The sequence below is a fragment of the Sphingomonas sp. SphC10 genome, assembly GCF_057004845.1.
The window spans coordinates 3,581,246-3,635,878 of record NZ_CM168044.1; the positions used below are offsets into that span (position 1 = coordinate 3,581,246).

Consider the following 54,633-nt stretch of genomic DNA (forward strand, 5'->3'; position numbering starts at 1 on the left):
GGGCTACCCTGATGGTACCAAGTGCCGTCGCGCGCGATCCGCATCTCGCTGTCGCCGCAATGGCTGGGATGCCATTGCGAGACGGGGGGCAGCTTCTGCGCCTCCATCGCCTGGACGATTTCGGCCAGGCTCAGCGCGGACAGATCGGGGGGCGGTGCCATCGGCATGATGGACCCGAGTTAGGGATGCGGGGCGGGCAGGTAAAGGCCTGCGCGATTCAGACCTGCCCCTGATCGGGGCCGAGCATGCCCGCAAGCGCCGGCACATCCGGCCCACGCGCCAGCAGCCGGTGCCGCTCGACCGGGCCGGGCAGTCGCCAATCGGCGGTGTGCTCTGCGGAGAAACCGAAGAAGCGGCCATAATATTCCGGGTCGCCGATCAGCATCATCGCGCGGTCCAGCCCCTGTACCGCCGCCGCGTCCAGCATGTGATGCAGCAATTCGCGCCCGATCCCGCCCTGCTGGCGATCCGGATCGACCGCGACCGGACCGACCATGACCATCGGATGCACGCGGCCATCGTCTTGGGTCAGCGCGACCGGCCAGCACTGGATCGACCCGATCAGCCGATCCTCCTCGACCGCGGCGAAGCACAGCGAGGCGATCGGCCGCACGCTGCCCCGCACCTTATAGGCTGTGCGTGCCTGCCGTCCGGGCGGAAAGGCGCGGTCCAGCAGTGCCTCGACCGCCTCGGGTGCGACCGCGTCGAGCGGGACAAGGGCGGTCATTACGGTCAAGAGGCGAAGTCCGGTGGTACGGGGAGGGGGACGCGCGCCCTTAGCGCGACGGCGGGGGGATGCAAGCTTTCCTTCGGCGTGCGCTCTGCTACAGGCGCAGGAATGGAAGACCGTCTCCAGCTCGAAGTCCACGACCTCGAAGTCCAGGTGCTGACCGGCATCTACTCCGAGGAAACGCACCTGCCGCAGCCGCTGCGCATCTCGCTGACCGTCGATCTCGACTGTCCGGCGCGCTACACGCCCGACAGCCCGCTGACCGAGTCCAAAAACTATCTCGACCTGAAACATGCCGCGACCCAGCTGCCCGAGGGCGTACATTTCACGCTGATCGAAGGGGTTGCCGACCATATCTGCGACACGCTGTTCCTTCAGGACAAGCGGGTCCGCCGCGTGCAGGTGAAGATCGTGAAGCTGGCCATTGCCGAGGATGGCGAGGCGATCGGCATCACCCTGGTCCGCCACCGGCGCTGAGCCACATGACGGCGCGGCGAGTCGATCTGGCGCCCGACGCCGATATCGCGGGCGTCGTCGCCGGGTATCCTGGCGAGGATCTGGTGCTGGTGATCCGTCCCGGTCGCGACGCGCTATCCCAGGCGATGGTCGAGGCGGCGATCGCCCCGCTCGCCATCGCGGCGGCGCCGGGCGCGCGGATCAACGCGGTGATCCCGGCCGAGGGGGCGGCGGACGAAGCGGTCGCGGCGGCGGTCGATTATCTTGCCGCCGCGCACGCGGTCACGGGTCAGTCGCTGGTCGTCGGCATCTGACGCTCGCGCCCGCACGGGCCGAGCTTCTGCAAGATGAACCGATAATCCTCGCGCGCGGCCTGGGCATTTTCCGGCCCCAGCGAGGCGGTGCTGCGATCGGGCAGCGATTCCGGCAGCGCGCAGGCCAGCCGATACCAGAGCAATGTGTCGCGCGCCGGGGGGGCGGCGGATTCGTCGACGATCTCGCTCAGCGCCACGGCATAGCGCCGCTCCTCGCCTGGGCGACGCAGTACGGATAGCGAGACGGGCCGGTTGTTGGCGGTCGTCAGGAAAATCTGCGTCTCGCCTTCGCCGGGCAGGCTGCCGGGCACGTAAAAGGCATTGCCGACGCCGGTGATGACCGGCGGCGCGTCAGTGGACAAAGCGTCGCGGACGATGGTCCGGCTGCGTTGCTCGGTATCGGGCGTCCAGGGCAACTGCGCATCTGGCGCGACGAGTTGAAGCTGGTCGGCGGCATTGGGCACCCGGCGGGCATAGATCAGCACCCGCATCTTCTTGAGCTTCGGCGCACGGCCCCGCGCATCGGTGGCGGCGTCGAACAGATAGCCGACCCGCGCGGGCAGGCCGCCCGCGCCGCGGATCAGCGTGCCGATATCGGCCTCTATATAGAAACGCTGATGGCCCGGGGCGACCCCGGCGGCCTCGGCGCCCTTGATCGCGGTCGCCGATCGGATGGTGGCATCGGCGATGACCGGGGCCGACAGCACCAGGTCGGCGAGGTCGGCATAGCCCGGTCCTGTTTGCGCTACCATCGAATCACCCGGCCGGGCCGATGGCGCGGTCGCCATCTGGGCGGGCAGGGCGGCGGCGAACAGGGGAATCGACAGCGTCAAAGCGCCAGCGCGAATGGCGTGGGACAGGGGATTCATAGCTTCGCGCTACTCCTTTGCTCATTAACGGTACAGAAATAATTTCGTCATGCGCAGGTTGTACGTTTATTACGTCCGACAAACTGATTGCACCGCGCCAGCCGTCACGATAGGGTCCAAGGCTCTGCCGCATGCCGAAAGAGCATGGCAGGAGTTTCCCACGTCCCCACGCTACGGCGAGGCGAAACTGGCAGACTGAGGAGTTTCGTTGCTGAATGGCCTATACTGACCAGAAGATGTCCGGGGGCAAGGTGGTCGCGATCGTTATCGTCGTGCTCATCCATGCTGCTCTGGGCTATGCCTTCGTCACGGGGCTGGCTTACCAGTACGTGAAGAAGGCGACCGAAAAGCTCAACACGTTCGACGTGCAAGAGCCGCCACCCCCACCCCCGCCGGAGGAACCGCCGCCCCCGCCGCCGCCGGAACAGCCCAATGTTCCGCCGCCGCCGACGACGGTTGTGACGCCGCCGCCGATCGTCCCCGTGCCGACCCAGGCGCCGACGATCGCGACGACGACCGTGATTCCGCTGAGCCAGCCCACTGCGCCGCCGGCACCGCCTGCGCCGCCGTCGCCGCCTGCTCCGCCGGCCCCGCCTGCGGTGTCGAAGGCTGCTGGCCTGAAGGGCAATCCGGGCCAGTTCTTCGGTCCCGACGCTTATCCGCCCTCGGCCCAGCGCGAAGGCGCGGAAGGTCGCGTGGTTGCCAAGCTGACGGTCGGCACCGACGGACGCGTCACCGATTGCGTCGTGACGACGAGCAGCAACAATCGTGCGCTCGACGATACGACGTGCCGGATCGCAAAGGCGCGCGTGCGCTTCTCGCCCGCGCTCGATCAGAACGGCAACGCGATCACGTCGTCCTACACGCTTCCGGTACGCTGGCAGCTGCCGCAGGAATAACGGCTCAGGCCACCTTTAAAAATTTAACGCTTTAGTCAGAGGACCTAACCAACCATGCTCACCACCATCCTCGCCGCGGGCGGCGCCGCGGCCGGTGCCGAAAACCCCTACGGTCTCGGCCAGGCTCTCAAGGAAGGCGGCCTCATCTCGCAGTCGGTGTTCACCATCCTCTGCTTGATGTCGATCGTGTCGTTCTACATCCTGTTCTCGAAGCTGTTCGAGCAGCAGAAGATCATCAACCAGGCGAAGCGCGTCCGTCAGGGCTTCTGGTCGGCGAACTCGCTGCGCGAAGGTTCGGCCAAGCTCGAGAAGAACTCGGCCTACAAGCAGATCGTCGACGACGGTCTGGCCGCGCAGGACCAGCATTCGAAGCTGACCGATCCGGTCGAAGCGCATGACTGGCTGCACGGCTCGCTGGCGCGTTCGGAAGCCGCGATCAACTCGAAGCTGGGCGGCGGTCTCGCCTTCCTCGCGACCGTCGGTGCGACCGCGCCGTTCATCGGTCTGTTCGGTACCGTTATCGGCATCTACCGCGCGCTCATCAAGATCGGCTCGTCGGGCCAGGCCTCGATCGACGCCGTCGCCGGTCCGGTCGGTGAAGCGCTCATCATGACCGCTCTGGGTCTCGTCGTCGCCGTTCCGGCGGTGCTCGCCTTCAACTGGCTGCAGCGTCGTAACAAGGGCATTGCGGAAGACCTGTCGTCGTTCTCGAACGACGTGCTGGGCTTCCTGGCCTCGAACGGTGCGGTTCGTCCGGCGGTTGCCGGTGCGGCCAAGCCGGCCGCCGTCAAGGCTCCGGCTGGCACCACCACCGCCGGTCAGGCCGGTGGCGTTCAGACCCGCGCCTGAGCTTAAGGGGGCGGGGCGGCAGTCTTCGGACCGTCGCTCCGCCACCCCCCGCCGTCCATTTCGGGGCGGCGCAAGAATGCATGGATAGGATAGCTCTCTCATGGCGATGAGCGTTGGCGGTGACTCCGCCGAGAAACCGATGTCGGAGATCAACACGACGCCCCTCGTGGACGTCATGCTGGTGCTCCTCATCATCTTCCTGATCGCGGTTCCGGTCGTGATTCAGACCGTTCCGCTGAAGCTGCCGAACGTCCGCTTCGATCCGACCACGACGAAGCCGGAAAACGTGTCGCTCTCGGTCACCAGCGAGAATGGCCAGTGCAAGGTGTACTGGAACCTGACCCCGGTCAGCTCGGACGAACTGCGCACCCGCGCGGTCGAAAAGCTGAAGGCCGAGGTCGAACGGCTGGGCGGTGTGGGTAACATCACGCCCGACCAGCTGCCCGAAGCGCATATCCGTGGCGACGTGAACACGCCGTACCGGTGCATCGGCGGCACCATCTTCACGATGCAGCAGGCCGGTTTCGCCCGGGTCGGCTTCATCTCCGAGCCGCCCCCCGGCGGCAACCCCCGCGCCTGATCGGCCGGGCGGACAGAATAGGAGTTAGCACGCCATGGCAATGAGCGCCGGATCTGATGATGGCGAGCCCATGATGGACATGAACACGACGCCGTTGATCGACGTCATGCTCGTGCTCCTCATCATGTTCATCATCACCATCCCGATCCAGACTCACGCGGTGAAGGTCGACCTGCCGGTCAACTCGAACACGCCGCAGACCGTCGTGAACACCGATAAGAACAAGATCGGTATCGACGCTGCCGGCACGGTCACCTGGAACGGTGCCCCGGTCGACGAGGTGACGCTGCGCCAGTTCCTGGACCAGAGCGCCGCGATGAACCCGGAACCGGAACTGCACTTCCAGCCGGCCCCCGACGCCAAGTACGCCAAGGTCGACGAGACCCTGGCCGTGATCAAGCGTTCGGCGGTGACGAAGCTCGGCTTCATCGGCAACGAGCAGTATCGCAACGACTTCTGATCCTTTCGATCAGGTCGGTGATGAAATGGGGCGGTCTCTCCGGAGGCCGCCCTTTTTCGTTTGCGGTGGAGTAGGGGGGCGGCATGGTGATGGTGTCCCGTGGCCTTCGACTGCGCTCAGGCTGGACGGAGGGTGGGCCTGTGGCTGATTTTAGGCCCAAGCCCAAGCCCGAGCCTGGGCCTGAGCCTGAGCCTGAGCCTGAGCCTGAGCCTGAGCCTGAGCCTGAGCCTGAGCCTGAGCCTGAGCCCTAAGCGGGATGACGTGAGTTAGACCCACCCCTCCCCTTCAGGGGAGGGGCCGGGGTGGGGCGCTTCCGCAAGCGCGGCGTTCGTGGAAAGGCCCCACCCCAACCCCTCCCCTAAAGGGGAGGGGCTCGTATTGATTCAAAGGCTTTGCCATCGAAGCCTAAGCCTGTGCCCCACCCCATTGCATAGTTGATAGGATCGTACCCCACTTGCGCTCAGCCTGAGTGAAGTCGACGGCCAAGCCCCCAGTACCCCCTCATCCGCGATGCATGATGATCGCCAGACAGGCGGGTTGCTGAGGCGTCCTAAAAACCAGCCCGTCTCATCCTGAACCTACAAATGGCCAGGCCCATCGAACGCAACGGGCGACCATCGCCCCCACTCGAGGCAGGCGCTCCGCCTCCCAAGATGCGACCTCTCACCCGCTTCCATCGCCCCAAAATTGCGCATCTTTCCCCGCTTGCGCATGTTTCACAAAAGTGACACTCTCAAGTCACAAAAGTGAAACATAGGAGATGAGATATGCGTGGAATGTTTTCGGTGTTGCTTGTGGCGGCGGCGGGCATGGCAGCCCCGGCCATGGCCCAGGACTCATGGCCGCAGCGCACGGGGTTTCAAGAAATTGCGGCGGGCAATTTCACCGCCGCAGAGCGGACGCTTCTCGAGGAACGTCGCACCGATCCGAACAGTCCGGAGCTGATGCTCAACCTGGCCGCGGTCTATGCCAAGACCGGCCGCGCCGCCGATGCGCGCGCGCTGTATGACGCGGTGCTGCAGGAAAAGGCTATTGCGATGGATATGCCGTCGGGCGCGATCCTGTCGTCGCACACCGTGGCCCGCACGGGTCTGCGCCATCTGCCGCAGACGATCGCCTCGCGGTAAATCGATAAGGGCACGTCCGGATGCCGAGGCGTCTGGACATGCCCGACCGGCGTGGCGCGGACCGATAGGATACCGCGCCAGCCCGCCTCTTACTAAATTCCCGCCTAAGAGCTGACCGGAACCGCCTCCGGGCAATTCGCGCAATTACAGCCGAGGCAACGTCACCCCGCGCTGGCCCATATATTTGCCCGCCCGGTCGGCATAGCTGGTCTCACAGGGCTCGTTACCCTTCAGGAACAGGAACTGGCAGGCGCCCTCATTGGCGTAGATCTTGGCGGGCAGCGGCGTGGTGTTGGAAAATTCCAGCGTCACATGGCCTTCCCAACCCGGCTCCAGCGGCGTGACGTTCACGATGATCCCGCACCGCGCATAGGTCGACTTGCCGAGGCAGATGACCAGCACGTCGCGGGGCACCCGGAAATATTCTACCGTCCGCGCCAGTGCGAAGCTGTTGGGCGGGATGATGCAGCAGTCGGTCTTGCGGTCGACAAAGCTGTTCGACGCAAAGTCCTTCGGGTCGACGACCGCGCTGTCGACATTGGTGAAGATCTTGAACTCGTCCGCCACCCGCGCATCATAGCCATAGGACGACAGGCCATAGCTGATGCAGCCGTCGCGACGCTGGCTCTCGACGAAGGGTTCGATCATGCCTTGGGTCTGCGCGGCTTCGCGAATCCAGCGGTCGGACAGGATCGACATCTTCATTTCCTTCAGGTTTGGTCGCTCATCGCCGGATCGCGGGGGGAGGGCAAGCGGCAACCGCCAAAAAGGGTGTTGCGGTTGACGCAACGTCAAGCGGTACGGTGCGGCGCATGACCGCCATGCTCGACATTACCGAAATTGCCCGCGCGACCGGCCTGAGCAGCCGGGCGCTGCGCTTTTACGAGGCGCGCGGATTGATCCGGCCACTGCGCAGCGAGGGCGGGCGGCGGATATTCGGCGCAGGCGAGTTGGAGCGGCTGCACGCCATCGTCGCGCTGAAACGCGCAGGTTTCACGCTGGCGGCGATCGGACAGATGCTCGACCGGCCAGGCGCGGCGCTGGGGCCGATGATCGCGGCCCAGGCAAAGGCAGTCGAGGCCGAACGTCGGGGACTGGCCGAGACCGCCGCGCTCCTGACATCCATCCAGTCCCGCATCGATGCCGGCGAGCGCATCGACGTCGCGACGCTGTGCTCGCTGATACGAAAAGGGAATGCCATGACGACGACACAATGGAAATCGGTGGTCGACCGCCATTTCACCGCGGAAGAACAGGCACATTGGGCGACGCGGGTGGAGGCACTCAGCCCCGAATTCGACCAGAACGTCTATCAGGCGCGCTGGGCGGATCTGGGTCAGCGGATCGCGGCGGCGCTGCCGATGGATCCGGACTCGGAGGCGGCACGAGGCTTTGTGCGCGAATGGTTCGCGCTGCTGGCGCCGTTCCGCGCCGTGGCGTCACCGGAGATGTGGGCGGGTGCGACTCGGCTGCACGAGAATCGCGCGGATTGGGATGGACAGGCCGATCCCGGCTTTTCGGCCGATGTGTGGCAGTTCATTCAGGCCGCCGGTGCGGCGATGCGGGCGCGGGGCGAAGAGCCGGGGGGCTGAGGCGGTTTCTTCACGCGAAGCCGCGAGCCCGTGAAGAAGGATGATGTTCGCGCGGAGGCGCGGAGACGCGGAGGGGGCGTATCCGATCGTGAGCGATGCCGGTCATCGCCGGGGCTCGGGAGACTGGAACTCTTCTTCTCCGCGCCTCCGCGTCTCCGCGTGAAAAAATCTTAGCGTCTTCGCGCCTTCGCGTGAAGAATCAGCCGTGGCACCAAGCTATGTGCTCGCGCGAAGCCGCGAAGTTTTAGGATTGGTTCGCGCAGAGGCGCGGAGGCCGCAGAGAGGGAGCGTGAAGTTACTGGCGATCCCCAGCTATCGCTGAATATAGAGGAGCTCCAAACTTCTTCTCTGCGCTCTCTGCGCCTCTGCGCGAACAAGATATCCGCGCTTTCGCGCGAATTCAGCCGATCCCCAAATCCGCCGGGCCGAACGCGTCGGGAAGCAGTTCCGACAAACGATAGGTCCGCACCGCATCGCCCTCCGCCGCGCCGCAATGGACGGGCAGGTCGCGGCCGCCCATCTGCGCGGCTTCGTTGATGACCTGGCGACAGCGGCCACAGGGACTGACCGGGGTGGTGCCGGTCGGCACGCCGTCCGCGTCCATCGCGCCGCCGATCACGCCGACCGCGACGATCTCGCGCAGTCGCCCCGCCGCCGAGGCGGTGGCGATCGCGACGGTCTCGGCGCAGAGCGACAGGCCGTAGCTGGCATTTTCGAAATTGGCGCCCGTGATGACCGAGCCGTCCTCCATCAGCAACGCCGCTCCGACCGCAAAGCGGCTATAGGGCGCATGGGCGTTGCGCGCGGCGTCGCGGGCGGCCGTGATGAGGGCGTGAGGATCGGTGGCATTCATGGTGTAACGACGTCCCAGTTGACGGGGCCTTCCACCCCCTCGACCCGGCGGAAATCGCTGGCACGCCACATGCGCCAGGGGCGCGCGGCATAATCGGGCTTGAACAGATTGCCGATCGCCCAGACCGGACGGTCGAGCGCGGTGGTGATGTCATATTCGCGCTCGAACGGTTTGGACACGCGCAGCATCACCGGCTTTCGCGTATGCGTCTCGACCATCGCCACGAAGCGGGTCAGGTCGGCGACCAGCTGCGCACGCTCGGGCCGGGCGGCGCAATCGTCGTGAAAGGACAGGTCGATCGCGGTGGGCAGCGCATCGCCCGCGCGCGGCACGAAGATGTTGAAGGCATCCGCCTGTGCCGCGGCAGGCTGGCACAGCGAATAGATATGGACCGCGCCGCGCCGCATCCCCGCCTCGGGCAGGGCGTCCCAATTGCCCTCGAACGAAGGGTCGCGCCGGTCGGTGCCCGAAGTGGCGACCAGATAGGCGAAGTCCGCGCCGTTCGCGCGCAGCGTGCGCCATTCGACGGCGGGCGGGTTCTCGGGCAGGTCGATGCCCTGCAGCGCATAACGCTCGGTCGGCGGCTGCCAATGGGTGGCCCAGTGCCGCCCGCCCGCGCTGATCGCGCCAAGGGCCAGCAGGCCCGCGCCGATTTTCCAGAGAATCGCCATCAGTTGCGGATATGCAGGACGCAGAGCAGCGTGAACAGACGGCGCGCGGTGTCGAAATCCACCTCGATCTTGCCGGTCAGCCGCTCCTTCAGCATCTGCGCGGCGTCGTTATGGATGCCGCGCCGGGCCATATCGATCGTCTCGATCTGTTGCGGCGTGGCGGCGCGGATCGCTTGGTAATAGCTGTCGCAGATCGCGAAATAGTCCTTGATCGGCCGCCGGAAACGCCCGAGCGCCAGCACCAGCGTCTCGATATGCGTGCCGTCCTCGCGGTGCATATGGATGCCGAGTCGTCCTTCTTCCGACTCCAGCTTGATGCGATAGGGCCCGGCATAGCCGTCCGCCTGCGGTCGCTGCGGCGCGAAGTAATTTTCCTCGATCAGGTCGAAGATCGCGATCCGCCGTTCCTGCTCGACATCGGCCGAGCGCCAGCCCAGGCTGCGCTCGTCGAGATCGATGGATATGATCCGGGGATCGGCCATGGGACGGGGATAGTCGCGAAGCGCGTGCGCCGCAAATCCCCCGCTGATCGACGCAATGCGTTTTCATCCCGGGCCTCTTCGCGCTAACGCCGGAGAAATGGCCACCCTCGCATTTCAGAACCCCGCTGCCGCCACCGAGTCGCAGCAGCTTCCCCATAATACCGAGGCGGAGGCCGCGCTGCTGGGCGCGATGATGATCGACAACCGGCTGGCCGACGATCTGGTCGACCGGCTGGACCCGGACCATTTCTTCGACCCGGTCCATGGCCGTGTCTTCTCCGCGATCAAGAACCTGCGCGCCACCGACATGCTGGCGACGCCGGTCACCCTGCGCCCCATGTTCGAGGCGGATGAGGGGATGAAGGCAATGGGTGGCCCGTCCTATCTGGCGCAGTTGACCGGGTCGGGCGCGGGCCTGATCGGAGCGCGGCAGTTCGCGACGCAGATCTATGACCTGGCGATGCTCCGCGCGCTGGTGACGGTGGGCCGCACGTTGGTCGACCGGGCGATGGACACCTCCGAAGAGGTGAACCCGCGCGCCCAGATCGAGCTGGCCGAGAACGAGCTGTTCAAGGTCGCTGCGGACGGCGGCTCCGAGAATGCGGTCAAGAGCTTCTCCCAGGCCACCACCATGGCGGTCAAGAATGCCGAGCGCGCGCTCAATTCGGGCGGCCATGTCTCGGGCATCACCACGGGTCTCGACTCGGTCAATGCCAAGATCGGCGGTATGCACCGTTCCGACTTGATGATCCTGGCGGGCCGTCCGGGCATGGGCAAGACCTCGCTGGCGACCAACATCGCATTCAATGCGGCGCGCCGCTGGATGCGCGACATGCAGGACGGCATTCCGCCCTCCGAGTCGGTCGGCGCCAAGGTCGCGTTCTTCAGCCTCGAAATGTCGGCCGACCAGCTGGCGACGCGTATCCTGGCCGAGCAGTCGGGGATCAGCTCCGAAGCACTCCGCATGGGCAAGATCAGCCGCAATGAGTTCGCCCAGCTCGCCGCCGCCGCCGCCGAACTGGAGCAGTTGCCGCTGTTCATCGATGATACCGGCGGCCTGACCATCTCCGCGCTGCACACCCGCGTCCGGCGGTTGCAGCGGCGGTTGAACAACGAGCTGGGTCTGGTGGTGGTCGACTATCTCCAGCTGCTGACCGGCTCGGGCAAGTCGTCCGAGGGCAATCGCGTGCAGGAAATCTCCGAGATTTCGCGCGGGCTGAAAACGCTGGCCAAGGACATGAACGTGCCGGTGCTGGCGCTGTCGCAGCTGAGCCGTGCGGTCGAGCAGCGCGAGGACAAGCGGCCGATGCTGTCCGACCTCCGCGAATCGGGCTCGATCGAGCAGGACGCCGACATGGTCTGGTTCGTGTTCCGCGAAGACTATTACATGATGCAACGCGAGCCCAAGCGTCCGATGGAAGGCGATGACGGCAAGGTCTTCGAGGACCACGCGAAGTGGGCGACCGAGGTGGAGCGGGTGTACGGCCTGGCCGAGCTGATCGTCGCCAAGCAGCGTCACGGTGCGACCGGCAAGGTCGTGATGAAGTTCGATCCGACGATCACGCGGTTCACGGATTTCGCGGGATATTGATCCGCTGCGGTTGAGGGCTGGGGTGTCTAACCCCGCCCTCCGTTCAGCCTGAGCGAAGTCGAAGGCCAAGGGAGTCCCTCGCCGCATGGTCCGGAGCGTGCACTTCGACTTCGCTCAGTGCGAACGGAGGGTGGGGGCAGGCGAGGGGTAGGCGAGGCTTCTCGCAACCTCACTCCTGCGGTGCGAACAGCCAGGTGCGGGCTGCCTCCTTGCAGTTGAAGAACCGAAACTCTTCGTGGTCCTGATAGGCGCGTACCGCCTGAAACCGCGTCAGCGCGCCCGGGGTATAGACGGCGACGCGGCCCGAACGGACGGCGGGATTTTGCATCATTTGGATAAAGGCGGCGACGACCTCCTGGCTCTGGATCATCGCACCCGATAGATCGCACAGGCTGACAGGCGTGCGGCCGGTGGCGCGGATGCGGTGGACGGTCTGTTCCAGCTCGCGGGCGAAGTCGGCTATGGTGTCCAGGGTCCAGAACCCGTGCGGCGTCACTTCGAAATAGCCGCGGGCCAGGTCGACCGTCACCTTGTACATGGAAGGCTCCTTCATCCTGTCCGGCGACTTGTGTCGCGGCGCGGTTAAGACAGGATGAAATGGAAGCCCCTCACGCTCCGGTTTATATCGCCGAAACAGGCCGGTGGATGCCGCATTCGACCTTGTCGAACCCGCGCCAGCGGCCCGCGCGCGGGTCTTCGCCCGGCTTGACCTTGCTGGTGCAGGGTGCGCAGCCGATCGAGAGATAGCCCTCCGCCTCCAGCGGATGACGGGGCAGGTTATGGGCCGCGAAATAGCCGTCCAGCGCCGCCTTGTCCCAGTCCGCCAGCGGGTTGAGCTTCAATCGCCCGTCCTCAACCTCGAACCGGGGCAGCGCGCGGCGGGTGCCCGCCTGGAAACCCTTGCGGCCCGAAATCCACGCCTCGAACGGCGCGAGGCCGCGGGCCAGCGGCTCGACCTTACGCAAGTCGCAGCAGCCATCGGGGTCGTATCCGTGGCGGATACCTTCCGGGTCCTTGGCGGCCAACAGCGTCGCATCGGGCTGGATGACGCGGACGTCCAGCAGGCCCAGTCGCGCGACCAGCGTGTCGCGGTATGCCAGCGTTTCGGGAAACATCTTCAGCGTGTCGGTAAAGACCACCGGCGTCGCGCGATCGGCGCTTGCGACCATATGCAGCAGCACGGCGGACTCGGTGCCGAAGGACGACACCGCCGCGATCTGCCCGTGCAACTCGCCGGTCAGCAGGGTGCGCAGCATGTCCGGCGCGGGCACGCCAGCGAAGCGCGCTTCATACGCCGCCGCATCCTCGTCCCTATAGGTCGGCCGCACGTCGATCCGGTCGAGTGCACGCTCAGCCATGGCGTAGCTTCCACACCGGCACGCGGGCGTCGGCGGCCTTCTGATAGGGCTGGGGATACAGCGCCAGCAGCTTGGTCAGCGTTGCCGCATCGACCGGCTTTTCGGGCGCGAAACTGTCGAAGCCGCAGCGGCGCATATGCGGGATCTGGTCGACCAGCACGTCGCCCGCCGCACGCAACTCGCCCTCGAACCCCGCCTCACGCAGGATACGCGCCGCCGAATAGCCGCGCCCGTCGCGGAAGGTCGGGAAGCTGATCTCGACCAGCGCAATCTGTCCCAGATGCTCCAGCAGCTCGCGCGCATCGTCGCCCGCCTCCAGCCGGACGGCGGTGGCGTTGGTCTGGCCCAGAAAGGCGTCCAGCGTCACCGCCGGTTCGTCATGCACCACATCGTCGCGAAAGCGCAGCAGCGTCTCGCCCGCATTCGTGTTCACGGTGATGGGATCAACCATAGATCGCTTCCTTGAACGGCTGCATGCCGACACGGCGATAGGTGTCGAGGAAGCGCTCGCCGCCCTCGCGCAATGCGACATAGCGGTCGGTCACGCGCTCGATCGCGTCGACCACGCCGTCCTCGTCGAAGCCGGGGCCGGTGATCTTGCCGAGCGAGACGTCCTCCGCCCCCGATCCGCCGAGCAGTAGCTGGTAATTCTCGGTGCCTTTCTTATCGACGCCGAGGATGCCGATATGCCCGGCATGATGGTGGCCGCAGGCGTTGATGCAGCCCGAAATCTTCAGCTTCAACTCGCCCAGCTCGCGCTGCCGCCCGGCGAAACGCTCGCCGATCTTCTGCGCCAGCGGAATGGAGCGGGCATTGGCCAGGCTGCAATAATCCAGGCCCGGACAGGCGATGATGTCGGAGATCAGGTCGAGGTTCGCCTCGGCCAGCCCGGCGTCGCGAAGCGCGGTCCAGATGGCGTACAGGTCGGCCTTGCGGACATGCGGCAGGACGATGTTCTGCGCATGGGTGACGCGCAGCTCGTCATGGCCGTACCGCTCCGCCAGGTCAGCCATCAGGTCGATCTGGTCGGCAGACGCATCGCCGGGGATGCCGCCGATCGGCTTCAGGCTGATCGTGACGATGGCATGGCCCGGCTGCTTGTGCGCCGCGACATTCTGATCGAGCCAGACCGCGAAATCGGGGTCGGAGCGGTCGACCGCGTCGGGCGCATCGCTGGCGAAGTCGGGTCCCGCGAACATGGCGGTGATCCGCTCCAGCTCGGCGAGCGGCGGGTCGATGCCGAGGTCGCGGATGGCGGCGAACTCCGCCTCCACCTGCTCGCGATAGGCATCGACGCCGATCTCATGGAGCAGGATCTTGATCCGCGCCTTGTAGATATTATCGCGACGGCCATAGCGATTATAGACGCGCAGGCACGCCTCGAGATAGCTCATCAGATGGTCGGCGGTGATGAAGTTCTTCACCTCATGCGCGATCATCGGCGTGCGACCCATGCCGCCGCCGACGAAGATCTTCGCGCCCAGCACGCCGTCGCGCGTCAGCAGCTGGATGCCAATATCGTGCAGCCGCATGGCTGCGCGATCCTCGTCCGCCGCGATCACCGCGATCTTGAACTTGCGCGGCAGGTAGGTGAACTCGGGGTGGAAGGTCGACCATTGCCGCAGCAGCTCGGCCCAGGGACGCGGATCGGCGACCTCGTCGGCGGCCGCCCCGGCGAACTGATCCGACGAGATGTTGCGGATGCAATTGCCCGAGGTCTGGATGGCGTGCATCTGCACCGTCGCCAGCTCGGCCAGGATGTCAGGCGCATCGGCCAGCTTGATCCAGTTATACTGGATGTTCTGCCGCGTGGTGAAATGGCCGTAACCGCGATCGTATTTGCGCGCGATATGGCCCAGCATCCGCATCTGGCGGCTGTCCAGCGTGCCATAGGGCACCGCGACGCGCAGCATATAGGCGTGCAACTGGAGATAGAGGCCGTTCATCAGCCGGAGCGGCTTGAACTGATCCTCGGTCAGCGCGCCCGACAGGCGGCGTTCCACCTGGTCGCGAAATTCCTCGACACGGGCATCGACGATGCTCTGGTCATATTCGTCATAGCGATACATGGCGGTTCTCTCAGATAACCCAGGCGCCGGCATCCGCATCGGCGGGCTTCAGCGTCAGGTCGGGGCGCACCGTGGGGCCGAGCGCGCGAATACGGTCTTTGATATGGGCGGGGCGGGGGCCTTGTTCGGTCGCCTCGGCATCGATCAGATAGGGCACGTTGACCCGGCGCGCGCCTTCCTCGGCGCGAAGGATCGCCTCGCCTTGTCCGCCGACATCGACCGCGTCCTCGATATGACGCGACCAGTCGCGCCCCGTCCACCAGACGACATCGCCGGTGCCCAAGTCATTGCCCGTCAACAGCTTCATGCGCTCATTCCTTCCGCCACGCGGGCCCAACGCGCGAGCTTGTCTTCGGCATCCGACAGGGTCACGACTTCGCCGACGACGATGATCGCCGGGCTCTGCACCGCCTCGCGCTCGACCATCGCGCCGAGATCGGCGAGCAAAGTGCGGATGGCGCGATGCCCCTCCAGCGTGCCGCGCTCCAGCACCGCGACGGGCATGTCGGGGGCGACGCCGTCGGCCATCAGCTTGTCGGCGATGCCATTCGCGGTCGCCACGCCCATATAGATGACCAGCGTGCGCCCCTGGCCCGCCAACCCGGACCAGTCCTGATCGGTCAGCCCCTTGCACTGGCCCGCGACGAAGGACACGGCCGAGCTGTGGTCGCGGTGGGTCAGCGGCAGCATCGCCTCTGCCGCGCAACCGAGCGCCGCCGAGACGCCGGGGATCACCTCGACCGGCAGGCCGGCGGCACGCACCGTCTCCACCTCTTCGCCGCCCCGTCCGAAGATGAACGGGTCGCCGCCCTTCAGCCGCACGACGATCGCACCCGTCTTCACATGCGCGACGATCAGCGCGTTGATCGCGTCCTGCGACAGCGTATGCCGCGCGCGCCGCTTGGCCACCGAGATACGCTGGGCCTGAGGCGGCGCGAGATCGAGGACGCGGGGATCGATCAGCCCGTCATGCACGACGACATCGGCGGTCTTCAGCGCCTCGACCGCGCGCACGGTCAACAGGCCCGGATCGCCGGGGCCTGCACCAACCAGGATCACGCGGCCACGCGCGGTGGGATCAAGAAGACTAGCCATGCTCCAAAGATGATCCCCCCGACCACAATCGACAACCGAGCGATGCTTGGGGCGGGGGTAGATCAGCTATGCGGGCGCAGGCCGACCGGGATCGTTGCGGCGGCGCTGTCGCTTTCGGCGCTGGCGACCGGATAGGCGCAGTAATCGGCGGCGTAATAGGCGCTCGGGCGGTGATTGCCCGACCAGCCGATGCCACCGAACGGGGCGGTGGACGCCGCGCCGTTGGTCGGGCGGTTCCAGTTGACGATCCCGGCATGGATGCCGGTCCAGAATGCGTCGTACCGCTCGCGCGAGGGCGAGATCAGCGAGGCGGACAGGCCGTAGCGGGTGGTGTTGGCCTGCGCGATGGCGTCCGCGAAGTCGGATGCGCGGGAGACTTGCAGGACAGGGCCGAACAACTCGTCGTCGGGACGCTCGGCGACGGTGCCGACGTCGAGGATGGCGGGGGTCAGAAGCGGCCGATCGGGCGAGATGCGCTCCAAGGGGCGGATGGTCTTCGCGCCACTCGTCACCAGTTCCTCGACCCGCGCGAGCAGATGGTCCGCTGCGTCATTGTCGATTACCGGCCCCATGAAGGGCGCGGGCTCGTCATGCGGCGCGCCGAGGATCAGCCGGTCGACCAGCCCGGTCAGCGCCGTCATCAGCGGATCGAACAGCCGGTCCTCGACGATCAGCCGTCGCCCGGCGGTGCAGCGCTGCCCGGCGGTGGTATAGGCCGACTGGACGATCAGCGCGGCGGCGGCGTCGAGGTCGGGATCGTCCCACACGATGATCGGGTTGTTGCCGCCCATTTCCAGCGCCAGGATCTTTTCCGGCCGCTCGGCGAACTGGCGGTTGAGCGCCAGGCCCGTGCGCGCCGAGCCGGTGAAGAGCAGCCCGTCGATATCGTCATGCCCCGCCAGCGCACGGCCCTGATCCGGTCCGCCGATCAGCAGCCGCACGACCCCATCGGGCACCCCCGCCGCATGATAGCATCCGACCAGGAACGCGCCCGTCGCGGGGGTCTTTTCCGATGGTTTGAACACCACCGCATTGCCCGCCAGCAGGGCTGGCACGATATGGCCGTTGGGCAGATGGGCGGGGAAATTATACGGCCCCAGCACCGCCAGCACGCCATGCGGCCGGTGACGCAGCGCCATGCGCCCGCCGCCCGGCTGCTCGGTGAAACGCTCGCCTGCGCGCTCCGCTTGCGCGGTGATCGAGATCGCAACCTTAGCGATCACGGTGTCGACCTCGGTCCTCGCTTCCCAGAGCGGCTTGCCCGTCTCGCGCGCGATCAGGTCGGCAAAGGCGTCGGCGCGGCCCCGCACGATTTCGGCAAAGCGGCGCAGCGTCTCGATCCGCTCGGCCAGCGGTGTCATCGCCCAACCGGCCCATGCCGCCCTGGCGGTAGCGACCTCCGTACTGGCATCGCCGACGGGAAGCTCGGCAATCAGCGCGCCGGTTGCGGGTTCGTAGGTCGATAGCGTTTCGGTCGTGCGCGGTGATGACATGGCATTGATCCAGGCAAGCCCCTCTCCTTCAGGGGAGGGGTTGGGGTGGGGCCTCTCCACCGATGCCAGGTCTGGGGCGGGCGCCCCACCCCCCGGCCCCCCCCCCGAAGGGGAAGGGGGAGTCAGGCCCTTGTGATGCGATGCTAGGCCGCCGCAACCGGGTCGGCAAGCGCCCGGCCCATGGCACGCACCCGCGCGACCTTGTCATGGAGCAGGGTCCAGTCGTCATGCTCGGCGATGGGGGCCCAGATCGACTCGACTTCGTCGATCAGCATCGATTCCGGTTCGCCCTGCCAATAGGCATCGTCGCGCGCGCGGCGTGGGGCATAGGGCTCGATCAGGTCGCGAAGCGCGTTCCAGCTTTCGTCGTAATGATCCGGCACCTGTCCGCCGAACAGATCGAAATAGACACGGTCGAGGCTCGCCTGGCTCTCCCGCAGGGCGCGTTCGAAAGTCTGGACGAGCGCGCGGTCCTCGGTGCCGCCGCGCGGGATCAGCCCCAGCCGCCAGAGGATCGCGGTCACGATCTCTGTCTGATAGGTCGTGGCAAAGCCCTCCAGCGCGGCGATTAGCGGATCGCTCTCGGCGATCAGGCGCAGGCTGGAGGCGAGCTGCATCACGTCCCACTGGATCGCCTCGGGCTGGCGGGCGAGCGCGTAGAGGCCGCTATGGTCGAAATAGGCGGCGGTGAACTCCGGATCCCAAGTGGGGGCGAACCGCCAGGGGCCATAGTCGAAGCTCTCGCCGGTCACGTTGATATTGTCGGAATTGAGCACGCCATGGACGAACCCGGCGGCCATGTAACGCGCCGCCAGCGTCGCGGTTCGCTGCGCCACCAGGGTCAGCAGCCGGACGGGATCGTTCGAGTTCTCGCCGTAAAAGTGGCGAAGGACATAAGCGACCAGCCGCTTCATTCCCGCTTCGTCGCGTTCGAAGGCCAGCCGCTGGAAACTGCCGATACGGATATGGCCATGGCTCATCCGCACCATCACCGCCGAGCGGGTGGGGGAGGGTTCGTCGCCCCGGTGCAGCGCCTCGCCCGTCTCGATGATCGACAGCGTGCGCGAGGTGGGGACGTTCAGCGCCTCCAGCATCCCGGTCGCCAGGATTTCCCGGACCCCGCCCTTCAGCGTCAGGCGGCCGTCGCCGGAGCGGCTGTACGGCGTCTGCCCCGACCCCTTGGTGCCGAGTTCGAGCAACCGGCCATCGCGGGCCGTCATCTGCGCGAAGGTAAAGCCGCGCCCGTCGCCCAGATCGGAATTGTAATGGCGGAACTGATGCCCGTGATAGCGCATCGCGAAGGGCCCCGGCAGCGTGTCGGGCAAAGGCTGGAACCGGCCGAGGTGCGCGGCCCATTCCGTATCGGTCAGCGTCTCCAACCCGATCTCGGCCGCCGCCCGGTCGTTGCGGAAGCGGATGATCGTCTGCGGGAAATCGGCGGGCGCGACGGGATCGGCGATGAAATCGGCGATCTCGGTCAGGGCGGTCGAAGGGCGATAGGCTTGCGGGGATACGGGCATGCCGCGATATGGAGGCGGCACCGGAGGACCTTCAAGCATGATCCCTCATGAGAATCGATATTGGTGGTCGAAGGACGGCCTGCGGCTCCATGCACGGGATTATCCGGGGGATGATATGCTGCCCCCGGTCATCTGCCTGCCGGGCCTGACCCGCAATGTCCGCGATTTCGAGGGGCTGGCCGAGGCGCTGGCGGGGCGCGCGCGCGTCATCGCGGTCAGTTTCCGGGGGCGGGGCGAGAGTGCCTATGCCAAGGATCCGATGAGCTATGTGCCGCTGACCTATGTGCAGGACGTCGAGGCGATGCTGGACGAGTTCGGCATCGGGCGATTCATCGCGGTCGGGACCTCGCTGGGCGGGATCGTGACCATGGTGCTGGCGGCGACCGCGCGCGGGCGGCTGGCGGGAGCGGTGCTGAACGATATCGGGCCGGAGATCGAGGCGGCGGGGCTCGGGCGTATCCGCGGCTATGTCGGCAAGGGGCAGAGCTTTCCCACCTGGCTGCACGCCGCGCGCTGCGTCCAGGAGAATAACGAGGACGTCTATCCCGGCTGGGGCGTCGAGGACTGGCTGGCCATGGCCAAGCGCACGCACCGCCTGACCAGCGCGGGGCGGATCGTGCTCGATTACGACCTCAAGATCGCCGAGCCTTTCCGCGTGCCCAATACCGAGGGCGGGCCGGACATGTGGGCCGCCCTCGATGCGCTGAACGGCGTGCCGACGCTGGTGGTGCGCGGCGAGCGGTCGGATATCCTGAGTGCCAGTGTCGCCGAGCGGATGGTCGCGCGGCTGTCGCCGTCCGAACTGGTGACGGTGCCGAGCGTCGGCCACACGCCGCTGCTGACCGAGCCCGAGGCGCTGGCGGGGATCGGCCGCTTGCTCGACACGGTGGCGGGGTAAGACCGGCAAATTCCTCCCCTGCAAGGGGAGGGGAACCAGCGAAGCTGGTGGAGGGGTGTCCCCGGTCGCGAGCGATCCCCAACCTCTCCAACCGTGACACCCCTCCGTCAGGCCTTCGGCCTGCCACCTCCCCTTGCAGGGAGGAAAATGGCGCCAGCGGTTTTCAACGCCGCCGCCGCCCGCTAATCCGGCGGGCATGGCCCGTCCGCTGAACATCCTGCATCTCCACTCCTCCTTCTCGCTGGGCGGCAAGGAGGCGCGGGCGGTCGCGTTGATGAACGCCTTTGGCGATGCCGCCAAGCATACCATCGTCTCGGGACTGCCCGACGAACTGGGCGCGCGCGATGCCATCGCCAAGGGCATTCGCTACGAGATCGCGCAGGATGCGCCGCCGCTGACCGGCAAGCCCTCGGTCAAGCGATACGAGGCGATTGCAGGCTATATGCGCCGCTTCGACCTGGTGCTGACGTATAATTGGGGTGCGATCGACGGGGTGATGGCACGCCGCGTCTATTCCAAGGGCGCGCCGCCGCTGGTCCATCACGAGGACGGTTTCAATGCCGACGAGGCGCGGGGCCTCAAGATCGAGCGCAACATCTATCGCCGCATCGCGCTGTCGGCCGCGGACGCACTGGCGGTGCCGAGCCATATCCTGGAGGGCATTGCGCGCCAGACCTGGAAACAGCCTGCCGAGCGCGTGCATCGCATTCCCAACGGCATCGACACCCGGCTCTATGCCCGCGATCCCGATCCCAAGGGCATTCCCGGTTTCGTCCGCCAGCCCAAGGAGATCGTCGTCGGTGCGCTGGCAGGACTTCGGACGGTCAAGAACCTGCCCATGCTGGTCCGCGCGATGGGCGGCATACCCAATCGCTTCCGGCTGGTGATCGTCGGCGAGGGGCCGGAGCGGGCGAACATCATGCAGGCCGCCGCCGCCATGGGCATCGCCGACCGGCTGGTGATGCCGGGCTTCTTGGAGCGGCCGTACAACTACATCCGCCATTTCGACATCGTCGCCTTGTCCTCGCTGTCGGAACAGGCGCCGATCTCGGTGCTGGAGGGGATGGCGGCGGGCTTGCCCATCGCCTCGCTGCCGGTGGGCGACGTGCCGATGATGGTGTCCGAGCCCAATCGCCAGTTCATCGCCGACGCCCCCAATGAGGTGCGCCTGCGCGACGTGATCCAGGCGCTGATCGCGCATCCCGAGTTGCGCGCCCAGGCGGGGGCGGCCAACCAGGCACGGGTGCGTGCCGAGTTCGACCAGGCGCAGATGGTTGCGCGCTACAAGGCGCTCTACGAACAGGTGCTCGGACGACCCGGCGCGCTTGGCTGAATGTCGTGGCGGAACCCGGCACGGAGGGGTGCCGTTAATTCCCCTCGCATAGCGATCCTAACACGCTATATGAAACCCTTTCGGACCAGTAAGGTGAAGACGTGTTCAAAGGCCTAAGCCCCATCCTGTACAACGGCCGTGAGGTTTGGCCGCTGATCGAAGGCGGGAAGGGCGTTGCTGCGACCAATCACGCTTCTGCCGGTGCCTGGGCGGCGGCGGGCGGCGTCGGCACCGTGTCGGCGGTGAACGCGGACAGCTACGACGCCGAGGGCAAGATCATTCCCCAGATCTACCGCGCGCTGACCCGGCGCGAGCGGCACGAGGAACTGATCGAATACGCCATCGAGGGTGCGGTCCAGCAGGTGAAGCGCGCCTGGGACATTGCCGGTGGCAAGGGCGCCATCAACATCAACGTTCTGTGGGAAATGGGCGGCGCGCAGCGGGTGCTGGAAGGCGTGCTGGCGCGCACCAAGGGTCTGGTCGCGGGCGTCACCTGCGGTGCGGGCATGCCCTATAAGCTGTCCGAGATCGCGGCGCATCACCAGGTCAGCTATCTGCCGATCGTGTCGTCGGGCCGCGCCTTCCGCGCCTTGTGGAAGCGCGCCTATTCCAAGGCGTCGGAATGGCTGGCGGCGGTGGTCTATGAAGACCCCTGGCTCGCCGGTGGCCATAACGGCCTGTCCAACGCCGAAGACCCGTTGCAGCCGCAGGACCCCTATCCGCGCGTGAAAGCGCTGCGCGATACGATGCGCGAGGGCGGTATTTCGGACGAAGTGCCGATCGTGATGGCGGGCGGCGTCTGGTATCTTCGCGACTGGAACGACTGGATCGACAATCCCGAGCTGGGCAAGATCGCCTTCCAGTTCGGTACGCGCCCCCTGCTGACCCAGGAAAGCCCGATCCCCGAAGAGTGGAAGCAGCGGCTGATGACGATCGAGGAGGGCGATGTCCTTCTCCACCGCTTCTCGCCGACCGGCTTCTATTCCAGCGCGGTGCGCAATCCCTTCCTGCGCGGCCTGGAGGCGCGTTCGGAGCGCCAGATCGCCTTCTCGACCCAGGAAGCGGGCGATCATGTCTTCCAGCTCGACGTGGGCGTGAAGGGCAAGAATTTCTGGGTGACGAAGGGCGACCTGCTCCGCGCGCGCGAATGGTTCGGCGCGGGCTTCACCATGGCGCTGAAGACGCCCGACAATACGCTGGTGTTCGTGACGCCGGAAGAGGCCAAGGAAATCCGCAAGGATCAGGCCGACTGCATGGGCTGCCTGTCGCAGTGCCTGTTTTCCAGCTGGGCGGACAGCGAAACCAATTCGACCGGCCGTCTGGCCGACCCGCGCAGCTTCTGCATCCAGAAGACGCTGCAGGAGATCGCGCATGGCGGGGATGTCGAGCAGAATTTGATGTTCGCCGGCCACGCAGCCTATAACTTCAAGCGCGATCCCTTCTACTCGAACGGGTTCGTGCCGACCGTGAAGCAGCTGGTCGACCGCATCCTGACCGGGGACTGATCCATCATGATGACGCCGGAACTCTGCGCGACGTTGCACAGCGTCGCAGGGGCGATGGCGTCATTCCCCGATGGCTGGTGGATCATCGGCAGTGCGGCGCTGACGTTGCACGGTATCGATGCCGGTCCGGTTGACGATGTCGATCTGCTGATCGAGGCCGGGCTGGCCGATGCGGTGTTCGATCGGCTGGGTATCGTGCCGGTCCTCTTGCCGCCTGATCCGCTGTTTCGCTCGACGGCCTTTGCGCGGTGGCAGGCCGCACCGGTTCCGGTCGAGGTGATGGCCGGTCTCGATGTCGCCGTCGCCGGATGCTGGCAGCGCGTCGAACCCCGCACGCGTCAGCGGATCATGAAATCCGATGGGCCCCTGTTCGTGCCCGACCAGCAGGAATTGCTCGCACTGTTCCGCCTTTTCGGGCGGCCCAAGGATGCGCCGCGTATCCGGGCGCTGATGGCAGAAGCGGCGGGGAAGGCCGCCGCTCCCGCACGATAGATTAGTCGGCGACTGTCCCGACGACCGCGCCCGCCGTGCCGCCGACCGCCGCGCCACGCTCGACACTGCCGCCCGTCGCCGCCGCCACGCCTGCGCCGCCCGCACCACCGATGGCGGCCCCCTTCAGCGTCGAGCAGGCCGAGATCGACATGGCCGCGGCCGCCAGGGTGAAGGTAATTGCCAGCTTTTTCATGGTGGTAGCTCCCGTTAAATGACAGGAGGGGAATGCAATCCCGCAGCAACGGTTCCGCATTGCAACAATTTGACATGGATCAGGGGCGGCTCTTCCCGGCAGCCTGTCACCATCGTCGAGCGCAAGGTTGATCCGGTTCATGGGCTGTGTCAGTCGCACGTCATGCAACCAGATATCCGCGCGATCATCGCCGCTTCGTCCCATGCGCTCGTGACCGGCAGGAAGGTGGCCGGTCTCTATGACCAGGCGCAGGACCGGCACCGCCGCATCGCGGCGGAGGCTCGGGGCGAGCATCTGCAGGGGCTGGACGGCGACCGGAACGTGAAGTTCGGCGGCACGCTTCCCGAACTGCGGGAAACCGGAACGGGGGCCGCGATCTATATGGAAATCGCCGATGGCGAGACGAAGGGCTTCGACCGCAGCAGTTCGGGCCACTTCACCTGCCGGATCGAGGATCAGGTCGTCCAGCTTTACGATCACGCCGACAGCGCATGGTTCACTTTCGTCGTGCAGGCCGCCGAGTAATCCCGGTCAGCAATGCTCTCATCCCTCTCCCCCTTTCCAGGGGAGAGCGAAGACAGTGCCGATCGCGTTTAAAGCCACCCCTCCAGCACCTGATCCGGCGGGCGGTGGCCATCGGCCCAGCTGCGGATATTGGCGATGACCTTTTCGGCCGAGGCGACGCGGCCCTCCAATGTAGCCGAGCCCATATGCGGGGTCAGCACGACATTGGGGAGGGCGAGCAGGCGCGGGTCGATCTCGGGTTCGTGCCGCCATACGTCCAGCCCGGCCCCGGCCAATTGCCCCTTCTCCAGCGCCTCGACCAGCGCGTCCTCGTCGACGATCCCGCCGCGACTGGCGTTGATGAGATAGACGTGGGCACGCATCAGCGCGATGCGGCGGCGATCGATCAGGTCGTGGCTGTCGGCGTTGAGCGGCGTGTGGATCGACACGATGTCCACCGCGCCCAGCATCGCGTCGAGGTCGTCGTGCCAGGTTGCGCCCAGTTCCTGCTCGACGCTGGCGGGCAGGCGGCGGCGGTTGTGGTAATGGATGGACAGGCCGAAGGCGCGAGCACGGCGTGCGACCGCCTGGCCGATCCGCCCCATGCCGACGATGCCCAGCGCCTTGCCGCCGATCCGGTGGCCCAGCATCCCGCCGGGGCTCCAGCCCTTCCACGCGCCCGAACGGACCAGCTTTTCCCCTTCGGGCAGGCGGCGCGGCACCGACAGGATCAGCGCCATCGTCATGTCGGCGGTGTCCTCGGTCAGCACGCCGGGCGTGTTGGTGACGATGATGTCGCGCGCACGCGCCGCCTTCAGGTCGATATGGTTCACGCCCGCGCCGAAATTGGCGATCAGCTTCAGGCGCGGTCCGGCATTCGCGATCAGGTCGGCATCGATCGGATCGGTGACGGTCGGGACCAGCACGTCGCAATCGGCCATGGCAGTGGCCAGTTGCTCGCGGCTGAGCTTTTCGTCGCTCTGGTTGAGCTGTGTCTCGAACAGCGCGGCCATCCGCTCCATCACGGGATCGGGCAGTTCGCGGGTGACGACCACCCTGGGGTTCAGGCAGCGGCGTGGATCGACCATGACCATCGGATTGCGGCAAGCCCGCGGGTCCGTCAACCGGCGATCGCGCGCCCGAACATGGTTGAAGCGGCCCCCCGGCTCGGCGTAGAGCAACGCGCAGGCGAGCAAGTAAAGGTACGGATGATGCGCAGGTCCATGGCCGGGCTGGCTATTTTGGCGGCGACGCTGGCGAGCGGAATGCTGGCGGTGGGGCCGCTTGCCCCGGTGGCGAAGGCCGCGACCGAGAAGCGGGCATTGCCCTATTATGGGTCGATCGGCGCATCGGTGGCGCGGATGCGGACCGGCCCGGCGCGTACCTATCCCGCCAGCTGGAATTACCGCCGCGCCGACCTGCCCGTGAAGGTCGTCGCCGTGTTCAAGGAATGGCGCAAGGTCCAGGATCCGGACGGCACGGAGGGCTGGATGCTCGCCGTCCTGCTGCGCAACACGCGCACCGCCATCGTGCGCGGCACCGAGCCGCTGCCGATGCGCTCGGCCCCGGATGAGGGCGCCAAGACGCTGTGGCGCGCGGCCCCCGGCGTGGTCGGGCGGATCAGCGAGTGTAACGGCGGCTGGTGCCGGTTCGACGTGAAGGGGCAGGCCGGGTTCGTGCCGGTGGGCTCGATCTGGGGTGTCGAGCCGGGTGAGGTTCTACCGTAAGCTTCTTGGCGCGCCCCTCCCGCCTGCGGGAGGGGAGAAGCGTCGTGGCACTATCTGGCTTTGAGGGCTGCGCGTCGCGCCGTGGCAGTTGTAAGGATTCCTTCGCTCGCCGCGCAACACACCCCTCCCGCTTGCGGGAGGGGATGGGGGAGGGGGGCCGCAGGCGATGGTCTCGGTGAGACTCCGTGCCCTCCCCCGACCCCTCCCGTTTACGGGAGGGGAGTAAGAGGAAGGATGCCCTCCGGCCTGCGGGAGTGGAGAAAGAAGGGGAGCTTACATCAACTCCACCGCCATCGCGGTGGCTTCGCCGCCGCCGATGCAGAGCGACGCGACGCCGCGCTTGGCGCCCTTCGTCTCCAGCGCCGACAACAGGGTCGCCAGCACCCGTGCGCCGCTGGCACCGATCGGATGCCCCAGCGCGCAGGCGCCGCCATGGACGTTCAGCCGGTCGTGCGACAGGTCCATGTCCCGCATCGCGATCATCGCCACCGCCGCGAACGCCTCGTTGACTTCGTAGAGATCGGCGTCGCCGGTTGCCCAGCCTGCGCGCTCCAGGGCCTTGCGCATCGCAAAGACCGGGGCGGTGGTGAAGCGGGCGGGGGCATGGGCGTGGCCCGCCTGCGCCACGACCCGTGCGATCGGCGTCAGGCCCAGCTTTTCGGCGACACTCAAGCGCGTCATCACCAGCGCCGCCGCACCGTCCGAAATGGACGAGGCGTTCGCCGCCGTGATCGTGCCGTCCTTGGAGAAGGCGGGCTTCAGCGTCGGAATCTTGGCGGGATCGCCCTTGGCGGGCTGTTCGTCGAGGGTGGTCCGTTCCTCGCCCTTGCGGGTCTTGACCGTGACCGCCACGATCTCGCGGTCGAACGCGCCCGCGCCCTGCGCCGCCTTAGCGCGTTCCAGCGAGGCGATGGCGAAATCGTCCTGCGCGCCCCGCGTGAACTGATATTCCTGCGCGGCTTCCTCGGCGAAATGGCCCATCAGGCGGCCGCGCTCATAGGCGTCCTCCAGCCCGTCGAGAAACATGTGATCGTAGAGCGTGTCGTGCCCGATCCGCGCGCCGCCGCGATGCTTGTGGCTGAGATAGGGGGCGTTGGTCATGCTCTCCATGCCGCCCGCGACGATCAGATCGGCCGATCCCGCCGCCAGTGCTTCTGCCGCCATGATCGCGGCCTGCATGCCCGACCCGCACATCTTGTTGACCGTCGTCGCCTCGACATGTTCGCCAAGGCCCGCAAAGATCGCCGCCTGGCGCGCGGGCGCCTGGCCCAGCCCGGCGGGGAGGACGCAGCCCATATGGATACGCTCGACAAGCGCGGCGTCCACGCCCGCGCGCTCGACCGCACCCTTGACGGCGGCGGCACCCAGCTGGGTTGCGGACAGGCCCGACAGGCTGCCCTGGAACGAGCCCATGGGGGTGCGGGCATAGGACAGGATGACGATGGGATCCGTCATGGCATACTCTCCGATTGGGTCTGTTTTGATGTCGTTGTTTGGCGCGCGCCTTACGCCTTTTGCTCAGGCCACGCAAAGGGGTTAGGGGGCCATGGAAGCCCCCCCTCTTCGGGGGAGGGTTTGGGGCGGGGCGTCGCCACGCGCGTTGCGTTCGTGGAAGCGCCCCACCCCCGGCCCCTCCCCTGAAGGGGAGGGGAGACGATAAGGGATCGGCATGACGTTCGGGGCGGCATCGGCGGCTTGGGCCGCGATCTATGGCGTGGCGGGGGCGATTATCGGGTCGTTCGTCGCGGCGCTGGTGCTGCGCTGGATGGACGAGCGGTCGGTGCTGACGGGGCGGTCGGCCTGTGACCATTGCGGCAAGACGTTGCGGGCGTGGGAGCTGGTGCCGGTTGTCAGCTTCGTCGCGCTGCGCGGACGGTGCGCGCGGTGCCGCCAGCCGATCGATCCGGTGCACTGGCGGATCGAGGCAATCGCCGCACTGATCGGCGTATCGGCGGGCTGGGTCGCGGGGCCGGATGGCTGGACGGGGGCGCTGTTCGGCTGGACGCTGCTGGCGCTCGGGGCGCTGGACGCGTTGGCCTTCTGGCTGCCCGACCGGTTGACCGTGTGGCTGGCGGGGGCGGGTCTGCTGACCGGGGTGCTCGGCCATGCGCCGTTGCTGAGTGAGCGGGTCATCGGCGGAGTGGTCGGCTTCGGCGCGCTCTGGACGATTGCCGAGGGTTATCGCCGCTGGCGTGGGCGCGAGGGGATGGGGGGCGGCGACCCCAAGCTGCTGGGCGCGATCGGACTGTGGCTGGGCTGGCGGATGCTGCCGGGCGTGTTGCTGGCGGCGTGCGTCATCGGGCTGGGCTTTGTCGTCATGCGGCATCTGCTGGGGCAGCGGGCGAGCGGGCAGGACATGGTGCCGCTGGGATCGCTGCTGGCGCTGGCGGCTTACCCGGCCTGGGTGTTGATGATAGGAATGGCCGCATGATGCTTCTGTCGATCCTCGCTTTGGCACAGGCGACCCCGACCGTGCCCGCGCCCCCGGTTCTGGGTGCACTGCCCAAACAGGCTCTGCCCCAGCGCGGCTGCGCGGCCTATCTCTGGGCGGTGCAGGACCAGCGTTTCGTTGCCATGGTCGAGCCGGGTCGGCTGCGCATCATGCTGGACGGCAAGCCGACCGACCTGACCGCGGCCGAGGCCGGGGGCGGCGCGACTCTGGGGCTGGCGAGCACGACCCGTTATGCCGGGGCGGGTGTCACCGCGACGCTCGACATGACGATCACCCAGCGCGAGACCTTGCAGGATGGGGCGATCGTCTCCGATGCCAGTATTCGCCTAACGCGCGGGAATCAGGATGAAATCATCGTGCCCGTCGGCGGTCTGGTCGGATGTGCACCTGCCGAGCGCTGATCACCCGAGGGAACTTCACGGCTTCTGTCGGCGTTATGGCGCGGTGGGGGATCATTCCGAATTGCGGAAGAGCCCTGTCGGAAAGGGGCTTTTGACGGCGTGGCGGAACGGATCGGCAGACACACCTGGCTTGCGTTCGCGCTGATCGCTCCCACCCTTTTCTCCTCCCCGGTATCGGCACAGCTGTCCAAACCCGGCACCGCCCCCGCGCAAGGACCGAGCCTGCCGCAGGACCAGCGCGAGGGTAGCACCGACCCGCAGGGCAATGCCCCGATCGTCCCCGATGCGCAGTTCAACGCCGCACTGCCGCCGCTGAGCGGCGATATCAACGCACCGCTGGAGCCCATGTCGGCCATGGCGAAGGACCAGCCCCCGGCACTGACCAGTCCGCAGGCCATTCCTTCCCCGCAGACCGCGCCGCCGCTGCCGAGCGCGCAGACCAACCAGCCGCTGTCGACCGGCGAGACGATCGGCGCCATCGCGCCCGAAGACCCGCAACTCGCCCAGCCGCTGACCCCGTTGAGCAGCTTCGACACGACACCGCTCGACGCCATGGCCGATGCCAAGGGGCAGCGCGCGCCCGATATCCGTTATGACATGGAGGTGCGCGGGCTCGCCGAGCTGAAGCTGGACGACGAGTTCAAGGGGCTGTCGGCACTGCGCGAGGGCAAGGGCAAGGCGGCGAACGCGACCCAGGTCTCGGCGCGGGCGCGCGAGGACGAGCAGCTGGCGATCCGGCTGATGAAGTCGCTGGGCTATTACGACGCCACCGCTATCTCGACGCTCCAGCGCGAAGGGGCGGAGGGCGGTGAGGCCGGGCGCCTGAAGGTCGTGCTGACCGCGACGCCGGGGCGGCTCTATCGCCTGTCGTCGATCACGGTGAACGCGCAACCGACCGTGCCGACCGACCTGATCCGCTCCAACCTGCCGCTGAAGGTCGGCGATGCGATCGAGGCGGCGCGGATCGAGGGGGCGGAGGCCAATGTCAGTCTAGTCCTGCCCCAGCGCGGCTATCCCTTCGTCAAGGTGGGACAGCGCGACATCCTGCTGGAGGATCAGGGGCCGGAGCCGGTCGGCGCCTATACGCTGCCGGTCGATACCGGGCCGCGCTCGTCTTTCGGCAAGCTGACGACGGTGGGCGATACCGTCTTCGACCTGAATCACCTGAACGTCTTCCCGCGCTTCGACGCGGGGCAGCTGTACGATTCGCGGCTGACCGACGACCTGCGCAACGCGCTGGTCGCCACCGGCCTGTTCAACGGCGTCGCGGTCGAGCCGAAGCGGACCGGCCGCATGAATCCCGACGGTACCGAGCAGATCGACCTTCAGGTCACGCAGACCAAGGGGCCGAGCCGTACCCTGTCGGGGGAGGGCGGCTATTCGACCGGCCAGGGCGTGCGGTTGCAGGGCAGCTTCACCAACCGCAACGCCTTCCCGCCCGAGGGTGCGATCATCGCCTCGGTCATCGCCGGTACGCAGGAACAGGGCTTGAGCGGCACCTTCCGTCGTTCCAATGCCGGGCGGCGTGACCGGACCTTCCAGGTCATCGCCTCGGCCAGCCATCAGAATTACGATGCGTTCGACGCGTTTATCGGCACGGTCGCCTTCCGTTGGAGCTATGACTCGACGCCGATCTGGCAGAAGAAATTCACCTATGCCTATGGCGGCGAGCTGACCGGCACTAACGAAAGCGTCTACGACTTCGCGCTCGGCGACCGGCGGCGCGCGACCTTCGGTATCGCGGCGATCCCCGGACAGGTGGTGTTCGACCAGTCCAACGACCTGCTCAATCCGACGCGCGGCTATCGCCTGAAACTGAACCTCAGCCCCGAAACCTCGGTGCGCGGGGCGGTGCGGCCCTATGCGCGGACCATGATCGAAGGGACCTTCTATTATCCCTTCAACGACAGCCTCGTCCTTGCGGGCCGGGCGCGGGCGGGCGCTATCTTCGGGATCGACCGCGATGACCTCGCCCCCTCGCGCCGCTATTATGGCGGCGGCGGCGGGTCGGTGCGCGGTTACGGCTTCCAGCGGCTGGGGCCGCTCGATCCGCAGGGCAATCCGGTCGGCGGACGCAGCCTGAACGAGTTCGCGCTGGAGGCGCGCTATCGCTTCGGCAATTTCGGCATCGTGCCCTTCATCGATGCGGGCAACAGTTATGAAAGCACGCTGCCGACCGGCAAGGACCTGCGCTTCGGCGCGGGCATCGGCGGGCGCTTCTACACCAATTTCGGGCCGCTGCGCGTCGACGTGGCGACGCCGCTGAACCCGCGACCGGGTGACGGCAAGGTCGCCCTGTACATCTCGATCGGGCAGGCCTTCTGATGGCGGACGAACAGACCATGGCCGCCGAACCCGTCAACGAGACGGTCATCGTCCGTCGCCCCGTATGGCAGCGCGTGCTCAAATGGATCGGCATCGCGATCCTGGGGCTGATCCTGCTGGTCGGGGCGATCCTTCTGGGCATCAACACCGATCCGGGCCGCCGCTTCGTCGCGGACCAGCTGGGCGGCTATACCACCGCCTCGGGCCTGAACATCAAGGTCGGGCGGATCGAGGGTTCGCTCTATGGCCGGATGAACTTGGTCGACCTGCGGGTCAGCGACCCCAAGGGCGTGTTCCTGTCGAGCCCGCGCCTCGCGGTCGACTGGCGGCCCTTCGCCTATACCAAGAACCATGTCGATGTCCGCTCGCTGACCGCCGACCTCGTAACGCTGGCGAGGCGGCCCGAGCTGAAGCCGACGCCCAGCGATCCCAACGCGCCGCTGCTCCCCGATCTCGACATCGACGTGAACCGTCTGGCCATCAAGCGCTTCGTGATCGGTGCGCCGGTGACGGGGCAGCGTCACATCCTGGCGATCGACGGCAAGGTGCATATCGCCGACCGCCGTGCGCAGGTGACGGCGAGCGCGGATGCGCTGCGCGGGCCCGGTATCGCGGGCGGCGACCGGCTCCGCCTGGTCCTCGATGCGGTGCCCGATGCCGACCGGCTGGCGGTGGACGTCAAGCTGACCGCGCCGACCGGCGGCGTCGTCGCCTCGATGGCGGGGCTGAAGGCGCCGATGACCGTGACCGTCGACGGACGCGGCGGGTGGAAAGCCTGGCAGGGGCGTGCCATCGCCACGCTGGGCGGCGGCGAGCTCGCCAATCTGAACGCCACGGCGCGCGATGGTCATATCGAGGTTCGGGGCGTGACCCGCCCCGGCCTGTACCTTGAACGCCCGGTCGAGCGGCTGACCGCGCCTGCGCTCCAGGTCGCGATCGACACCACGCTGAACGAGCGGCGGGCGGACACGCGGATGAAGCTGCGTTCCTCGGCGCTGCTGGTCGATGCGGGCGGGCTGATCGATCTGGCCAAGAGCCAGTTCGGCAATTTCGCGGTCGATGCCAAGCTGCTGACGCCCGGCGCCATCGCTCCCAATCTGACGGGCCGCGACGTGCTGGCGCGCGTGGTGCTGAACGGGGCGTTCGCGACGCCCACGGTCGACTATAAGCTGCGCGCCGCCGCGCTCGGGTTCGGCGAAACCTCGGTCCAGAATCTCTATGCCGAGGGTCTGGCGAAGGTGAATGCCGATCGCATCCTGGTGCCGGTCAAGGCGCGGGCGAAGCGGATCGCGGGGCTGAACGCCGCCGTCGGCGGGTTGACCACCAATGTCGCGATCCAGGGCGATTTTGCGATCGCCATGCCCAATATCCTGTCGGACAATCTGCGCATCCGGTCGGACAATATCGATGCGACCGCCGTGGTCGTCGCGAATCTCAATACCGGCCGCTACACCGGTGCGCTGAAGGGCCGGGTCAACAATTACCGGGTCGAGAGCATCGGCATCATCAACCTGACGACCGACGCCAATCTGGTGGCGACGCCGGGCGGCTTCGGGATGAAGGGTCGGGTGGTCGCCCGCACCTCGCAGATCTTCAATGAGGGCGCGCGCAACTTCCTGGGCGGCAATGCGATCGTTCGCGCCGATGTCGAGTATAGCCCGCAAGGCATCGTGACCTTCAGCGGCCTGCGGCTGGCCGCGCCGCAATTCCGCGTGACGCGGGGCAGCGGGCGCTACAATCCCGCCAACGGCGCGCTGGCGGTCGAGGCGGATGCCTATTCCAACCAATACGGCCCGATCACCGCACGGGTGACGGGGTCGCAGACCAATCCGGTGATCGTGCTGCGCGCGGCCAGGCCAGGCGTCGGGGTCGGCCTCGCCAATCTCCAGGCGCGGGTCGTGGGGCAGAACGGCGCCTATGCCGTTAATGCCAGCGGTGACACCAATTACGGTCCCTTCACCGCCAATGTGCTGGTCAGCACCGGGCGGCAGCTGGCGGTCGACATTCGCAGCCTGGTCTTTGCCGGGATCAACACGACCGGGCGGCTGGTGCAGACGGCGGCGGGGCCATTTGCGGGGACGCTGCAATTTGCCGGGCAGGGGATCAACGGCCGCGCCCAGCTGTCCGATCAGGGCGGCAACCAGCGGGCCGATATCGCTGCGCGGGCCTATAATGCCCGCGTGCCCGGCATGGTCGATTTCACCATCGGTCGCGCCATCGTCAACGCCAGCGTGGTTATGCTGCCGGGCGCGCCGCAGATCGTCGCCGACGCGCAACTGGCCGACACCCGCTATGGCGAGGTGGTGATCCAGTCGGCGCGTGCGAAGGTCAATTATACCGGCGGACGCGGCACCGCGCAGGCGGTGCTGACCGGATCATCGAGCATTCCGTTCAATATCGCGCTCAATGCGCAACTTGCGCCGAACAATTATCTGGTCGCGGCCAAGGGGCAGGCGAACGGCATCAATTTCCGCACCGCCAACCCCGCGCGCATCCAGAATGTGAAGGGCGAGTGGCAGGTGACGCCGACCCGGATCGACTTCGGGCGCGGGTCGGTGCTGGTCGCGGGGTCCTATGGCAATGGCCTGAAGGCGCAGGCGCGGCTGGACAAGCTGCAACTGTCGATCCTCGACGCCTTCGTCCCCAATCTCGGCATTTCGGGCGAGGCGAGCGGCGCGCTCGACTTCGCGCAGGCGCGCGACGCCAGCTTCCCCGCCGCCGAGGCGCGGCTGACCATCGCAAATTTCCGGCGCACCGGCCTCGCCGCTGTGTCGGAGTCGGTGGACATCGTATTCGCAGGCCGTCTGGTTCCCGATGGCGGCGAGGCGCGCGCGCTGATCCGGCGTGGGCAGATGGTGGTCGGCCGTATGGTCGCGAACTTGCGTCCGCTGCCGCCGGGCAATGGCGGCTGGGTCAACCGGCTGATGCAGGCGCCCCTGTCGGGTGGCATCCGCTACAACGGTCCCTCGGCGGTGCTGTTCTCCTTCGCGGCGCTTCCCAACCAGCAGTTGAGCGGCCCGATCGCGGTCGCCGCCGATTTCGGCGGACGCGTGTCGTCGCCGCAGCTCAACGGCCTGATCCGCGCCGACAACCTGACCTATGACAATGAGGCATACGGCACCCGCCTCACCAACATGCAGCTGGCGGGCCGCTTCAACAACGACCGGCTGGAGATTACCCGGTTGCAGGCCAAGGCGGGCGAGGGGACGATCCAGGCGCAGGGCTCGATCGGCCTTGCGGCGGACAGCGGCTATCCCGTCGACATCCGCGCGCAGCTCAACAATGCACGGCTGGCCGACAGCGATGCGCTGGCCGCGACGACCAGCGGCACGATCCGCCTGACTCACAACCGCGACGGCGGCCTGATCCGGGGCGACCTGACCGTGCCCAATGCGCGCTATCAGATCATCCGCCAGGGTCAGGCCGAGGTGCCCGAGCTGACCGGCGTGCGCCGTCGCAGCGAGATTCGGACCCCGCGTCCGACCGACCGACCCGCGCCCGCCGCCCCCCCGGGGCTGTTCCGCCTCGACCTGCGGGTGCGGGCGGACAACCAGCTGTTCGTCTCCGGCATGGGGCTGGAGTCCGAATGGGAGATGGACCTGCGCATCGGCGGCACCAGTGCGGCGCCGACGATCAATGGCGGGCTCGACCTGGTACGCGGCACCTACAGCTTTGCCGGCAAGCGGTTCGAGGTGAATCGCGGCACGATCCGCTTCCGTGGCGGCGCGCTGACCGATCCGGACATCAACATCCAGGCGACGACGACGACCGACGGCATCACCGCGGTCATCAACGTCACGGGCACCGGCCAGCGTCCGCAGATCAGCTTCACCTCGACGCCGACCCTGCCGCAGGACGAAGTGCTCAGCCGGTTGCTGTTCGGGACCAACCCCGAGAACCTGTCCGCGACCGAGGCGATCCAGCTGGCCGCCGCGCTCAACTCGCTGCGCGGGTCGGGCGGCGGCGGGCTGAACCCGCTGGGCAAGCTGCGCTCGGCGACCGGGTTCGACCGGCTGCGCGTGCTGGGTGCCGACGAGGCGACCGGCCGGGGCACCAGCCTGGCGGCGGGCAAGTACATCACCGACAATATCTATGTGGAGATCGTCACCGATGCGCGCGGCTTCACCGCCACCCAGTTGCAGATCGCGCTGACCCGCACGCTCAGCCTGCTGACCCAGACCGGCTCGTTCGGCGGATCGGCGGCGAGCCTACGCTATTCGCGCGATTTCTGAGGTAGACAATTCCTCCCCTGCAAGGGGAGGTGGCGCGCATCGCGCGTCGGAGGGGTGTCCTGCTATTGAGAGTATGACACCCCTCCGTCAGGGCTTCGCCCTGCCACCTCCCCTTGCAGGGGAGGAAGGTGACGTCCCCATCAGGGTTTCATCAAAATGAAACATCCGGCAGGATGTCAGCATGACCCCGGACCAGCTCTCCGCCCAAGCCACCGCCATCCTGGCCGACCTGATCGCGATCGACACCACGTCGCGCGAATCGAACCTGGCGCTGATCGACTATGTCGAGCGGCATCTGGGCGGAATCGGCGTCACCGGGCGGCGGGTGTTCAACGCCGATGGCAGCAAGGCCAATCTCTACGCCACGGTCGGCCCGATGGAGCCTGGCGGGGTCGTCCTGTCGGGACATAGCGACGTGGTGCCGGTCGACGGCCAGCCCTGGACCAGCGATCCCTGGCGGCTGACCCGGCGCGGCGACCGGCTGTTGGGGCGGGGGACCTGCGACATGAAGGGGTTTCTGGCACTGTCGCTGGCCCTGGCGCCGCATGTCGCGCGGGGCGGCATGACGCGGCCGCTGCATCTGGCCATTTCCTATGACGAGGAAGTGGGATGCCTGGGCGCGCCGTCGATGATCGCCGAGATCGCGCGCGAGCTGCCGTCACCCGCCGCCGTGGTGGTGGGCGAGCCGACCGAGATGGTGGTGGTCAGCGGGCATAAGGGGATCGCGACCTGGAACGTCAAGATCACGGGGCATGAGGCGCATTCCAGCCTGATCCATCTCGGCGCCTCGGCCAATATGGTGGCGGTGCGGTTGATGCAGCAATTGGCGGACCTTGCCGACCGGCTGGCGGGGGAGGGCGATCCACATGGGCCCTTCTGCCCGCATCACGCCACACTGACCATCGGCCAGATGAACGGCGGTACGGCGGTCAATATCCTGGCGCGCGAGTGCCGCTTCGCCTTCGACCTGCGCACCCTGCCGGGGCAGGAGCCCGAGGCGATCCTGGCGCCCTTCTTCGCGGCGTGCGAGGCAGCAGATGCGGAACTGCGCGCCCGCTTTCCCGAAGCCGGGGTCCGGGTCGAACGACGGTCACGCACCCCCTCCTTCGCGCCCGAGGCGGATGGTCTTGCGGAGCAACTGGCGCGGCGCTGGGCGGGCGATAACGGCCCGGCGCGGGCGGTGCCCTATGCGGCGGAGGCCGGGCAGTTTCAGGGGGCGGGTTTCTCGACCGTGATCTGCGGTCCGGGCTCGATCGCGCAAGCGCATCAACCGGACGAATATATCGAGGTGCAACAGATGGAACGCGGTGCCGCGTTCATGCTGCGGCTGGCGGATGATCTGATCCGTTAACGGACGCGATCATTACTTGGGTTAGTCAAAAATCATGAGGCGATCGACGGCGTTAACTCCGCCGCGATCGCCCCATGACTTAACTTGGATTACCAAGGGCGCATCGTCTCGCCGTGAATCAGCGCCAGAATGAACTTCAGCATGGGTTTTCTCCCTCGAAAGCACCCTTTTGAGTGCCGTGATATAGTTAATTCGGCATTAACCATTACGCAATGGGTAAGCGACGAACGGACAAATAGTTGGTTTGGCGGGGCTAACGGGGTTAACGCCTTGTTTAACCCCCGACCCTAGTGTCGCGGGCGTGAAGAACGGCCCTCCGTCCGCCGCGCCTGACGCGTCTCCGTCCACCACGGTGCCCGCCGCCGCCCATGGCGATTCCCAGTGGCAATCGCTGGTGCTGATCGGCATCGGCAACTTCACCCTGCTGCGCCGCCAATTGGGCCGCACGCTGAGCGCCACGCTGGTCGAGGCGGTTGCCGAGCGGGTTGCCCAATATATCCCCGACGCGATCGCCCGACCGACGGCCCCCGCCCAGGTCGAGGTCATGGTCCGCGCCGAGACTCGCAAGTCGCTGGATTCGCATCTGGTGACGCTTTCCGAGGTACTGGGGCATCCCTTCGCGCTGCCGGAGGGCGAATGTCGCATCGAACCCGTGCTGGGCGCCGCCGTCGCCGCCGTGCCGCATGACGACGATATCCGCCTGCTCGAAGAGGCGGAGCAGGCCTTGGCGGATGCGCAGGTCGAGGGGCGATTGGTCGTGCGTGAAATGGCGGTCCCCACCGGACGGCTCGACCGCATCGCGCTGGCGCATGAACTGACCGGCGCCATCGCCAGGGACGCGCTGTTCGTTGAATATCAGCCCAAGGTGCATGTCCGCCAACAGCGGGTCGCAAGCGTCGAGGCGCTGCTGCGCTGGCGGCACCCCAGCTATGGCCTGATCAGCCCGGTCGAGTTCATCCCGGTCGCCGAGGAATCGCGGATCATCGGCCCGCTGACCCTGTGGATCCTGCGTCACGTCATCGCCGACCAGCGTCGTCTGGCGGCGGCGGGCCACCCGCTTCGCATCTTCATCAATATCTCGGGCATGTTGCTGGGCGACCCGCATTTCGTGCGCGAGGCCTGTGCGCTCGTCCTCGACAGCGGCGCATGCATCGGGTTCGAGATCACCGAGACCTCGGTCATTCGCGATCCCGACAGCGCGATGGCCAATCTCCAGGCCTTTGTCGACATGGGCATCGCGGTGGCCATCGACGATTACGGCGCGGGGCTTTCCTCGCTTTCGTATCTCAAGCAGCTTCCGGCGTGCGAGCTGAAGATCGACAAGCTGTTCATCACGCAACTGACCAGCAGCAACCGTGACCCGCTGATCGTGCGTTCGACGATCGATCTGGCTCATGCGCTGGAGATGGAAGTGGTCGCCGAGGGGGTGGAGACGCCCGCGACGCTGGCGCTGCTCAGCGTCATGGGGTGCGACATGATCCAGGGTTACCTGATCAGTCGCCCGATCGGGTTGGAGGCGTTGATCCACTTCCTGGACGAACAGGCGCATCAGGCCGTGACGGAACTGGCCCGGCCGACGCCGTTGGCCCGGTTGGTGACCCGTGCGCGCGCTTAGGATCGCGCTGGTCATTGCCGGATTGCTGGTGGCGGCGGCGGAGGTCCGTGGCCAGAGCAACGCCACCGCCTTTCAGCCCGCCTTCGACCGGGCGGTCGATACGGCCAAGGCCGAGATGCTGCGCGATCCGGCGCGCGCCATGCAGGAGGCCGAACGGGCACGCCTGCTGGCCCGTGGCATCGGCGATCCGGGGCAGCGATCGCTGGCACTCGCCACGGCCGACTGGCTGCGTGGCGAGGGGGCCAGCCGCCTCGGGCAGCATGAGGCGGCAAAGGCCGCCATTGCCGGTGCGTTGCGCACGGCCCGGCAAAGGGCACCGCAATCCGATCTCTACGGCAATCTCCTGCTGTCCGCCGGGGGGCTGGACACCGATGGCGGCCGGATCGCCGACGCGCTGAGCACCTATCAGGCCGCCTATCGCATCTTCCAGCATCTGAACGACATGCGCGGACAGGCGCGGGCGCTGGTCCAGATCGCCAATCTCTATCTCGACGCAAAGGATTATGTCTCGGCGTTGCGCTATCTGGAGCAGGCGCGTGCCATCTATCGCGGCGACGACGCGCTGCGCATGGTCATCCTGAACAACCGTTCGGTCACGCTGAGCGAATTGGGACGGATCGACGATGCCCTGGACCAGCTTCGCGAAGCGGCGAGCCTGGCCCGCAAGATGGACAGCCCGACATTGCTCGCACAGGTTTGGCGCAACATGGCGCGCTCGGAATTGCGGCGGGGCCATGTCGCGGCGGGGGAGGGGGCGATCGCCCGTGCCCGGCGCGCCGACCCGTCCGACCAACGCGCCCTGGATGCGATTGCCGCTCAGGCCGCGTTTCAGCGGGGGCGGGCGGCCGATGCGGCGCGGCTGATCGATCGCAGCTTTGAAAGCGTCGATCTTACGGAAACCCCGGTGGCGCAGCGCGATGCGCATCAAAGTGCCTATCGCATCTATCTGGCGGTCGGGCGGACCGCCGATGCACTGCGCCATTTGCAGGCGCTGAAGCGGATCGACGACGAATCGACACGGCTCGCGACCTCGACCAACCTCGCCCTGATGGGCGCGCGCTTCGACTTCGCCAATCAGGAACTGCGCATCGCGCGGATGAAGGCGGCGGACCTCCAACGGAACATCGCGTTCGAGCGGGCGCAGTTGCGGACCGAGCGGTTCATCCTGATCGGCTCGGTCGCGGGCATCATCGTGGTCTTGGCGCTGCTCGGCATCTGGCTGGTGACGCTGGGCCGCAGCCGCAACCGCATCCGCGCCGCGCATGGCGAACTGGCCGTGACCAACGACCAGCTGGAAAAGGCGCTGGCAGTCAAGACCGAGTTCCTGGCGACGACCAGCCACGAGATTCGCACCCCCTTGAACGGCATATTGGGCATGACGCAGGTGATGCTGGCCGATGCCGCGCTGGCCAGCGAACAGCGTGAGCGGGTGGAGGTGATGCACGGCGCCGGTCTGACCATGCGCGCGCTGGTCGACGATCTGCTCGACGTCGCCAAGATCGAGCGCGGCAAGCTGACGCTGGAGCACACGCCCTTCGACCTGGCGATCACGATCCGTGACGCCTCCCGCCTGTTCGAGGGGCAGGCGGCGGCCAAGGCGATCGGCTTCGCGGTCGATCTGGACGATTGCCCCGCCACGGTGATGGGCGATCCGGCGCGTATCCGGCAGATCGTGTTCAACCTTTTGTCCAATGCCTTGAAATTCACCAGCACCGGGCAGGTCCGACTGGTCGCGCGTCGGGACGCGGACGGGGTGTCGGTCAGCGTCATCGACTCGGGCATCGGCATCCCGCCGCACAAGCTGGAGGAGATATTCGAGGCATTCCGTCAGGCCGATGCCAGCACCACCCGCCAGTTCGGCGGCACCGGACTGGGGCTGGCGATCTGTCGGCGGCTGGCGCGCGCCATGGGCGGCGACGTGACGGTGGAGAGCGAGCAGGGCCGGGGATCACGCTTCCTGCTGACCGTGCCGCTGACCGAGGTCGAGCCTGCGGCCCGGCCGGAGCGTCCGCTGGTGCTGATCCTCGACCGCAATCCGATCCGCCGCGCCATGTGGACGCAATTGTGTGCGCCGCACGCGCAGGTCGCCTTTGCCGCAACCGCCGGGGAGGCCGCGTGTCGGCTGAGTGACGGCGGCGTCACGCAGATACTGATCGACGACAGCGCGATCCGCGATGAGGGCGTCATCGCCGCCCTGGCCCGGATCGTGACCGCCAGCGACCGCCCGATGCCCGTCCGCCTGTTGTGGCCGGAAACGGAACCGATGGAGGGGAACGAGTTCCTTGGTGAGGGATTGATCGAAATCATCGTCAAGCCGATCACGGGGGCCGAGCTGATGCGGAAGATGTTCAACACCTCACCGCAAACCGCCGCCCAACCCCTTGTAACGCAAGCGGCATGATCGTTAGGGCGCCATAATGACCGCGATGACATATGCGATCCGGCGGGACGGGCGAAGGGGACGGGGATGAACGTCCTTTTCATCGAGGACGACCGGATGAATCGCCGCGTCGTGCGCGACATGCTGGATGTGGCGGGCGCGAGCATGGCGGAGGCGGAAAATGCCGAGCTTGGCCTGGAGATGATCGACCGCGATCACTATCACATGATCCTGATCGACCTGCGCATGCCGGGCATGGACGGCATCACCGCCATCCGCCACATCCGCGCGCGGGGCGACCAGAAGGCCGAGGTGCCGATCATCGTGGTGACTGCCGACAGCGGCGTCGACCTGCGCGAACGCTGTCTGAGCGCGGGGGCCGACGACGTGATCGTGAAGCCGGTCGCGATGGATCAGCTGTTCGAGGCGATGGGCCGTATCCTGGCGGGGGATCGCGGCGCGATCATCGGCTGATCATTTGCCCGTCTCGGGCTTGGGCTTCAGCGCCTCGGCCAGCGACGCGGTCGCGCTGCCGCGCTTGGCGGGCACCGGCTGCGACGGGTCGGGTGCCCAGCCGGTCAGGAAGACCAGGTTGAACTGTTCGGCCACGCGACCATCGGGATCGGCTAAGTCGGCAAAGGCCCCCGCCGCCGCTGCCAGCGCGTCCCGCCCGATCGGACGCCGCTCGGCCAGCAGGTTGCTCGCCCCCATGCCGCGCAGATCGCCCAGCAGCCGCCCGAAATCGCGGTAGCGGACCGCCAGCGTCTCGATATCCGCGACCGGCAGGGTAAAGCCCGCGCGCATCAGCAGGTCGCCCGCCGACCGCACATCGACCTGCGGATGGAGCCGCGCGACCGGCCGTTCGGCCTCGGCGACGCGCAGCGCGGCGCGCAGGCGGGGCAGCGATCCGCCGCCGACGAACGCGCCCAGGAACAGGCCATCGGGGCGCAGTACCCGGCGGATCAGCGTCAGCGCGCCGGGCAGGTCGTCGATCTGGTCGAGCACGCCCGCACTCACCACTAGGTCGAAACTGCGATCGGCGAAGGGCAGGCGGTCCTCGTCGCCCTGAACGCCCTGCGCGGCGCGGGCAAAGGCGAAGCCGGGGTCCAGCCGCGCCACCCGCGTCCCCGGCGGGGGCAGGAAGCTGCCGTCGAAACAGCCCAGGTCCAATATGTCGTGGAACGGCCGGGTGACGGCATCCAGCCGCTCGGCAAGCCCGTCGAGCATCGCGGCGCGCAGGAAATCATGCTCGGCGAAATCGGGCTGGGCACGGTCGCGCCGCAGGCGGCGGGCGCGACGGTCGAAGATGGTGGACATGCTCACCCGCGCGCTTGTGCGCGCTCGCGCGATCGGGGACAAGGCACAGCCGATGGGGGCGGGATCGAAACAGACCGGATTTGCGATGGAGCGGGGCCGCGCCGTGCTCGCCGCCCCGCTGCTGGCCCTGGCGCACTGGGCCTTGCCGCCGCGCTGCCCGGGCTGTGCCGAGCCGGTCGAGGCGGATCATCGTTTCTGTGGGCCGTGCTGGGGGCAGTTGCGGTTCCTGGACACGCTCGGCTGTACGGGTTGCGGAATGCCGCTGGGCGGGCTGACGGGGCGATGCGGGGCATGTCTGGCCGATCCGCCGCGCCACACGGGGGTGTATGCCGCCGTCGCCTACGGCCCCATCGCGCGCGAACTGCCGATCCGGCTGAAACATGGCGGGCGGATCGGCGTGGCGGAGACGATGGCGGGGCCGATGGCGCGGCGGATGCCGCCGGGGGCGGACCTGCTGATCCCCGTCCCGCTTCACCGTTGGCGCTTGTGGCGGCGCGGCTTCAATCAGGCGGTGTTGATCGGCGAAGGCGTGTCGCGGCGCAGCGGGGTGTCGATGGCGCGGCAGGTCCTCCAGCGGGTACGCGCGACGCCGCTGTTGCGCGGACTGTCCCCCAAGCAGCGGCGCGCAGCGGTGACGGCGGCGTTTCGCGTCACCGACCCAGCGGCGGTGAAGGGGCGGCATGTCGTGCTGGTCGACGATGTCTATACCACCGGCGCGACGGCCGGGGCCTGCGTCCGGGTGTTGCTGGCGGCCGGGGCGGCATCGGTGGCGATCCTGTGCTGGGCGCGGGTCATCGAAGGGGCGGGCGATTGACAAGCGGCGTCCCGCGACACACCTGAAGGGCATGGCAAAGGTCGAAATCTACACCAAGGCGTTCTGCCCCTATTGCACGCGGGCCAAGGCGCTGCTCGCCTCCAAGGGCGTCGAGCCCCAGGAATATGACATCAGCATGGGCGGCCCCCAGCGCGCCGAGATGATCCAGCGCGCGAACGGTCGCACCACCGTGCCGCAGGTCTTTATCGACGGACAGCATATCGGCGGCTCGGACGATCTGGCGGCGCTGGACAAGCGCGGAGGGCTCGACCCGCTTCTGGCGGCATGACCAAAATCGCGGTGTTGCAGATGACGGCGGGGATCGATCCCGCCGCCAATGCCGGGGTTCTGGAGCGTGCCATCGCCGAGGCGGCGGCGAAAGGCGCGGCGATGCTGTTCACGCCGGAGATGTCCGGGCTGATCGACCGCGATCGTACGCGAGCGGCGGCGCATCTGGTGTCCGAAGGCGAAGATCCGGTGCTCGCCCGCGTGCGCGCGGCGGCGGCGGCGCATGGCCTGTGGGTCCATCTCGGCTCGCTGGCGGTGCGGGAAGCGGACGAGCGGTTGGCCAATCGCGGCTATGTCATCGACGGCCGTGGCGACATCCGCGCCCGCTATGACAAGATGCACCTGTTCGACGTCGACCTGCCCAGCGGCGAAAGCTGGCGCGAATCGGCGGCCTATGCGCCGGGCGCGCAGGCCGTGGTGGTCGATACGCCGGTCGGTCGTCTGGGCCTCGCCATCTGTTACGACCTGCGTTTCCCGGCGCTGTTCGCCGCGCTGACCGAGGCGGGGGCGACGATCCTGTCGGTGCCCGCCGCCTTTACCCGGCCGACCGGCGCGGCGCACTGGCATGTGCTGCTCCGCGCCCGCGCGATCGAGGCGGGGGTGCATCTGGTCGCCGCCGCCCAGACCGGCGAGCATCAGGACGGTCGCGCCACCTATGGTCATTCACTGATCGTCGGCCCCTGGGGCGAGGTGCTACTCGACATGGGCGAGGCGGCGGGGCTGGGCTTTGCCGAAATCGATCCGGCGCAGGTCGAGTCGGTCCGCGAACGCCTGCCCGCCATCCGCCATCGCCGCGCCATTCCGCCGGTGGTGCAGGCATGATCGTCTTCGATCTGCGCTGTGCGGGCGGCCATGTGTTCGAGGCCTGGTTCGCCTCCTCGACCGCCTATGCCGGACAGCGCGACAAGGCGCTGGTCGAGTGCCCGCTCTGCGGCGACCGCAGCATCGAGAAGGCGGTGATGGCGCCGCAGATCGCCGCCAAGGGCAATAGCAAGCCCGATCTGCCCAGCCCGCAGGCGATGAAGGCCGCGCTCGAACATCTCGCCCAGGCGCAGGCGAAGATGCTGGAGACATCCACCTGGGTCGGCGGTGCCTTTGCCGAGAAGGCACGCGCCATGCATGAGGGCGAGGCGCCCGTGACGCAGATCCACGGTCAGGCCAGCCTGGCCGAGGCCAAGGCGCTGATCGAAGAGGGGGTGCCGGTCGCCCCCTTGCCCTTGCCCGTGGTGCCGCCCAAGCTCGCCAACTGACCGGCCATCGCGCCCGACAAACCGCTCTGGACCACGCCGCGCGCCGCCTGTATCACCCGGCCTGCATGGGGCCCCGTAGCTCAGCAGGATAGAGCATCAGATTCCTAATCTGAGGGCCACTGGTTCGAATCCAGTCGGGGTCACCATGCAAGATGTCGGCCTCGTCCGTGAAAAATCGGCAATCATAACGATTGCGAAACGGCTTTCCGGCAAGTCAATCGACAATCATGCCATGAAACGCGATCTTAAGAGGTCGATGCGATAACCGCCTCATATTCCGGGTGGTGCATGATGAAAAACCTCAAGATCAGCGGCAAATTGTTCGTGGCGTTCGGCATCCTTGCCACCGCCCTGGTCGTCACGATGGTGCTGTCCATCATGAGCCAGCAGCATCTGAACAGCGTGGCCGAGAATCTGGGGCGCGTTCGCCGCGACAAGCTGGTCGCCATTTCGCAGATCAACACCGCGACGTCCGACTACCGCGTCTCCGAGGCGACGGTCGTTCTTTCGACCGAACCCGATCAGATCGACGCCGCCTATCGCGACCTTCAGGAACGGTCGCAGATGATCGCCAAGAGCGAAGCCTTTCTGGACCGGGCTTTGTCATCGCCCAAGGCGATCGAACAATTCCGCAGCTTTCGAGACCATTGGGGTCAGTTCGAGCAGCAGTCGCGCAAGACGATCGATCTCGGCCGCCAGAATCTGAATACGGAGGCGCTGGCCAGTTTCCGGGCCAGCAAGCGTATGTATGATACGGCGAACAAGGACGCCTCCATCATGACCGACATTCAGGTCGCTTTGATGGACAAGGAGATGAACGAGGCGAATCAGGACTATATCTGGTCGCGTAATGCCTCGATCGCCATTTCGGTGCTGGTGCTCGCCCTGACGGCCTATCTGCTGATGACCCTGATCCGCGGTATCGCCAATCCGCTGGCGGCGATGACCACCGCGATGCGGCGGCTGGCGGCGGGGGATCTGAACACCAGACTGGAGGTCGAACCGCGTCGCGACGAAGTGGGCCAGTTGGCCGACGCGATGGTCTCGTTCCGTGACCAGCTTGTCGGGGCGGAGCGCGCCAAGGCCGAACAGACCAGCCTGATCGTCAGCAGCATCGGCAGCGGCCTCGACGCGCTGGCGCAGGGCGACCTGACCAAGCGGATCGAGGCGGACCTGACCGGGCCGTTCGCAAAGCTGAAGCAGGATTTCAACAACGCGATGGACTCGGTCTCCGCCACGCTGACCGCCGTGAACGCCAGCGCGCAGGGGATCACCAACGGCGCCGCCGACATCCGCGAGGCGTCGGACGACCTGTCGCACCGCACCGAGCAGCAGGCGGCCAGCCTGGAGGAAACCGCCGCCGCGATGCACGAGATCACCGAGACGGTGCGCGAGACGGCGGAAAACGCCAAGCGCGCCAATCAGGCGGTCACCGAAACCCGTGCCGATGCCGACCAGTCGACCGATGTGGTGCGCAAGGCCGTCGAGGCGATGCATGGCATCGAACGCTCGTCGCATGAGATCAGCGAGATCATCGCGGTGATCGACGGCATCGCCTTCCAGACCAATTTGCTGGCGCTGAACGCCGGCGTCGAGGCCGCGCGCGCCGGGGATGCGGGCAAGGGCTTTGCGGTCGTCGCCTCCGAAGTGCGCGCGCTGGCGCAGCGTTCGGCCGACGCGGCCAAGGACGTGAAGGAGCGGATCACCGCTTCGACCCAGCAGGTCGATACCGGGGTGCAACTGGTCGCGCAGGCGGGCAATGCGCTGACCCGCATCACCGGGCGGATCGGCGAGATCAACGCGCTTGTCTCCGACATCGCCTCGGCCGCGGCGCAGCAGGCGACCGGCCTGCAGCAGGTGAACACCGCCGTCGCCGAGATGGACGGCGTGACCCAGCAGAATGCCGCGATGGTCGAACAGGCGACCGCCGCCGCGCGCAGCCTGTCCGAGGAAACCGGCCACATGACCCGCGAGGTCGGCCGCTTCCGCCTGATCGACGGCGGCATGGTCGCGCGGGCCCCCGCGCCGATGGTCCATCACTCGCCGGTCCACCAGCTTCAGGCCCGGGTGGCGCAGGCGACGCCCCGCATCGCCGCCGCTCCGCGCGTCGCCCGCGCATCGAGTGCCGCCGCCGCGGTCGTGGTCGACGACGGCGACTGGTCGGAATTCTGATCTCCCCAAAGGGGGAGGCGGCAAAGCCTGTTCGTTACAATTGCCCGACGATCGTCCCGGCGCGGATCGCTTGTCCCTCGACCAGCGATCCCGCCAGTGTCATGCCCTTGGGCAGGAACAGGATGATGGTCGAGCCATGCTCGAACCAGCCCATTTCCTCTCCCTTGCCGATGCGGGCGGAACAGGCGGTGCGGCCGGGGCCGTGGTCGCGGAGTGTCGCAACGGTATCCAGGCAGTGGAGGCGGATGCTCGCCACCAGGATCGCCGCGACCGGCACGATCAGCAGCGGCTGGCCCGAGATCAACATCCGCGCCTCGATCACCGCGCGTTCGTTGCGGCAGAACAGGCGCTCGACCCGTTTCAACGCGATCGGATTCACGTTCCAGCAGTCGCCCGACAGATAGGTCACGCCCTCCACCACGATATCCGTCGGCGCATGGAAACGGTGATACATGCCCGCCGTCAGCCGCAGGGTCAGGAACGACCCGTCGCGGAAACGCTCGACCAGTTCGGGATCGGGGATCAGGTCGCCCAGCGTGTAGGGGAAGCCCTTTACCTGATAGAGCCGGTCGCCCTCGATCCGGCCATGTGCGCCGACCAGTGCGTCGCAGGGGGAGGCGATGGTATCGGGGTCGCTGTCGAAGACGCGCGCGCCGTCGCGCAAGGGACGGACGAAACCGTCGCGCAGCGATCTGAACCGGGTCGTGCGCGCATCCGACAGGTCGACGCCTGCGAAGAATTTCCAAAGCGCAAGGCTGGGCCTGGCGATCAGCGGATGCTCGATCCGGGCAAGCCACCCGACCAGTTTCGTCGCGAATCGACGCGGCAGGCGGTTGGTGACGAGGAAATTGATGTCCTCGTTCAGGAAGAACCGCATGATGGGTCCGCGCATTGTCATGCCTCCGTCATGGGTACGCGGTCAAAGGCCGCATGAACCCGATTCTCACTGGCCTGCTGGCCGCTTCCGCCGGTGCCGTTGCCCTGACGAAGGGGCATCGGCGGCTGACCCTGTCGCGCGCCAAGCATCCGGGGCTGGGCGGGCATGTTCGCATGGCCAAGCGGATTGCCGGGCAGATCCCGTTCTACAGCTATGGCGAGGACCGCTTCTTCCGCGTCGACGATGCGCCGGGCGCGATTGCCGACCAGCGGCGCGCGGGCTTCGAGCGGTTGGGCGCGCTCTTCGCCGAACGCTATGCGAAGACGCTGGCGCTGACCCGCGAGACGCGCGGCGGCCTCTCCGACCTGCAATTCACCGGCGCGTACCGCGTGCCGTTCCAGTTCCGCGAGAAGGTGTGCACGACGCTGGCCACGGGCGCTTTCTATCAGCGATCGGAAGGGCCGATGCTGGTGGATCTGGACGGCAACCGGCTGATCGACCTGACCGGCTCCTACGGCGTCAACCTGTTCGGCAACGACTTCTACAAACGGACCATGGCCGAGGGGGCGGCGATGGTGGCCGATCTGGGCGGGGTGCTGGGGGCCTTCCACCCGGTCGTCGCCGACAATGTCCGCCGCCTGACGATCCTGACGGGCATGGACGAGGTGTCGTTCCACATGTCGGGCACCGAGGCGGTGATGCAGGCGGTGCGGCTCGCGCGTTACCACACCAGGCGTCCGCGCCTCGTGCGCTTCGCAGGGGCCTATCATGGCTGGTGGGGCGATGTTCAGCCCGGCATAGGCAACCCGGTGCCCGCCAACCGGACGCTGACGCTGGCCGACATGTCCGAGCGCACGCTGAAGGTGCTGGCGACGCGCAAGGACATTGCCTGTGTGCTGGTCAATCCGCTCCAGGCGATGCATCCCAATGGTTCGGCGCCGTCGGACGGGCAGTTGGTCGATGGCGGGCGCAAGGCGGGGGCCGATCTGGCCGCCTATCGCGAGTGGCTGCACAAGCTGGCCGAGACCTGTCGCGCGAACGGCATCGTCCTGATCTTCGACGAGGTGTTCATGGGCTTCCGCCTGGCGAAGGGTGGGATGCCCGAATATTTCGGGGTGAAGCCCGACCTGATCACCTATGGCAAGACGCTGGGCGGCGGCCTGCCGGTCGGCGTGTTGTGCGGCCCGGCCCATCTGATGAAGCGCTGGCGCGAGGATCGCCCGGTCGACATCTGCTTTGCGCGCGGGACCTTCAATTCGCACCCCATGGTGATGGGGGCGATGAACGCCTTTCTCCAGCGGCTGGAAACGCCTGAGGTGGCCGCCCTGTATGACGGGCTGGACGAGCGATGGAATGCGCGGGCCGCGATGTTCAACGCACGGATGGCGGAGGTCGGACTGCCCCTGTCGGTCGCGCATGTCCAGACGATCTGGACCATCCTCTATTCGGTCGCCTCGCCCTATAACTGGATGCTGCAATATTATCTCCGGGCGCACGGCTTGGCGTTGAGCTGGGTCGGGACCGGGCGGCTGATCTTCAGCCTCGACATCGACGACACCCTGTTCGCCGATATTTGCGACCGCTTCGTTGCAGCGGGACAACAGATGCGTGACGATGGCTGGTGGTGGACGTCGCCCGATGCACCGCAGGCGTTGAAGGCGGCGAACAAGGCGATCCGGCGGCGGATCTTGAAGGAGTCGCTGGCGGTTAGGTTGGGGCGGGGGAAGGGCTGACCTCTCGCATCTTAAAAGCCCCTCTCCCGGCAGGGGGAGGGGTTGGGGAGGGGCAAGGGCCACGGGAGTTGGTCTCTGTGAGACTCCGTGCCCTCCCCCAACCCCTCCCGCCTGCGGGAGGGGAGCGGCCAGGGGCAGGCCGTTTGGAAAAAATGGGCGGCGGTCCCCTTGGAACCGCCGCCCCGTCCGTCAAACCGCAGCAGAAATCACGCCGCCTTCAAATCCTCGAAATCATCGACATCGTGATGATCCATCCGCTCGCCTTTCATCAGGCGGCGCGGCGCGCTCTTGTACATCTTGAAGTCGTTGAACGGGTCGGTGACGATCTTGGTCGCCCAGACCAGGCCGGTCTCCAGATCGCGCGCGACCCAGAGCTGCATCACCCGCACGAAGATTGCGCTGACGCCCAGGCCCAGCCAGCCGACGCCGACATGGCGCAAATAGCCCATGAAGCCGTCCGGATATTCCAGCGTGCCGAACAGCGTCGGCTGGATCAGCAGCACGACCGGGATCGCGCCCCAAATGGCCATCAGCACATATTTGCGCGCCAGATTGTAGCCGACCTTGATCTCTTCCTTATGCTCATGCGTCGCCTTGTTCACATGGTCATAGCCCTTGGGTTCGAAGAAGAAGTGCCCGGCTTGGCGGCTGGTCATCGCCACGCCCCAGGCGAGCAGGCTGGCCACCGCCGGGTCGATGAACAGCAGGACATAGGCGGTCAGGAAGGTACAGGCGCTGACGAAGTGCAGGCTCTGATTGACCAGACTGTGATGATAATAACGATGATCGTCCCACCGCTGTTCGGCGAGCTGCGCGCGAAAACCCGTCATTGGACATGTCCTTGGAGGGAAGGCTGACGCTTGGCGAAGCGGACCAGCGAGAAATGGCCGAGCGGGGGCAGGGGGCGGCTTTCGACCAGCTCCACATCGCCGCGCGTCGCCGCCCAATTGGTGTAGCGCTCGAACGGAAAATCGGTGCGGAAGCCCAGGCGGCTGGTGATCGGCATTAACGTCTTTTCGATCCGGCCGCGCAGGCCCTCGCCCGCGCCGACGCGCGTCGCGATCACGATCTCGCCGCCGGGGCGACAGATGCGCGCGAACTCGTCGAGCGCCTTTTCCGGGTTGGGCACCGCGGTGATGACATATTGCGCGACCACCACGTCGAAGCTGTTGTCGGCGAATTGCAGCGCCTCGGCATCGCCGTAAGCGATCTGCTCGACATGGGAGAGGTTGCCGCGCTTCACCCGTTCGCGCGCCTTGTCGAGCATCGGCTCGGACAGGTCGACGCCGACGATGCGGTTCGCCCGCGAATATTGGGGCAGCGAAATGCCGGTGCCGACCCCCACCTCGATGATGCGACCGCCGATGCGTTCGGCGGCGACGATGGCGGCGGAACGGCCTTTCTTGAAGACGGGGCCGAAGACCAGATCATAGACAGGCGACCAGCGATCATAGGCCTTGGTGACGCTGGCGGTACTCATCTGCGTTGCCATCGAAAGGGGCATCCCGTTGAACGACGATGCGATCCCTGTTTGCAGCAGGCGGTGACAGTTTCACGACAAATCAGGCTTGGCTTGCGAGATTTTCGCAATAGCGCAACGAATATGTCATCATACGTGCATGAATATGTCGCACATGTTGGATAGAGGATAATGTAGAGGTGCTGTCTCCTTGTGACGGCGATCTAATCTAAACTGCACGCATGCCGCGGAATGCGGATGCCCTGATCCTCTATACTTGGTTGATTTGAATATATTTGGTGCTGCGACTCGGCTGTTCCGAGTCGGTGAGCCCATCCGCCAATGGTGACGGCGGCCCATCGCACGGCCATGGCAGCACGGGATGACCCGATTTTTCGGCAGGCCATAACGCATGGTGCGTTTTGCCATTCGCTTGGCGTTTTCTACCACGCATTGGCATTACACACCGGTGCAAAAACTGCTAAGCCATTGAAATACCGTATTTCATGTGTATGGCATGACTAATGCAGTAACTCACATGCCGGGGTGATCCGGCATAAAGGGAGTTACCACCATGTTGCTGACACTGCTGATCGCATTGACCCTGTCCGCCGCTCCGGCCCGCCCGGCCGTCGAGCCCGCGCCCACCACGCCGAACGCCGTCACGCTGAACACGGTCGCCGTCGCGACGAGCGGCGCTGAGCCCTCGGTCATGCCGTCCAAGGCGACGCGCTACTGCGTCGTCGCGCAGATCACCGGCTCGCACCTGCCGATCAAGGTCTGCCGCACCGCCGACGACTGGATCGCGATGGACGGCCAGATCCCCACCGGCCGCATCGCGCGTCGCTGATCCTCGAAAAGCGGAGACCCATCATGATGTTCGCCGTACTCGCCGCCGCTGCCGCCCTGTCGGCTCCGTCGTCCGCCCCGTCGCCGCGCGAGGAAGCCGTAAGGCCCGCCGCCGCCGCCGTCGAAACCGCAGCCCTGCCGACCGCGCCGACGGCCGCCGCCAAGCCGACCCGCTATTGTTTCCTGAATGTCGAGGAAGACCATATCATGCGCGGCAAGGTCTGCATGACGCGCAAGCAATGGCTGTGGCGCGGTGTCGACCCGCTGACCTATATCGGCCGCACCAAGTGAAGCACGGGAAAAGGGGCCGCCTTTCCAAGGACGGCCCCACCCGGCGCGATCAGACCAGATCGCGCGAATAGACGTTGTAGATCTTGTTGACGTCGCTCTTGATGGTCTCGGCGATCGAACGCATCCCCTGATTGTCGTCGAGGACCCAGCCGATCTCGCCGCGCGACGCGCCATATTTGGTGACCGAGGCCTGGCGGATATATTCGATCATCATGAAGGCGAGCTGGCCTGCCATGCGCGACGCCTGAAGCTCCTTGACCACGCCCATCAGCGGCACGCGCATCGTCCGCACCTTGGGCGCGCGCAGCCACAGCAGCAGCTTGGCCCAGCCGAAGGGGAGCAGGCTGCCCTTGAGCGGCTTGATCGCCTCGTTCAGATCGGGGAGCGTGATCATGAACGCCACGGGCTTGCCGTCCAGCTCGGCGATGCGGATCAGGTCGTTGAAGACGATCGGCTTCAGCTTGACGCCGACATCCTTGATCTCGGGCGGGGTGAGGGGGATGAAGCCCCAGTTATCCGACCAGGCATCGTTCAGGATGCTCAGGATGATCGCGGCCTCTTCCTCGAACTTGGCCTTGTTCACCTCGCGCACGCGGATGCGCTCATTCTTTTCGCCCGACTTGATGATCCGCTGGACGATGGGCGGAAATTCCTGCGTGATGTCCAGCTCATAGGTGAAGAGCTGCTTGACGACGCCGTAACCGGCCGCCTCGATCCAGCCCTGATATTCGGGGCGCGCATGGCCCATCATGATCGTCGGGTCCTGGTCGAAGCCCTGGACCAGCAGACCTGGCTCTTCCCAGACCGATTGCGAGACGGGGCCGATCGCACGGGTCATGCCCTGCTCGCGCAGCCAGCCCTCGGCGGCGGCAAGCAGCGCCCGGAACACGTCCTGGTTCACCGCATCCATCAGGCCCCAGAAGCCGACGCCAGGCCCGAAGCCCTTGGACGGCTCCATCTCCAATGCCAGCGTGTCGAGATGGGCCGAGATACGCCCGACGACCTTGCCATTCTCCTCCGCCAGGAAAAGCTGCGCCTTGGCATGGCTGTACCAGCCATTCTTCTCCGGCGTGATCAGTCCCAGCGCCTCGCCCTTCAGCGGCGGAACCCAGTGGGGATCGTCGGCGTAAAGGCGAAAGGGGAAGTCGACGAAGATCTTGCGATCCGACTTCGACGAGATGGGGCGGATGGAAACGGTCATGGGATACGGTCCGGCAATGATTTTGCCATCGTTCCTAACCGTCCGCGTCGATCATAGCGAGTGAGGATTCCGTCATGGCAGGGCGTGGGAATGCCACCGTGTCGCCACTATGTGGGGGCAAAGGATAGAGCTATGGAATCGACGCTTTCTTTTGAACGGAGTGCGCAGGCCGTCGCAGCGGCCCCTTCCGTGCGTGTCCCGATTGCGGACGACAAGGCGATGCTGCGCGCCGCCGCCGAGCTGACCCGCGACCTGATCGCGCCGCGTCCCGGCCTGTACTGGGGCGATATGGTGGGCAGCGCGCTGGTCGGTTATGCGGCGCTGGCCGTGGCGGTCATGGCATCGTCGACGGGCGTGGTCGTGGTGGCCTCGGTCGTGGCGGTGCTGGCGCTTTATCGCGCCTTGCTGTTCATCCACGAAGTCAGCCATATGAAGCATTCGGCGCTGCCGCGTTTCCGCGAAGGCTGGAACGCGCTGGTCGGCGTGCCGCTGCTGACGCCCGCCTTCATGTATGAGGGGGTGCACAACCTCCATCATGCCAAGACGCGGTACGGCACGGCGGACGATCCCGAATATCTGCCGCTGGCGCTGATGAAGCCGTGGACGCTGCCGGTGTTCATCCTGGTGTCGGCGCTGGCGCCGCTGGGGCTGCTGATCCGCTTTGCGATCCTGTCGCCGCTGTCCTGGGTCATCCCCGGCCTGCGCAAGATCGTCGTCGAGCGTTATTCGGCGCTGGCGATCAACCCGCAGTTCCGCCGCCGCATGCCCGAGGGTGAGGCGCTGGTCCGCTTCAACCGCACCGATGCCGCCGCCTCGATCTGGGCGATCGCGCTGATCGCGATGGTCGCGACCGGCGTGATCCCGGTGCGCGGTTTTGCGATCGGCTTTGCGATCGGCTCGGCGGTCGCCGTGCTGAACCAGGTCCGCACGCTCGTCGCCCATCTCTGGGAGAATGAGGGCGAGCAGATGACCGTGACCGCGCAATATCTGGACTCGGTGAACGTGCCGCCGCCCGCGCTGCTGCCGGGCCTGTGGGCGCCGGTGGGATTGCGCTATCACGCGCTGCACCACCTGCTGCCGTCGCTCCCTTATCATTCGCTGGGCGAGGCGCACCGCCGGATCAGCGCGGCGCTGACGCCGGAATCGCCCTATCACAAGGCGAGCTACAAGGGCCTGCCGGGGCTGGTCGCTAAGATCGGATTGAGCTCGATCCGCCGGGGGAAGTGACTTTTCCCTGCTGGGCGAAGGACGGGGCGTGCGCTTCGACTTCGTTCAGCAGGAACGGGTTTCGGGATTTTTTCCTCCCTCCGTACAGCCTGAGCGAAGTCGAAGGCCAAGGGAACACCTCCGCCAAGCCGCTATGCCTGACCCGTGCACTTCGACTTCGCTCAGTGCGAACGGACGGTGGGATTGAGGTCGGTTAGCGAGCCTACGCCCCTCATTCCTCGGTCCGGAACAGCACCGCTTCGCCGATCAGGAAGAACAGCAGGATCGGCGCCCAGGCCGCGAGGAAGGGGGGGTATGCCCCCAGATCGCCCATCGCCATCGAGAAATTGTCCGCCACGAAATAGGCAAAGCCCAGCGCCATGCCGATCACGGCGCGGACGAACAGCTTGCCCGACCGCGCGATGCCGAACGCCGCGACCGCGCCCAGCAGCGGCATCAGCATGGCCGACATCGGCGCGGACAGCTTGTGCCACAGCGACCCCTCCAGCGACTTGGTCGGCCGTCCCGCTTCCTGCAGGTCGGTGATCGCGCTCGACAGCGCACCGAAGGACAGATTGTCGGCGCTGACGCTGGCCAGCGTCAGCTGCTCGGGCGACACGCCGCGCCCGACGATCAGTGAGGGATAGTTGGTCAGCTTGCCCGACTTCACCTCGAAGCGCGTCGCCGGGCCGATCTGCCAGCCATCGCCCGAGCGCACGCCGCGCGGAGCCCGCACGATCGCCTGAAGGCTGCCGCCCGC

The 54,633-nt window shown here is 66.8% G+C and carries 56 protein-coding genes and 1 tRNA gene (2 of these 57 only partly in view); 33 read left to right on the plus strand and 24 right to left on the minus strand.

Annotated features, from left to right (window positions below):
• A protein-coding gene (locus ACWKSV_RS16610) for a DUF1285 domain-containing protein (protein ID WP_076715027.1) crosses the window boundary here: on the minus strand, positions 1-167 show its 5' end (the start). It extends 406 nt beyond the left edge of the window; only the first 167 of its 573 coding nucleotides appear in the window; its start codon is at positions 165-167; its stop codon lies off the left edge, out of view.
• A gap of 50 nt (positions 168-217) precedes the next feature.
• Positions 218-727 carry a GNAT family N-acetyltransferase gene (locus ACWKSV_RS16615; protein WP_076715029.1) on the minus strand — a complete coding sequence of 170 codons (510 nt, stop codon included), beginning with the start codon at positions 725-727 and terminating at the stop codon, positions 218-220.
• 111 nt (positions 728-838) lie between these two features.
• Between ACWKSV_RS16615 and ACWKSV_RS16620 the strand changes: the two genes are divergently transcribed.
• Positions 839-1,207: a dihydroneopterin aldolase gene (locus ACWKSV_RS16620; protein WP_042486371.1), complete on the plus strand. Its 369-nt coding sequence runs from the start codon at positions 839-841 to the stop codon at positions 1,205-1,207.
• Between the two features lie 5 nt (positions 1,208-1,212).
• Positions 1,213-1,500, plus strand: a complete 288-nt coding sequence (locus ACWKSV_RS16625) for a Rossmann fold domain-containing protein (protein ID WP_076715031.1) — start codon at positions 1,213-1,215, stop codon at positions 1,498-1,500.
• Here the strand turns inward: ACWKSV_RS16625 and ACWKSV_RS16630 are convergent.
• On the minus strand, positions 1,476-2,369 hold the full coding sequence (locus ACWKSV_RS16630; protein WP_237243529.1) for a hypothetical protein: 894 nt from the start codon (positions 2,367-2,369) through the stop codon (positions 1,476-1,478). The two genes, ACWKSV_RS16625 and ACWKSV_RS16630, sit on opposite strands and share 25 nt — an antisense overlap.
• 215 nt (positions 2,370-2,584) lie before the next feature.
• Here ACWKSV_RS16630 and ACWKSV_RS16635 point away from each other — a divergent pair, with 215 nt between their 5' ends.
• The 5 genes from ACWKSV_RS16635 (at position 2,585) to ACWKSV_RS16655 (ending at position 6,284) form a co-directional block, all read left to right on the plus strand.
• The gene (locus ACWKSV_RS16635; protein ID WP_076715032.1) at positions 2,585-3,268 is read left to right on the plus strand and encodes an energy transducer TonB; all 684 of its coding nucleotides are present in this window, start codon (positions 2,585-2,587) and stop codon (positions 3,266-3,268) included.
• A gap of 54 nt (positions 3,269-3,322) precedes the next feature.
• Complete coding sequence (locus ACWKSV_RS16640) at positions 3,323-4,117, plus strand: MotA/TolQ/ExbB proton channel family protein (RefSeq protein WP_056430507.1); 795 nt, start codon at positions 3,323-3,325, stop codon at positions 4,115-4,117.
• 100 nt (positions 4,118-4,217) lie between these two features.
• Positions 4,218-4,697: an ExbD/TolR family protein gene (locus ACWKSV_RS16645; RefSeq protein WP_042486325.1), complete on the plus strand. Its 480-nt coding sequence runs from the start codon at positions 4,218-4,220 to the stop codon at positions 4,695-4,697.
• A gap of 34 nt (positions 4,698-4,731) precedes the next feature.
• Positions 4,732-5,157: an ExbD/TolR family protein gene (locus tag ACWKSV_RS16650; protein WP_042486322.1), complete on the plus strand. Its 426-nt coding sequence runs from the start codon at positions 4,732-4,734 to the stop codon at positions 5,155-5,157.
• A gap of 767 nt (positions 5,158-5,924) precedes the next feature.
• The gene (locus ACWKSV_RS16655; RefSeq protein ID WP_076715035.1) at positions 5,925-6,284 is read left to right on the plus strand and encodes a tetratricopeptide repeat protein; all 360 of its coding nucleotides are present in this window, start codon (positions 5,925-5,927) and stop codon (positions 6,282-6,284) included.
• Positions 6,285-6,428: 144 nt separating this feature from the next.
• Here the strand turns inward: ACWKSV_RS16655 and dcd are convergent, their stop codons facing one another.
• Entirely contained in the window at positions 6,429-6,983 is a 555-nt protein-coding gene (gene dcd / locus ACWKSV_RS16660; RefSeq protein ID WP_042486309.1) for a dCTP deaminase, read from the minus strand.
• Between the two features lie 113 nt (positions 6,984-7,096).
• On the opposite strand from dcd, the gene ACWKSV_RS16665 reads away from it, so the two are divergent.
• A complete protein-coding gene (locus tag ACWKSV_RS16665; protein ID WP_076715037.1) occupies positions 7,097-7,876 on the plus strand; it encodes a MerR family transcriptional regulator in 780 nt (259 codons plus the stop codon).
• Positions 7,877-8,276: 400 nt separating this feature from the next.
• Here ACWKSV_RS16665 and ACWKSV_RS16670 read toward each other — a convergent pair whose 3' ends face one another.
• Genes ACWKSV_RS16670 through ACWKSV_RS16680 form a run of 3 tightly spaced genes read right to left on the minus strand, consistent with a single transcriptional unit; the run spans position 8,277 to position 9,882 of the window.
• The gene (locus ACWKSV_RS16670; protein WP_076715038.1) at positions 8,277-8,729 is read right to left on the minus strand and encodes a cytidine deaminase; all 453 of its coding nucleotides are present in this window, start codon (positions 8,727-8,729) and stop codon (positions 8,277-8,279) included.
• Positions 8,726-9,400, minus strand: a complete 675-nt coding sequence (locus ACWKSV_RS16675; protein ID WP_076715040.1) for a GH25 family lysozyme — start codon at positions 9,398-9,400, stop codon at positions 8,726-8,728. The genes ACWKSV_RS16670 and ACWKSV_RS16675 overlap by 4 nt, the downstream gene beginning before the upstream one ends.
• Positions 9,400-9,882: a UPF0262 family protein gene (locus ACWKSV_RS16680; protein WP_056430331.1), complete on the minus strand. Its 483-nt coding sequence runs from the start codon at positions 9,880-9,882 to the stop codon at positions 9,400-9,402. Before ACWKSV_RS16680 ends, ACWKSV_RS16675 begins: the two co-directional genes overlap by 1 nt.
• Positions 9,883-9,979: 97 nt before the next feature.
• Between ACWKSV_RS16680 and ACWKSV_RS16685 the strand changes: the two genes are divergently transcribed.
• Complete coding sequence (locus ACWKSV_RS16685; RefSeq protein WP_076715042.1) at positions 9,980-11,473, plus strand: replicative DNA helicase; 1,494 nt, start codon at positions 9,980-9,982, stop codon at positions 11,471-11,473.
• Between the two features lie 169 nt (positions 11,474-11,642).
• On the opposite strand, the gene ACWKSV_RS16690 is transcribed toward ACWKSV_RS16685, so the two are convergent.
• From ACWKSV_RS16690 to ACWKSV_RS16725, 8 genes are all read right to left on the minus strand, one after another.
• Complete coding sequence (locus ACWKSV_RS16690) at positions 11,643-12,011, minus strand: STAS/SEC14 domain-containing protein (RefSeq protein ID WP_156884176.1); 369 nt, start codon at positions 12,009-12,011, stop codon at positions 11,643-11,645.
• A gap of 82 nt (positions 12,012-12,093) precedes the next feature.
• Complete coding sequence (locus ACWKSV_RS16695; protein WP_076715045.1) at positions 12,094-12,831, minus strand: phosphoadenylyl-sulfate reductase; 738 nt, start codon at positions 12,829-12,831, stop codon at positions 12,094-12,096.
• Positions 12,824-13,282, minus strand: a complete 459-nt coding sequence (locus tag ACWKSV_RS16700) for a DUF934 domain-containing protein (RefSeq protein ID WP_056430324.1) — start codon at positions 13,280-13,282, stop codon at positions 12,824-12,826. The genes ACWKSV_RS16695 and ACWKSV_RS16700 overlap by 8 nt, the downstream gene beginning before the upstream one ends.
• On the minus strand, positions 13,275-14,900 hold the full coding sequence (locus ACWKSV_RS16705) for a nitrite/sulfite reductase (protein ID WP_076715046.1): 1,626 nt from the start codon (positions 14,898-14,900) through the stop codon (positions 13,275-13,277). The genes ACWKSV_RS16700 and ACWKSV_RS16705 overlap by 8 nt, the downstream gene beginning before the upstream one ends.
• A 10-nt stretch (positions 14,901-14,910) precedes the next feature.
• Entirely contained in the window at positions 14,911-15,207 is a 297-nt protein-coding gene (locus ACWKSV_RS16710) for a DUF2849 domain-containing protein (protein WP_056430319.1), read from the minus strand.
• Positions 15,204-15,995 carry a uroporphyrinogen-III C-methyltransferase gene (gene cobA, locus ACWKSV_RS16715; RefSeq protein WP_056430315.1) on the minus strand — a complete coding sequence of 264 codons (792 nt, stop codon included), beginning with the start codon at positions 15,993-15,995 and terminating at the stop codon, positions 15,204-15,206. The genes ACWKSV_RS16710 and cobA overlap by 4 nt, the downstream gene beginning before the upstream one ends.
• Positions 15,996-16,057: 62 nt before the next feature.
• Positions 16,058-17,488, minus strand: coding sequence for a succinylglutamate-semialdehyde dehydrogenase (astD, locus tag ACWKSV_RS16720; RefSeq protein ID WP_076715048.1), 1,431 nt, complete (start codon positions 17,486-17,488; stop codon positions 16,058-16,060).
• Between the two features lie 143 nt (positions 17,489-17,631).
• Entirely contained in the window at positions 17,632-19,008 is a 1,377-nt protein-coding gene (locus ACWKSV_RS16725; protein ID WP_076715049.1) for a protein adenylyltransferase SelO family protein, read from the minus strand.
• 37 nt (positions 19,009-19,045) lie between these two features.
• Between ACWKSV_RS16725 and ACWKSV_RS16730 the strand changes: the two genes are divergently transcribed.
• The 4 genes from ACWKSV_RS16730 (at position 19,046) to ACWKSV_RS16745 (ending at position 23,236) form a co-directional block, all read left to right on the plus strand.
• Entirely contained in the window at positions 19,046-19,906 is an 861-nt protein-coding gene (locus ACWKSV_RS16730; protein WP_076715050.1) for an alpha/beta fold hydrolase, read from the plus strand.
• A 196-nt stretch (positions 19,907-20,102) separates the two neighbouring features.
• Complete coding sequence (locus ACWKSV_RS16735; protein WP_076715051.1) at positions 20,103-21,239, plus strand: glycosyltransferase family 4 protein; 1,137 nt, start codon at positions 20,103-20,105, stop codon at positions 21,237-21,239.
• Between the two features lie 101 nt (positions 21,240-21,340).
• Positions 21,341-22,744: an NAD(P)H-dependent flavin oxidoreductase gene (locus ACWKSV_RS16740; protein ID WP_076715052.1), complete on the plus strand. Its 1,404-nt coding sequence runs from the start codon at positions 21,341-21,343 to the stop codon at positions 22,742-22,744.
• Between the two features lie 6 nt (positions 22,745-22,750).
• Positions 22,751-23,236, plus strand: coding sequence for a hypothetical protein (locus ACWKSV_RS16745; RefSeq protein ID WP_083706546.1), 486 nt, complete (start codon positions 22,751-22,753; stop codon positions 23,234-23,236).
• Position 23,237: 1 nt separating this feature from the next.
• On the opposite strand, the gene ACWKSV_RS16750 is transcribed toward ACWKSV_RS16745, so the two are convergent.
• On the minus strand, positions 23,238-23,429 hold the full coding sequence (locus ACWKSV_RS16750; RefSeq protein WP_042486195.1) for a YMGG-like glycine zipper-containing protein: 192 nt from the start codon (positions 23,427-23,429) through the stop codon (positions 23,238-23,240).
• A gap of 162 nt (positions 23,430-23,591) precedes the next feature.
• On the opposite strand from ACWKSV_RS16750, the gene ACWKSV_RS16755 reads away from it, so the two are divergent.
• Positions 23,592-23,954, plus strand: a complete 363-nt coding sequence (locus ACWKSV_RS16755) for a hypothetical protein (protein WP_056430298.1) — start codon at positions 23,592-23,594, stop codon at positions 23,952-23,954.
• Between the two features lie 68 nt (positions 23,955-24,022).
• Here ACWKSV_RS16755 and ACWKSV_RS16760 read toward each other — a convergent pair whose 3' ends face one another.
• Positions 24,023-25,021, minus strand: a complete 999-nt coding sequence (locus ACWKSV_RS16760) for a 2-hydroxyacid dehydrogenase (RefSeq protein ID WP_076717920.1) — start codon at positions 25,019-25,021, stop codon at positions 24,023-24,025.
• A 123-nt stretch (positions 25,022-25,144) separates the two neighbouring features.
• Between ACWKSV_RS16760 and ACWKSV_RS16765 the strand changes: the two genes are divergently transcribed.
• Positions 25,145-25,660: an SH3 domain-containing protein gene (locus ACWKSV_RS16765; RefSeq protein ID WP_083706547.1), complete on the plus strand. Its 516-nt coding sequence runs from the start codon at positions 25,145-25,147 to the stop codon at positions 25,658-25,660.
• Between the two features lie 273 nt (positions 25,661-25,933).
• On the opposite strand, the gene ACWKSV_RS16770 is transcribed toward ACWKSV_RS16765, so the two are convergent.
• Positions 25,934-27,115: an acetyl-CoA C-acyltransferase gene (locus ACWKSV_RS16770; RefSeq protein WP_076715055.1), complete on the minus strand. Its 1,182-nt coding sequence runs from the start codon at positions 27,113-27,115 to the stop codon at positions 25,934-25,936.
• 214 nt (positions 27,116-27,329) lie between these two features.
• Here ACWKSV_RS16770 and ACWKSV_RS16775 point away from each other — a divergent pair, with 214 nt between their 5' ends.
• From ACWKSV_RS16775 to ACWKSV_RS16810, 8 genes are all read left to right on the plus strand, one after another.
• On the plus strand, positions 27,330-28,091 hold the full coding sequence (locus ACWKSV_RS16775) for a prepilin peptidase (RefSeq protein WP_076715057.1): 762 nt from the start codon (positions 27,330-27,332) through the stop codon (positions 28,089-28,091).
• Complete coding sequence (locus tag ACWKSV_RS16780; protein WP_076715058.1) at positions 28,088-28,513, plus strand: hypothetical protein; 426 nt, start codon at positions 28,088-28,090, stop codon at positions 28,511-28,513. Before ACWKSV_RS16775 ends, ACWKSV_RS16780 begins: the two co-directional genes overlap by 4 nt.
• 99 nt (positions 28,514-28,612) lie before the next feature.
• Entirely contained in the window at positions 28,613-30,838 is a 2,226-nt protein-coding gene (locus ACWKSV_RS16785; RefSeq protein ID WP_237243530.1) for an autotransporter assembly complex protein TamA, read from the plus strand.
• Positions 30,838-35,070, plus strand: a complete 4,233-nt coding sequence (locus ACWKSV_RS16790) for a translocation/assembly module TamB domain-containing protein (RefSeq protein ID WP_076715060.1) — start codon at positions 30,838-30,840, stop codon at positions 35,068-35,070. The genes ACWKSV_RS16785 and ACWKSV_RS16790 overlap by 1 nt, the downstream gene beginning before the upstream one ends.
• Before the next feature lie 181 nt (positions 35,071-35,251).
• The gene (gene argE, locus ACWKSV_RS16795; RefSeq protein WP_076715061.1) at positions 35,252-36,421 is read left to right on the plus strand and encodes an acetylornithine deacetylase; all 1,170 of its coding nucleotides are present in this window, start codon (positions 35,252-35,254) and stop codon (positions 36,419-36,421) included.
• A gap of 301 nt (positions 36,422-36,722) precedes the next feature.
• Positions 36,723-38,036 (plus strand): EAL domain-containing protein, encoded by a 1,314-nt coding sequence (locus tag ACWKSV_RS16800; RefSeq protein WP_237243531.1) that lies wholly within the window; start codon positions 36,723-36,725, stop codon positions 38,034-38,036.
• The gene (locus tag ACWKSV_RS16805) at positions 38,023-40,437 is read left to right on the plus strand and encodes an ATP-binding protein (protein ID WP_083706548.1); all 2,415 of its coding nucleotides are present in this window, start codon (positions 38,023-38,025) and stop codon (positions 40,435-40,437) included. Before ACWKSV_RS16800 ends, ACWKSV_RS16805 begins: the two co-directional genes overlap by 14 nt.
• Before the next feature lie 66 nt (positions 40,438-40,503).
• On the plus strand, positions 40,504-40,890 hold the full coding sequence (locus tag ACWKSV_RS16810; RefSeq protein ID WP_056430281.1) for a response regulator: 387 nt from the start codon (positions 40,504-40,506) through the stop codon (positions 40,888-40,890).
• Here ACWKSV_RS16810 and ACWKSV_RS16815 read toward each other — a convergent pair whose 3' ends face one another.
• Positions 40,891-41,733, minus strand: a complete 843-nt coding sequence (locus ACWKSV_RS16815; protein WP_172839714.1) for a class I SAM-dependent methyltransferase — start codon at positions 41,731-41,733, stop codon at positions 40,891-40,893.
• Here ACWKSV_RS16815 and ACWKSV_RS16820 point away from each other — a divergent pair.
• The 6 genes from ACWKSV_RS16820 to ACWKSV_RS16845 all read left to right on the plus strand — a co-directional run bounded on the left by ACWKSV_RS16820 (position 41,732) and on the right by ACWKSV_RS16845 (position 46,257).
• Positions 41,732-42,547 (plus strand): double zinc ribbon domain-containing protein, encoded by an 816-nt coding sequence (locus ACWKSV_RS16820; RefSeq protein ID WP_483666821.1) that lies wholly within the window; start codon positions 41,732-41,734, stop codon positions 42,545-42,547. The two genes, ACWKSV_RS16815 and ACWKSV_RS16820, sit on opposite strands and share 2 nt — an antisense overlap.
• A 31-nt stretch (positions 42,548-42,578) precedes the next feature.
• On the plus strand, positions 42,579-42,836 hold the full coding sequence (gene grxC, locus ACWKSV_RS16825; protein WP_042486177.1) for a glutaredoxin 3: 258 nt from the start codon (positions 42,579-42,581) through the stop codon (positions 42,834-42,836).
• The gene (locus ACWKSV_RS16830) at positions 42,833-43,657 is read left to right on the plus strand and encodes a carbon-nitrogen hydrolase family protein (RefSeq protein ID WP_076715065.1); all 825 of its coding nucleotides are present in this window, start codon (positions 42,833-42,835) and stop codon (positions 43,655-43,657) included. The genes grxC and ACWKSV_RS16830 overlap by 4 nt, the downstream gene beginning before the upstream one ends.
• A complete protein-coding gene (locus ACWKSV_RS16835) occupies positions 43,654-44,085 on the plus strand; it encodes a DUF1178 family protein (protein WP_191864569.1) in 432 nt (143 codons plus the stop codon). The genes ACWKSV_RS16830 and ACWKSV_RS16835 overlap by 4 nt, the downstream gene beginning before the upstream one ends.
• 69 nt (positions 44,086-44,154) lie before the next feature.
• Positions 44,155-44,231 (plus strand) — tRNA-Arg (locus ACWKSV_RS16840).
• Between the two features lie 142 nt (positions 44,232-44,373).
• The gene (locus tag ACWKSV_RS16845; RefSeq protein WP_076715069.1) at positions 44,374-46,257 is read left to right on the plus strand and encodes a methyl-accepting chemotaxis protein; all 1,884 of its coding nucleotides are present in this window, start codon (positions 44,374-44,376) and stop codon (positions 46,255-46,257) included.
• Positions 46,258-46,291: 34 nt separating this feature from the next.
• Here ACWKSV_RS16845 and asd read toward each other — a convergent pair whose 3' ends face one another.
• Positions 46,292-47,149, minus strand: coding sequence for an archaetidylserine decarboxylase (gene asd, locus ACWKSV_RS16850; protein ID WP_237243532.1), 858 nt, complete (start codon positions 47,147-47,149; stop codon positions 46,292-46,294).
• Positions 47,150-47,187: 38 nt separating this feature from the next.
• Here asd and ACWKSV_RS16855 point away from each other — a divergent pair, with 38 nt between their 5' ends.
• Positions 47,188-48,867, plus strand: coding sequence for an aminotransferase class III-fold pyridoxal phosphate-dependent enzyme (locus ACWKSV_RS16855; protein ID WP_076715073.1), 1,680 nt, complete (start codon positions 47,188-47,190; stop codon positions 48,865-48,867).
• Positions 48,868-49,073: 206 nt separating this feature from the next.
• Here the strand turns inward: ACWKSV_RS16855 and ACWKSV_RS16860 are convergent, their stop codons facing one another.
• Positions 49,074-49,697, minus strand: a complete 624-nt coding sequence (locus tag ACWKSV_RS16860) for a hypothetical protein (protein ID WP_191864570.1) — start codon at positions 49,695-49,697, stop codon at positions 49,074-49,076.
• A complete protein-coding gene (locus ACWKSV_RS16865; RefSeq protein ID WP_237243533.1) occupies positions 49,694-50,347 on the minus strand; it encodes a class I SAM-dependent methyltransferase in 654 nt (217 codons plus the stop codon). Before ACWKSV_RS16865 ends, ACWKSV_RS16860 begins: the two co-directional genes overlap by 4 nt.
• 553 nt (positions 50,348-50,900) lie before the next feature.
• Between ACWKSV_RS16865 and ACWKSV_RS16870 the strand changes: the two genes are divergently transcribed.
• Positions 50,901-51,176 carry a hypothetical protein gene (locus ACWKSV_RS16870; RefSeq protein WP_076715079.1) on the plus strand — a complete coding sequence of 92 codons (276 nt, stop codon included), beginning with the start codon at positions 50,901-50,903 and terminating at the stop codon, positions 51,174-51,176.
• Positions 51,177-51,199: 23 nt separating this feature from the next.
• Positions 51,200-51,466, plus strand: a complete 267-nt coding sequence (locus tag ACWKSV_RS16875; protein WP_076715081.1) for a hypothetical protein — start codon at positions 51,200-51,202, stop codon at positions 51,464-51,466.
• A gap of 49 nt (positions 51,467-51,515) precedes the next feature.
• On the opposite strand, the gene ACWKSV_RS16880 is transcribed toward ACWKSV_RS16875, so the two are convergent.
• Positions 51,516-52,667: a GNAT family N-acetyltransferase gene (locus tag ACWKSV_RS16880; protein WP_056430252.1), complete on the minus strand. Its 1,152-nt coding sequence runs from the start codon at positions 52,665-52,667 to the stop codon at positions 51,516-51,518.
• A gap of 132 nt (positions 52,668-52,799) precedes the next feature.
• Here ACWKSV_RS16880 and ACWKSV_RS16885 point away from each other — a divergent pair, with 132 nt between their 5' ends.
• The gene (locus ACWKSV_RS16885; protein WP_056430250.1) at positions 52,800-53,894 is read left to right on the plus strand and encodes a fatty acid desaturase family protein; all 1,095 of its coding nucleotides are present in this window, start codon (positions 52,800-52,802) and stop codon (positions 53,892-53,894) included.
• A gap of 211 nt (positions 53,895-54,105) precedes the next feature.
• On the opposite strand, the gene lptG is transcribed toward ACWKSV_RS16885, so the two are convergent.
• Positions 54,106-54,633: the final stretch of an LPS export ABC transporter permease LptG gene (gene lptG, locus ACWKSV_RS16890; RefSeq protein ID WP_076715083.1), read on the minus strand. Its footprint extends 570 nt past the window's final position; only the last 528 of its 1,098 coding nucleotides appear in the window; its start codon lies off the right edge, out of view; its stop codon occupies positions 54,106-54,108.

Bases quoted from the DNA above. Each gene is read 5' to 3' on its own strand.
- ACWKSV_RS16750 (WP_042486195.1), bottom strand. From the start codon at position 23,429: ATGAAAAAGCTGGCAATTACCTTCACCCTGGCGGCCGCGGCCATGTCG.
- ACWKSV_RS16845 (WP_076715069.1), top strand. From the start codon at position 44,374: ATGATGAAAAACCTCAAGATCAGCGGCAAATTGTTCGTGGCGTTCGGC.
- ACWKSV_RS16745 (WP_083706546.1), top strand. From the start codon at position 22,751: ATGATGACGCCGGAACTCTGCGCGACGTTGCACAGCGTCGCAGGGGCG.
- ACWKSV_RS16815 (WP_172839714.1), bottom strand. From the start codon at position 41,733: ATGTCCACCATCTTCGACCGTCGCGCCCGCCGCCTGCGGCGCGACCGT.
- dcd (WP_042486309.1), bottom strand. From the start codon at position 6,983: ATGTCGATCCTGTCCGACCGCTGGATTCGCGAAGCCGCGCAGACCCAA.
- ACWKSV_RS16760 (WP_076717920.1), bottom strand. From the start codon at position 25,021: ATGGTCGATCCACGCCGCTGCCTGAACCCCAGGGTGGTCGTCACCCGC.
- ACWKSV_RS16810 (WP_056430281.1), top strand. From the start codon at position 40,504: ATGAACGTCCTTTTCATCGAGGACGACCGGATGAATCGCCGCGTCGTG.
- ACWKSV_RS16865 (WP_237243533.1), bottom strand. From the start codon at position 50,347: ATGAGTACCGCCAGCGTCACCAAGGCCTATGATCGCTGGTCGCCTGTC.
- ACWKSV_RS16870 (WP_076715079.1), top strand. From the start codon at position 50,901: ATGTTGCTGACACTGCTGATCGCATTGACCCTGTCCGCCGCTCCGGCC.
- ACWKSV_RS16705 (WP_076715046.1), bottom strand. From the start codon at position 14,900: ATGTATCGCTATGACGAATATGACCAGAGCATCGTCGATGCCCGTGTC.
- ACWKSV_RS16885 (WP_056430250.1), top strand. From the start codon at position 52,800: ATGGAATCGACGCTTTCTTTTGAACGGAGTGCGCAGGCCGTCGCAGCG.
- ACWKSV_RS16710 (WP_056430319.1), bottom strand. From the start codon at position 15,207: ATGAAGCTGTTGACGGGCAATGACTTGGGCACCGGCGATGTCGTCTGG.
- astD (WP_076715048.1), bottom strand. From the start codon at position 17,488: ATGTCATCACCGCGCACGACCGAAACGCTATCGACCTACGAACCCGCA.
- ACWKSV_RS16680 (WP_056430331.1), bottom strand. From the start codon at position 9,882: ATGGCCGATCCCCGGATCATATCCATCGATCTCGACGAGCGCAGCCTG.
- ACWKSV_RS16655 (WP_076715035.1), top strand. From the start codon at position 5,925: ATGCGTGGAATGTTTTCGGTGTTGCTTGTGGCGGCGGCGGGCATGGCA.
- ACWKSV_RS16730 (WP_076715050.1), top strand. From the start codon at position 19,046: ATGATCCCTCATGAGAATCGATATTGGTGGTCGAAGGACGGCCTGCGG.
- ACWKSV_RS16755 (WP_056430298.1), top strand. From the start codon at position 23,592: ATGCAACCAGATATCCGCGCGATCATCGCCGCTTCGTCCCATGCGCTC.
- ACWKSV_RS16820 (WP_483666821.1), top strand. From the start codon at position 41,732: ATGCTCACCCGCGCGCTTGTGCGCGCTCGCGCGATCGGGGACAAGGCA.
- ACWKSV_RS16835 (WP_191864569.1), top strand. From the start codon at position 43,654: ATGATCGTCTTCGATCTGCGCTGTGCGGGCGGCCATGTGTTCGAGGCC.
- cobA (WP_056430315.1), bottom strand. From the start codon at position 15,995: ATGGCTAGTCTTCTTGATCCCACCGCGCGTGGCCGCGTGATCCTGGTT.
- grxC (WP_042486177.1), top strand. From the start codon at position 42,579: ATGGCAAAGGTCGAAATCTACACCAAGGCGTTCTGCCCCTATTGCACG.
- ACWKSV_RS16880 (WP_056430252.1), bottom strand. From the start codon at position 52,667: ATGACCGTTTCCATCCGCCCCATCTCGTCGAAGTCGGATCGCAAGATC.
- ACWKSV_RS16675 (WP_076715040.1), bottom strand. From the start codon at position 9,400: ATGGCGATTCTCTGGAAAATCGGCGCGGGCCTGCTGGCCCTTGGCGCG.
- ACWKSV_RS16645 (WP_042486325.1), top strand. From the start codon at position 4,218: ATGGCGATGAGCGTTGGCGGTGACTCCGCCGAGAAACCGATGTCGGAG.
- ACWKSV_RS16630 (WP_237243529.1), bottom strand. From the start codon at position 2,369: ATGAATCCCCTGTCCCACGCCATTCGCGCTGGCGCTTTGACGCTGTCG.
- ACWKSV_RS16700 (WP_056430324.1), bottom strand. From the start codon at position 13,282: ATGGTTGATCCCATCACCGTGAACACGAATGCGGGCGAGACGCTGCTG.
- ACWKSV_RS16685 (WP_076715042.1), top strand. From the start codon at position 9,980: ATGGCCACCCTCGCATTTCAGAACCCCGCTGCCGCCACCGAGTCGCAG.
- ACWKSV_RS16775 (WP_076715057.1), top strand. From the start codon at position 27,330: ATGACGTTCGGGGCGGCATCGGCGGCTTGGGCCGCGATCTATGGCGTG.
- ACWKSV_RS16770 (WP_076715055.1), bottom strand. From the start codon at position 27,115: ATGACGGATCCCATCGTCATCCTGTCCTATGCCCGCACCCCCATGGGC.
- ACWKSV_RS16665 (WP_076715037.1), top strand. From the start codon at position 7,097: ATGACCGCCATGCTCGACATTACCGAAATTGCCCGCGCGACCGGCCTG.
- ACWKSV_RS16670 (WP_076715038.1), bottom strand. From the start codon at position 8,729: ATGAATGCCACCGATCCTCACGCCCTCATCACGGCCGCCCGCGACGCC.
- ACWKSV_RS16695 (WP_076715045.1), bottom strand. From the start codon at position 12,831: ATGGCTGAGCGTGCACTCGACCGGATCGACGTGCGGCCGACCTATAGG.
- ACWKSV_RS16860 (WP_191864570.1), bottom strand. From the start codon at position 49,697: ATGACGGGTTTTCGCGCGCAGCTCGCCGAACAGCGGTGGGACGATCAT.
- ACWKSV_RS16635 (WP_076715032.1), top strand. From the start codon at position 2,585: ATGGCCTATACTGACCAGAAGATGTCCGGGGGCAAGGTGGTCGCGATC.
- ACWKSV_RS16690 (WP_156884176.1), bottom strand. From the start codon at position 12,011: ATGTACAAGGTGACGGTCGACCTGGCCCGCGGCTATTTCGAAGTGACG.
- ACWKSV_RS16735 (WP_076715051.1), top strand. From the start codon at position 20,103: ATGGCCCGTCCGCTGAACATCCTGCATCTCCACTCCTCCTTCTCGCTG.
- ACWKSV_RS16765 (WP_083706547.1), top strand. From the start codon at position 25,145: ATGCGCAGGTCCATGGCCGGGCTGGCTATTTTGGCGGCGACGCTGGCG.
- ACWKSV_RS16875 (WP_076715081.1), top strand. From the start codon at position 51,200: ATGATGTTCGCCGTACTCGCCGCCGCTGCCGCCCTGTCGGCTCCGTCG.
- ACWKSV_RS16650 (WP_042486322.1), top strand. From the start codon at position 4,732: ATGGCAATGAGCGCCGGATCTGATGATGGCGAGCCCATGATGGACATG.
- argE (WP_076715061.1), top strand. From the start codon at position 35,252: ATGACCCCGGACCAGCTCTCCGCCCAAGCCACCGCCATCCTGGCCGAC.
- ACWKSV_RS16640 (WP_056430507.1), top strand. From the start codon at position 3,323: ATGCTCACCACCATCCTCGCCGCGGGCGGCGCCGCGGCCGGTGCCGAA.
- ACWKSV_RS16790 (WP_076715060.1), top strand. From the start codon at position 30,838: ATGGCGGACGAACAGACCATGGCCGCCGAACCCGTCAACGAGACGGTC.
- ACWKSV_RS16855 (WP_076715073.1), top strand. From the start codon at position 47,188: ATGAACCCGATTCTCACTGGCCTGCTGGCCGCTTCCGCCGGTGCCGTT.
- ACWKSV_RS16780 (WP_076715058.1), top strand. From the start codon at position 28,088: ATGATGCTTCTGTCGATCCTCGCTTTGGCACAGGCGACCCCGACCGTG.
- ACWKSV_RS16725 (WP_076715049.1), bottom strand. From the start codon at position 19,008: ATGCCCGTATCCCCGCAAGCCTATCGCCCTTCGACCGCCCTGACCGAG.
- asd (WP_237243532.1), bottom strand. From the start codon at position 47,149: ATGCGCGGACCCATCATGCGGTTCTTCCTGAACGAGGACATCAATTTC.
- ACWKSV_RS16830 (WP_076715065.1), top strand. From the start codon at position 42,833: ATGACCAAAATCGCGGTGTTGCAGATGACGGCGGGGATCGATCCCGCC.
- ACWKSV_RS16615 (WP_076715029.1), bottom strand. From the start codon at position 727: ATGACCGCCCTTGTCCCGCTCGACGCGGTCGCACCCGAGGCGGTCGAG.
- ACWKSV_RS16625 (WP_076715031.1), top strand. From the start codon at position 1,213: ATGACGGCGCGGCGAGTCGATCTGGCGCCCGACGCCGATATCGCGGGC.
- ACWKSV_RS16620 (WP_042486371.1), top strand. From the start codon at position 839: ATGGAAGACCGTCTCCAGCTCGAAGTCCACGACCTCGAAGTCCAGGTG.